This is a genomic window from Atlantibacter sp. MEI4A-1023, assembly GCF_056155425.1.
Genome location: NZ_CM149568.1, coordinates 3334485 through 3392155, shown reverse-complemented (window position 1 = coordinate 3392155; position 57671 = coordinate 3334485). Strand labels below are relative to the sequence as shown.

Here is a 57671-nt window from a genome sequence, read left to right as displayed (position 1 = left end):
ACGTGTAGTTCCCGCAATGACCTTCCTCGCCCGGCAGGGCGAGGAAGAGTAGAAAACCCTGCATACCTGCTTTCTCAATAACGTGCGCCGGGGCAGTTGATTGAACCGGGTTGTCGCGTTATTGCGTATGTGGGTATTACCCTGAGAACGTTATGGATTACTTCACCCTCTTTGGTTTGCCGGTTGGCTACACGATTGACATGGCTTCGTTGTCAGCGCGTTACCAGGATCTGCAACGCCAGTTCCATCCCGATAAATTCGCCAGCCACCCTCAGGCCGACCAACTGGCCGCGCTCCAGCAATCGGCGACCATCAATCAGGCCTGGCAAACGCTGCGCCATCCCCTTAACCGCGCCGAATACATGCTTTCGCTGCACGGTTTCGATCTGGCCAACGAACAGCACACGGTGCGCGATACCGCGTTTTTGATGGAACAACTCGAGCTGCGTGAAGAGCTGGACGAGATTGAACGCGCGGGCGATGAAAGCCGCCTGGCGGGTTTTACCACGCGCATTCAAGCGCTGTACCGTTCGCGCCATCAGCAAATGGTCCATGAACTGGATAGCCAGGCGTGGGAAAAGGCGGCGGATACCGTTCGCAAACTCCGTTTTCTTGATAAATTGCAGCACCAGACAGAACAACTCGAAGAAAAGCTGCTTGGTTTTTAATTCTGGAAGCTAAACATGGCCTTATTACAAATTAGCGAGCCTGGGCTGAGCGCCGCACCGCACCAGCGCAGACTGGCGGCAGGCATCGACTTAGGCACCACCAATTCCCTGGTCGCCACCGTGCGCAGCGGGCAGGCGGAAACCCTGCCGGACCACCAGGGGCGCCACCTGCTGCCCTCCGTGGTGAACTATCAGGCGACGGGCCAAACCATCGGCTTTGACGCCCGTGCGATGGCGGCCGCCGATCCGGTGAACACCATCAGCTCGGTAAAACGTCTGATGGGCCGCTCACTTGCCGATATCCAGGCGCGTTACCCGCATCTTCCGTACAACCTGCATCCGAGCGCCAATGGCCTGCCGCAGATTGATACCCCGGCAGGCCTGCTGAACCCGATCCGCGTCTCCGCCGATATCCTGAAAGCGCTGGCCGCACGCGCCAGTGAAGCGCTGGCGGGCGATCTGGACGGCGTGGTCATCACCGTTCCGGCTTACTTTGACGACGCCCAGCGTCAGGGCACCAAAGACGCCGCGCGTCTGGCGGGCCTGCACGTGCTGCGCCTGCTTAACGAACCGACGGCGGCGGCGATTGCCTATGGCCTGGATTCGGGTCAGGAAGGCGTGATTGCGGTGTACGATCTCGGCGGCGGCACCTTTGATATTTCAGTACTGCGTCTGAGCCGCGGCGTGTTTGAAGTCCTCTCGACCGGCGGCGACTCCGCGCTGGGCGGAGATGACTTCGACCATCTGTTAGCCGACTGGCTGCGCGAGCAGGCGGGCTTTAGCGATCGCAGCGACAACCGTCTGCAACGCGAGCTGCTGGATGCCGCCATCGCCGCCAAAATCGCCCTGAGCGATGCCGACAGCGTCGCCGTTAACGTCGGCGGCTGGCAGGGCAATGTGACCCGCGCGCAGTTCGATGCGCTGATCGCGCCGCTGGTCAAGCGCACCCTGTTAGCCTGCCGCCGCGCCCTGAAAGACGCGGGCGTTGAGGCGAGCGACGTGTTAGATGTGGTGATGGTCGGCGGGTCTACCCGCGTTCCGCTGGTGCGCGAGCGCGTGGGCGAATTCTTTGGCCGCACGCCGCTGACCTCCATCGACCCGGACAAAGTCGTGGCGATTGGAGCGGCGGTGCAGGCCGATATCCTGGTGGGCAATAAGCCGGACAGCGAAATGCTGCTGCTTGACGTGATCCCGCTGTCGCTGGGTTTAGAAACCATGGGCGGCCTGGTGGAGAAAGTGATCCCGCGTAACACCACCATTCCGGTGGCCCGCGCCCAGGAATTCACCACGTTCAAAGACGGGCAAACCGCCATGTCGATCCACGTGATGCAGGGCGAGCGCGAGCTGGTGCAGGATTGCCGTTCGCTGGCACGCTTTGCGCTGCGCGGTATCCCGGCGATGCCTGCGGGCGGCGCGCATATCCGCGTCACCTTCCAGGTGGATGCCGACGGCCTGCTGAGCGTCTCCGCGATGGAAAAATCCACCGGCGTGGAAGCCTCGATTCAGGTCAAACCGTCCTACGGGCTGACCGACGATGAAATCGCCACCATGATTAAAGATTCAATGAGTTTCGCCGAGCAGGACGTCAAAGCGCGTATGCTGGCGGAACAAAAAGTGGAAGCCGCCCGGGTGCTGGAAAGCCTCGCGGGCGCACTGGCGACCGATGCCGCGCTGCTCAGCGCCGCAGAGCGTCAGGTTATCGATGACGCTGCTACTGCCCTGGCGCATGCAGCCGAAGGCGATGACGTTGACGCCATTGAAAACGCAATTAAAAACGTAGATAAACAGACCCAGGAGTTTGCCGCTCGCCGTATGGATGCCTCCGTGCGCCAGGCGCTGAAAGGCCACTCCGTCGACGAGGTTTAATATGCCTAAGATTGTTTTTCTGCCTCATCAGGATCTTTGTCCCGATGGCGCAGTTCTGGAAGCGAAGAGCGGTGAAACTATTCTTGACGTTGCGCTGCGCAACGGCATTGAAATTGAACACGCCTGCGAAAAATCCTGTGCCTGCACCACCTGCCACTGCATCGTGCGTGAAGGTTTTGATTCACTGCCGGAAAGCACCGAAGACGAAGACGACATGCTGGATAAAGCCTGGGGTCTGGAGCCGGAAAGCCGCCTGAGCTGTCAGGCGCGTGTGACCGATGAAGATTTAGTGGTCGAAATGCCGCGTTACACCATTAACCATGCGCGCGAGCACTAACAAGGGGTAGAGTATGGGCCTGAAATGGACCGACAGCCGCGAAATCGGCGAGGCGCTGTACGACAGCCGCCCGGATCTCGATCCGAAAACCGTCCGCTTCACCGATATGCATCAGTGGATTTGCGAGTTGGAAGAGTTTGATGACGATCCGGCTGCCTCTAACGAGAAAATCCTTGAGGCAATCTTGTTAGTGTGGCTTGACGAAGCTGAATAAAAAAACGGGCTGCCTTCGGGCGGCCCTTTTATGTCTAAGAGCGATAACAAAAGGGACAACAGAATGACTGACGCCATGAAAATCACGCTCTCCACCCAGCCTGCCGACGCCCGCTGGGGAGAAAAAGCGACATATAGCATTAATCACGACGGCATCACCCTGCACCTGAATAACCAGGACGACCTGGGGTTGATCCAGCGCGCCGCCCGTAAAATCGACGGCCTGGGCATTAAGCACGTGGCGCTGTCTGGCGAAGGCTGGGACGCGGATCGCAGTTGGGCTTTCTGGCAGGGTTACAAAGGGCCGAAAGGCAGCCGTAAAGTCGAATGGGCGACCCTTGATGAAGCCCAGCAGAAAGAGCTGGATAGCCGCTTGAAAATCATCGACTGGGTGCGCGACACCATTAACGCCCCGGCGGAAGAACTCGGGCCGGAACAACTGGCCCAGCGCGCGGTGGATCTGCTAAGCAGCGTCGCTTGCGACAACATGAAATATCGCATTACCAAAGGCGAAGATCTGCGCGAGCAGAACTACATGGGGATCCACACCGTGGGGCGCGGATCGGATCGCGCGCCGGTACTGCTGGCGCTGGATTACAACCCGACTGGTAACCCGGACGCGCCGGTGTATGCCTGCCTGGTGGGCAAAGGCATCACCTTCGATACCGGCGGTTACAGTCTCAAGCAAAGCACCTTTATGGATTCAATGAAATCCGATATGGGCGGTGCGGCGCTGGTAACCGGCGCGCTGGCCTTCGCCATCACCCGTGGCCTGGATAAACGCGTCAAACTGTATCTGTGCTGCGCCGATAACATGGTCAGCGGCAACGCCTTCAAGCTGGGCGATATCATTCGCTACCGCAACGGCAAAACCGTGGAAGTAATGAACACCGACGCTGAAGGCCGTCTGGTCCTGGCGGATGGGCTGATTGACGCCTGCAAACAGAACCCGGAACTGCTGATCGACGCTGCCACCCTGACCGGTGCCGCGAAAACCGCGCTCGGCAATGACTACCATGCGCTGTTCAGCTTCGACGATGGCCTGGCGAACCGCCTGCTGGCGAGCGCCAGCGCGGAAAACGAGCCGTTCTGGCGTCTGCCGCTGGCAGAGTTCCACCGTAATCAGCTGCCGTCGAATTTCGCAGAGCTGAACAACACCGCCAGCGCCTCGTACCCGGCGGGTGCCAGCACGGCAGCGGGTTTCCTGTCGCACTTTGTTGAAAACTACCAGCAGGGCTGGCTGCATATCGACTGTTCCGCTACCTACCGTAAAGGCGCGGTAGAGCAGTGGGCGGCGGGCGCGACCGGTCTCGGCGTACGTACCTTAGCTAACCTGCTGACGGCGAAATAAGATGGTTATGTCTGAGACCAAAAACGAGTTAGAAGCCCTGCTGGAAAAAGCCGCCACCGAACCGGCGCACCGTCCGGCGTTTTTCCGCACCCTGCTGGACTCCACCGTGTGGGTGCCCGGCACTTCTGCCAGCGGCGACGCGGTAGACGCGGACAGCGCGCTGGATTTACAGCACTGGGAAAAAGACGACGGCACTTCGGTGATCCCGTTTTTCTCTTCGCTGGAAGCGTTGCAGCAGGCGATGGGAGAGGAAGAGCAGGCATTCGTTGTCATGCCGGTGCGTACCCTGTTCGACATGACCCTGGGCGAGACGCTGTTCCTGAACGCCAAACTGCCCACTGGTAAAGCGTTCACCCCGCGTGAAATCAGTCATCTGGTGGGTGAAGAAGGCAACCCGCTCAGCACCCAGGAAGTGATTGAAGGCGGCCAGACGCTGCTGCTTTCCGAAGTCGCCGAGCCGCCCGCACAGATGATCGATTCGCTGACCACACTGTTTAAAACCCTGAAAACGGTCAAGCGCGCCTGGCTATGCTCCATCAAAGAGCGCGCGGACGCAGAGCCTAATCTGTTGATCGGCATAGAAGCCATTGGGGATATCGACGCCATTATCCAGGCGACGGGCAGCGTTGCCACCGACACATTGCCGGGCGATGAGCCGATTGATATTTGTCTGGTCACGGAAGGAGAGAAGGGCGTCAGCCATTTTATCATGGCCCACGTTACGCCCTTCTATGAACGCCGCTGGGGAAGTTTCCTGCGCGATTTCAAAACCAATCGCATCATCTAATCTGAGGGCCGCTACTGCGGCCCTTTTTTATTGCGCGGGTTCGATGGGTAAATCCTGCCGGGCACCCCATTCACTCCATGCGCCGTCGTACAGCGCCACGCCGTTCACTTCCAGCGTTGCGAGCGCCAGCACCAGCACCGCTGCCGTTACGCCCGAACCGCAGCTGGCGATAATGGGCCGCTCAAAATCGACCCCGCGCTGGAAGAAAATATCGTGCAGCGTGGCAGGATCTTTTAGCTCGCCGTTCTGCACCACTTCGCCCCAAGGCACATTCAACGCGCCGGGAATGTGCCCGCGCTTCAGGCCAGGGCGCGGCTCATCCGCCTCGGCATGGAAACGCGCCGCCGGACGGGCATCAATAATTTGCGCGCTGCCTTCGTGGCTCGCCAGCAGCACATCGGTCAGGCGTTTGACCGCTTCAGGATTAAGTTTGGCTTCAAATTCGCCCTCTTCTGGCGTTACATCGCCCGACTCCACCGGACGGCCTTCCTGCTGCCAGCGTTCCAGGCCTCCCGCCAGTATCGATACGTTTTCCACCCCGAAACTGCGCAGCATCCACCAGGCGCGCGGGGCGGAGAACAAATCGCCCTCGTCATACACCACCAGATGTTTATCGCTGCTCACGCCGAGTTCACGCATCGCCACCGCGAACGCTTCCGGGCGCGGCATCATATGGGGCAGCGGGCTGGTACGATCGGACAGCGCTTCGATATCAAAAAACACCGCGCCGGGAAGATGCTCCTCACGGTATTCGCCTGCCACGTCGCGCTGCTGCTGGCCGGGAGGGGCCATACGCGCATCGAGAAGTTGAATTTCTGGATCGGAAAGGTGCTCAGCGAGCCAGTCGCCCGCAACAAAAAAAGAGGTGGACATGGAGCCTCCGTGTCAGTGCTGAGAGGGCAAATTGTCGGTGTTTTTAGTGTGCGTCACAAGCGGCCGCCTCTCAAGTCGCGATACGAGTCCCGTAATAGCACTATAATTCTGAAAATCTACCGTTTGCTGTGCCGGTGATAATCTTGCTTTGTATTCCCGCAGCGAACACATAATACTTGCTTCCTCACAACAGGAAGGCCGAAAGGCCAGGGATTTGAGAATGATACGAGCACGCCACGCCGCGCTTGCGGTAGCCTTATTAGCCATTCTGGCAATGGCAGGTTGCGATGATAAACCGAGTGAAGCGGCAAGCGAGCCTAAGCCCGCGCCCGCTCAACAATCGCAGGCCGCGACCGTCGCCGCAAAACCGGATAGCGCAAAACTGGCCCAGCTTGCCGGGCAAAGCGCCGGTAAACCGTTAACGCTGATTGACGCCTCAGAAGTCCAGTTGGATGGCGCGGCGACGCTGGTGCTAACCTTCTCTGTCCCTCTCGATCCCAATCAGGATTTCTCCCGTACCGTTCATCTGGTAGATAAAAAGAATGGCAAAGTGGACGGCGCCTGGGAGCTGGCCCCTAATCTTAAAGAACTGCGGATGCGCCATCTGGAGCCGAGCCGTACCTTACTGGTGAGCGTAGACAGCGAGCTGAAAGCGCTGAATGAAGCCACCTTCGGCATCAACTGGGAAAAGACCCTTGAAACCCGCGACATAGAACCCAGCGTCGGCTTTGCCAGCCGGGGTTCGCTGCTGCCCACTAAAGTGGTGCAGGGCCTGCCGGTTATGGCGCTGAATATTGATAATGTGGATGTGAATTTCTTCCGCATTAAGCCGGAATCCCTGGCTTCGTTCGTGAGCCAGTGGGAGTACCGAAATTCGCTCACCAACTGGGAATCGGACAAACTGTTGCAACTGGCGGATTTGGTGTATACCGGCCGCTTCGATCTAAACCCGGCGCGTAATACCCGGGAAAAACTGCTGCTGCCGCTGGGGGACATTAAACCGCTCCAGCAGCCTGGCGTGTATCTCGCCGTGATGAACCAGGCAGGGCGCTACAACTACAGCAATGCCGCCACGCTGTTTACCTTAAGTGATGTTGGCCTGTCGCTGCATCGCTTCCATAACCGGCTCGACATCTTCACCCAGAGCCTGGAAAACGGCGCACCCCAGGGCAGCGTTGACATCCAGTTGCTGAGCGAGAAAGGCCAGACGCTGGCGCAGGCGAAAACTGATGGCGACGGTCACGCCACGCTGGACACGCCGAAAGACGCAGCGCTGGTGCTGGCACGCAACGGCGAGCAGACTACGCTACTGGATCTCAAGCTTCCGGCGCTGGATCTTTCTGAGTTCGATATCGTCGGTGAAGCGGGATATGCGCGGCAGTTCTTTATGTTCGGCCCGCGCGATTTGTATCGTCCGGGCGAAACGGTGATCTTTAACGGTCTGCTGCGCGACGGCGACGGCAAACCGGTTGATGACCAGCCGATTAAGCTGGAAGTGGTGAAACCCGACGGCCAGGTGGCGCGCACTCAGGTAGTGCAATCCCACAACGGGCTGTATCAGTTTAGCTGGCCGCTGGCCCAGACTGCCGCCACGGGCAACTGGTCTGTGCGCGCCAATATTGGCGATAACCAGCCGCGTAACTGGCGCTTCCAGGTGGAAGACTTTATGCCGGAGCGCATGGCGCTAACGCTGACGCCGCAGAAAACGCCGATTTCGCCAAAAGATCCGCTCAATATCCCGGTGGAAGGCCATTATCTCTACGGCGCGCCCGCGTCCGGCAACGCATTACAGGGCCAGTTATTCCTGCGCCCGCTGCGTGAGGCGGTCGCCGCGCTGCCCGGTTTCGAATTCGGTGATATCGCCGAGGAAAACCTCACCCGCAGCCTGGATGAAGTCCAGCTAACGCTGGACGAACAGGGCCGTAACGACGTCACGCTCGACAGCCAGTGGCAGGATGCGCGCTCCCCGTTGAAAGTCATTTTGCAGGCCAGCCTGCTGGAATCTGGCGGACGCCCGATAACCCGTCGCGCCGAGCAACCCGTGTGGCCCGCCGCCAGTCTGCCGGGTATTCGTCCGCAGTTTGCCTCTAAAGCCGTGTATGACTACCGCAGCGACACCACGGTAAATCAGCCGATGGTGGATGAAGGCAGCCTGGCCGGTTTCGACATTGTTTATACCGATGCCCAGGGCCAGAAGCTGGCGGTAAACGATTTGCAGGTGCGCTTGATTCGCGAGCGCCGCGACTACTTCTGGAACTGGTCGGAAGGCGACGGCTGGCAATCCCAGTTCGACCAAAAGGATCTGGTTGAAGGTGAACAGTCGCTGAGTCTGGCGGCGGGAGAAACCGGGAAAGTGAGTTTCCCGGTGGACTGGGGTTCTTATCGTCTGGAAGTCAAAGCACCGAATGAGACCGTCAGCAGCATCCGCTTCTGGGCAGGTTACAGCTGGCAGGACAACAGCGACGGCAGCGGTTCGCCGCGCCCGGATCGCGTGACGCTGAAGCTGGACAAACCGTCTTACAAACCTGGCGACACCATCAAACTGCATATCGCCGCGCCTGCCGCGGGGAAAGGCTACGCCATGATTGAATCCAGCGACGGTCCGCTGTGGTGGCAGGCCATTGACGTACCGGAAGGCGGCATGGATCTGTCGATTCCGGTGGACAGCAAATGGCAGCGCCACGATCTCTACGTCAGCACCCTGGTGATCCGCCCCGGCGATAAATCCAAATCCGCGACCCCAAAACGCGCCGTCGGTATTCTGCATCTGCCGCTGGGTGATGAAAACCGCCGCCTGGCGGTGACGCTGGATGCCCCGGCGAAAATGCGCCCGGACCGCAATCTGGATGTGAAGCTGAAAGTCAAACCTGACGCGCAGGGCAACATCCCGGCGCAGGTGAATGTGCTGGTTTCCGCCGTGGACAGCGGAGTGCTAAATATTACTGATTACGCAACCCCAGACCCGTGGGAAGCGTTTTTTGGCCAAAAAGCCTATGGCGCGGATATCTATGACATCTATGGCCAGGTGATTGAAGGGCAGGGACGGCTGGCGGCGCTACGCTTTGGCGGCGACGGCGATGAACTGAATCGCGGCGGAAAACCGCCGGTTAACCACGTTACCATCGTGGCGCAACAGGCACAGCCGGTAGTGCTTAACGAAAGCGGCGAGGGCACGGTTCAGTTGCCGATTGGCGATTTCAACGGCGAACTGCGGGTGATGGCCCAGGCCTGGACGGCAGACAGTTTCGGCAGCAGCGATACCAAAACTATCGTTGCCGCGCCGCTGATTGCCGACATCAGTATGCCGCGCTTCCTGGCGGGCGGCGATGAATCGCGGCTGGCGCTGGACGTCAGCAACCTGACCGATACCCCGCAAAATCTCACCGTTTCCCTGACCGCCAGCGGGCTGGTTTCGCTGCTGGACAGCCCGGAGCTGAAAGTCAGCCTTAAAGCAGGGGCGCGTAAAACGCTGTTTATTCCGGTGCGCGCCCATGAAGGCTTCGGTGATGGTGAAATCAACGCCCAAATTACGGGCCTGAACGTGCCGGGGGAAACCTTCGCGCCGTCGCAAAAACAGTGGAAAATCGGCGTGCGTCCGGCGTTCCCGTCACAGACCGTCAACAGTGGCGTGATGCTTAACCCGGGCGATAGCTGGCAGGTTCCGGCGTCTCACATTGACGGCTTCTCGCCGGGTACGCTGGAAGGGAGACTGCTGCTGAGCGGCCGTCCACCGCTGAACCTGGCGCGCTATATCAGCGAGCTGAAAGCCTATCCGTACGGCTGTCTTGAGCAAACCACCAGCGGCCTGTTCCCGTCACTGTATACCAGCGCGGCGCAGTTGAAAGCGCTGGGCATTAAGGGCGAAAGTGACGAACAGCGCCGTACGGCGATTGATGTCGGGATCGCCCGCCTGCTGGAGATGCAGCGCGAGGACGGCGGATTCAGCCTGTGGGATAAAACCGGCCCGGAAGAGTACTGGGGCACGGCCTATGTCACCGATTTCCTGGTGCGGGCAACCGAGCAGGGCTACAGCGTTCCGGCTGACGCGCTGGAGCGCGCCAACAACCGCCTGCTGCGGTATTTGCAGGACCCGAGCCTGATGGCGCTGCGCTACAGCGATAACAGCGCCGCCAGTAAATTCGCGGTGCAGGCCTACGCAGGCCTGGTACTGGCCCGGCAGCAAAAAGCGCCGCTGGGGGCACTGCGTGAACTGTGGAATAAACATAACGCCGCCAGTTCCGGTCTGCCGCTGGTGCAGCTCGGCGTGGCGCTCAAACTGATGGGCGACGCCAACCGCGCTCAGGAAGCGATTAATGCGGGCCTGGCGACGCCGCGTAACGATCGCGTCCAGTGGATTGGCGATTACGGCAGCGAGTTACGCGACAGTGCGCTGATCCTGAATTTGCTGGAAGAGAATAAACTCCTGGCGCAGCAGCAGGCGGGATTACTGCAAACCCTGTCCGACCAGGCTTACGGACAGCGCTGGCTGTCGACTCAGGAGAGCAACGCGCTGTTCCTGGCAGGACGCGGCTGGCAAAACCAGCCTGCCGCCTGGCAGGTGCAAAGCTCGCTGTCCGGCGAACCGTTACAGGGCGACAAGGCCCAGGCGTTTAATCTGAATGCGGATAAGCTGGCGGCGTTGCATCTGACTAACACCAGCGACAGCCCGGTGTGGGTGCGGCTCGACAGTGTGGGCTACCCACAGAGTGCGCCGCAGCAATCCGGCAACGTGCTGAAAATTGAACGCCACTTCCTGGCCAGTGACGGCACCACCAAATCGCTCGATAACCTGCGCAGCGGCGAGCTGGTCCTGGTGTGGCTGGATGTGTACGCCAGCAAAACCGTACCGGACGCGCTGGTAGTCGATTTGCTGCCCGCAGGGCTGGAACTGGAAAACCAGAACCTGGCTAACGCCAGCGCCAGCCTGGGGGAAACCGGCGGCACGGTCAGCGACCTGGTGAGCCGGATGCAGCAGCAGGATATTCAGCATGTGGAATTCCGCGATGATCGCTTTGTGGCGGCGCTGCCGGTAAATGAGGGCGAACACGCCACGCTGGTGTATCTGGCACGGGCGGTGACGCCGGGCAAATACACCGTGCCGGTGCCGCAGGTGGAGTCTATGTATATTCCGTCATGGCGCGCCACGGGCAGCAGCGCAGGGACGTTAACCATCGCGCCGTGAGTAGGCTTTTGTGATCGGATTAAAACTGAAAAAATGCGCCTGCGTGATTGCAGGCGCATTACTGTTATTCGTGCTGGCGCTGTGGGCGGCGGACCGCATTTGGCCGCTACCGCTTAAAGAGGTCAACCCCGCCAGGGTAGTGGTAACCGAAGAGGGGACGCCGCTGTGGCGCTTTGCCGATGACGAAGGAATCTGGCGCTATCCCGTCACCCTTGAAGAGGTTTCCCCCCGCTATCTGGATGCGCTAATCCACTACGAGGACCGCTGGTTCTGGAAGCATCCTGGCATCAACCCGTTTTCCATACTCCGCGCCGCCTGGCAGGGCGTGACGTCCGGGCGCGTAGTATCCGGCGGCAGTACGCTGACCATGCAGGTCGCCAGGCTAATCGAGCCGCATCCCCGCACCTTTCTGGGTAAGACCCGCCAGGTGTGGCGCGCCATGCAGCTGGAATGGCACCTGTCGAAACGGGAAATTCTCACACTCTATCTCAACCGCGCGCCGTTTGGCGGCACGTTACAGGGCGTTGGCGCGGCAAGCTGGGCTTACTTTGGCAAATCGCCTGCCTCGCTGACCCCTGCCGAAGCGGCGTTGCTGGCGGTACTTCCTCAGGCGCCGAGCCGTCTGCGCCCTGACCGCTGGCCCGAACGCGCCCAGGCCGCGCGCGATAAAGTACTGCGCCGCCTGGCGCAGTATCACGTCTGGCCCCGGAGCGAGGTGAAAGAGGCGCTGGAAGAACCGGTCTGGCTGGCACCGCGCCAGATGCCGCAGCTTGCGCCGCTACTGGCACGCTATCTGGCGGCGCGCAGCCGCGAGAACAAAATTGTCACCACGTTAGACGCGGGTCTCCAGCGTCAGCTTGAAGAACTGGCGCTGAACTGGAAACCGCGCCTTCCGCCGCGCGGCTCGCTGGCAATCCTGGTGGTGGAGGCCAGTACCATGAAAGTGCGTGGCTGGGTCGGCTCGGCGGATATCGCCGACGTGAACCGCTTCGGGCATGTGGATATGATACTCGCCAGCCGCTCGCCGGGATCGGTGCTCAAACCCTTTGTCTATGGCCTGGCGCTGGACGAAGCGCTGATCCATCCCGCCTCGCTGTTGCAGGATGTGCCGCGCCGCTTCGGGGATTACCGTCCCGGCAACTTCGACAGCGGCTTTAACGGCCCGGTCAGCATGAGCGATGCCCTGGTACGTTCGCTGAATCTTCCGGCGGTGCAGGTGCTGGAAGCCTACGGCCCGAAGCGTTTTGCGGCTAAGTTACGCAATGTGGGGCTGACCTTAACCTTGCCCGGCGGCGCGGAGCCGAACCTGTCGATTATCCTCGGCGGTGCGGGCGCGCGTTTATACGATATCGTCGCCGCCTACAGCGCCTTTATGCGCCAGGGCAGGGCGGCGCAACTGCGGTTAACGCCGAACGATGCGCTGGAAGATCGCCCGCTCATGTCGCCAGGCGCGGCGTGGATTATCCGCCGTATTCTGGCGGGCGAGGCCCAGCCGTTGCCCGACAGCACGCTGCCACAGGTGGTGCCGTTTGGCTGGAAAACCGGCACCAGCTACGGCTATCGTGATGCCTGGGCGGTAGGCATGAGCCCGCGCTATATCATCGGCGTCTGGACTGGCCGCCCGGACGGCACCCCGGTGCCGGGGCAGTCGGGCTTTGCCAGCGCGGTGCCGCTGCTTAATCAGGTGAATAATCTGGTGCAGGCCAGCTCTGCACTGCAGCAAGCGCGGCTGCCGGTAGATCCACGCCCGGCGTCGGTCACCGCAGGAACCATTTGCTGGCCTGGCGGGCAGCAGCTTCCGGCTGGGGACGCCAACTGCCGCCGCCGTCTGGCGACCTGGCTATTAGACGACAGCCAGCCTCCCACGCTGCTGGCGCAAGGGCAGGAGCGTATGACCGGAACGCAATATCCGCTGTGGGTGAACCAGCAGGGGCAACGCGTCGCCGCTGATTGCCCGGATGCCCATGCCGAGACCCGTATTCTGTGGCCTTTACCGCTGGAGCCCTGGCTGCCTGCCGGTGAACGTCGCGCCGCGCGGCTGCCCGCTGCGTCGCCGGAATGCCCGCCGTTATCCAGCGACGGTGCGACGCCGCTGTTGCTCACCGGCGTGCGTGACGGCGGCATCATCAAACGCGTACCGGGGCAAAGCCGTTTACCGCTGCGTTTAACAACTCAGGGGGGCGAAGGGCCGCGCTGGTGGTTCTTAAACGGCGTGGTGCAATCGGGGCATGGGGATGTAATGATGCTGGAAATTGAAAAAGCCGATGATTATCAAGTGCTGGTGATGGATGAGTCAGGGCAAACCGCTGTGGCCCGTTTTACTGTCCAGTAGTGTACATCCCAAAGCCGGAATGGCTTTGTGTTGCGAGCTGTCGCACTATTTTAAAAAAATGTTACTTATTCCCATATGCAATACCTGGGATGCTCATTATAATCGCCGCCAATTCGAAATCCGGGTTTCCGGCGCAAACAGAACAACATACAGAGGTTATCATGGCAATTGAACGTACTTTTTCCATCATCAAGCCTAACGCGGTGGCAAAAAACGTTATTGGCAACATCTTCGCTCGTTTTGAAACAGCAGGCCTGAAAATCGTCGGCACCAAAATGCTGCACCTGTCTTCTGAAAAAGCGGGCGGCTTCTATGCTGAGCATCAGGGCAAACCGTTCTTTGACGGTCTGGTCGCTTTCATGACCTCCGGCCCGATCGTGGTGACTGTACTGGAAGGTGAAGACGCGGTGCGTCGTCACCGTGAAATCCTCGGTGCCACCAACCCGGCGAATGCGCTGGCCGGCACCCTGCGCGCGGATTACGCTGACAGCCTGACCGAAAACGGCACCCACGGTTCTGACTCTGTGGAATCCGCAGAGCGCGAAATCGCCTACTTCTTCGGTGAAGGCGAAGTGTGCCCGCGCACCCGCTAATCACGCCGCGAAAGTTTATTTTTGTGATGCCGCTTACAGTCGTGGCATCACGGCGCTGAAGTTTGTACAATACTGCGCCCCGGGACGAGCTAACGTTCCGGGGCGCTTCTATTTTCAACCCACCATGGGCCATAACGTGTAACAACGAGGCCGGAAAATACTATGTCTGAGCAAATTGTCACTTCCGAAACGCCGGTAACCGTCGTTTCCGCTAAATCTGAAAAAATTAACCTGTTAGATCTCAACCGTCAGCAACTGCGCGAATTTTTTGCCAGGCTGGGTGAAAAACCGTTCCGCGCCGATCAGGTGATGAAATGGATGTATCACTATTGCTGCGATGACTTTGATGAGATGACGGATATCAACAAGGTCTTGCGTAACAAACTCAAAGAAATCGCTGAGATCCGCGCACCGGAAGTGGCTGAAGAACAGCGCTCCGCAGACGGCACCATCAAATGGGCGATCAAGATTGCCGATCAGCTGGTGGAAACCGTGTATATCCCGGAAGAAGACCGCGCCACGCTGTGCGTTTCTTCCCAGGTTGGCTGTGCGCTGGAATGTAAATTCTGCTCAACCGCGCAGCAGGGCTTTAACCGTAACCTGCGGGTGTCGGAAATTATCGGCCAGGTGTGGCGTGCGGCGAAAATTATCGGTGCGCAGAAGAAAACCGGCGTGCGCCCGATCACCAACGTGGTGATGATGGGCATGGGCGAACCGCTGCTCAACCTGAATAATGTCGTGCCAGCCATGGAAATCATGCTGGATGATTTTGGTTTCGGCCTGTCGAAGCGCCGCGTGACGCTGTCTACTTCGGGCGTGGTTCCGGCGCTGGATAAACTCGGCGATATGATCGACGTAGCGCTGGCCATCTCTCTGCATGCGCCGACAGATGAAATCCGCGACCAGATCATGCCGATCAACAAGAAATATAACATTGAGACTTTCCTGGCGGCGGTGCGTCGTTATCTGGAAAAATCCAACGCCAACCAGGGACGCGTGACGGTAGAGTACGTTTTGTTGGATCATATTAATGACGGCACGGAACATGCGCATCAGCTGGCGGAATGCCTGAAAGATACGCCGTGTAAGATCAACCTGATCCCGTGGAACCCCTTCCCGGGCGCGCCGTATGGCCGCAGCTCCAACAGCCGTATTGACCGCTTCTCCAAAGTGCTGATGGAATATGGGTTTACCACTATCGTGCGTAAAACCCGCGGTGACGACATTGACGCGGCCTGCGGACAGCTGGCAGGCGAGGTGATTGACCGCACCAAGCGTACGATGCGTAAGCGTATGCAGGGTGAACCTATTGAGGTGAAAGCAGTCTGAGTGGCATCGTTGTCTGGTTTGCGATCGGCAAATTGGGCACAGACTACAAAAGGCGCGCCGTTACCCAATCGTGAAGAAACGTATTCTCTCAATAATTACGGTGCGTTTCTTCTCGCTTTAAGGCAGTATGTAGCGTCTCAACAACAGTTTAGACGCGCGTGAATTCTGGATTGCGTCGCCAGCCACGGACAGTTGGTCAAAAGGTGTCTATGTTTAACTGACCAGACGGCATTCAGGCGTTGATATTGTGAAACCATGTCGGCCTGACTGGGCGAATGCTGTACGTTGCAGCCTTAAAAGATTGATTTCGCGGTGCGGGTAGGGTGACCTGCCAGCGCCTGGTTCCTTACTTAAACAGTTCCAGCAGTTGTAGCGAATGAATACTGAAGCCACTCACGATCACAATGCACCACAAACCACCGGCGAACGTCTGCGTTCGGCGCGTGAACAACTCGGTCTTAGCCAGCAAGTCGTGGCAGAACGTTTATGCCTGAAAGTCTCGACTGTCCGCGATATCGAAGAAGATAAAGCGCCCGCTGAACTGGCGGCGACGTTTTTGCGTGGTTACATCCGCTCTTATGCCCGCCTGGTGCATATTCCCGAAGAGGAACTGCTGCCGATGCTGGCACAGCAGGCACCGGTAAAAACTGCGAAAGTGGCGCCGATGCAGGGTTACGCTCTGGGCAAACGCCGTAAAAAACGCGATGGCTGGCTGATGAGCGTCACCTGGTTGGTGTTGTTCGTGGTCGTCGGCCTGACGGGCGCATGGTGGTGGCAGAACCACAAGGCCCAGCAGGAAGAGATCACCACGATGGCCGATCAGTCCACAGCGGAATTGAATGCCAATTCTTCTGCGGGCCAGGCCGTGCCGCTGTCCACCGAACCGACGGCGGGCGATGACGCCGCCGCGGCGCTTGCCAATAACGACAGCCAACCGGCGACCGCGCCTGCTGAAGTGAACACCGACAACGGCGTGGCGACGACCGCCGCGCCTGACGCGTCGCAGAATGCGGTTGTTTCGCCGAGCCAGGCGAATGTTGATACCGCGACCGCCGCGCCGGTTACGCCGCCGACCACTGCCGATAGCGCCAGCGCGCTGCCGGTTGACCAGGCAGCGACGACTCCGGCGGCCGACCCGAATGCGCTGGTGATGAACTTCAACGCCGATTGCTGGTTAGAAGTCACCGACGCGACCGGTAAAAAACTGTTCAGCGGCCTGCAGCGTAAAGACGCCAGCCTGAACTTAGCGGGCCAGGCGCCGTACAAATTAAAAATCGGCGCGCCTGCCGCCGTACAAATCCAGTACCAGGGCAAACCGGTCGATTTAAGCCGTTTTATCAGAACCAATCAGGTTGCGCGTTTGACCCTCAATGCCGAACAATCAGTAGCGCAGTAAGCAGACGGGCAACGGGGGAGATTTTTCATGCATAATGAAGCGCCCATTAAGCGTAGAAAATCCAAACGGATCTACGTGGGTAATGTGCCGGTAGGCGATGGCGCGCCAATCGCCGTTCAGTCCATGACCAACACCCGCACCACCGATGTGGAAGCGACGGTCAATCAAATTAAAGCGCTTGAGCGCGTCGGGGCCGATATCGTTCGCGTGTCGGTGCCCACTATGGACGCCGCTGAAGCCTTTAAATTCATCAAGCAGCAAGTCAACGTGCCCCTGGTGGCCGATATCCACTTTGATTACCGTATTGCGCTGAAAGTGGCGGAATACGGTGTGGATTGTCTGCGCATTAACCCAGGCAACATTGGCAGCGAAGAGCGTATCCGCAGCGTAGTTGACTGCGCGCGTGACAAAAACATCCCTATCCGCATCGGCGTTAATGCCGGATCGCTGGAAAAAGATCTCCAGGAAAAATACGGCGAACCCACGCCGCAGGCTTTGCTGGAATCTGCAATGCGTCACGTTGAGCACCTTAACCGCCTGAACTTTGACCAGTTCAAAGTCAGCGTAAAGGCCTCCGACGTCTTCCTGGCGGTGGAATCCTACCGCCTGCTGGCGAAAGAAATCGAACAGCCGCTGCATCTCGGGATCACCGAAGCGGGCGGCGCGCGCGCGGGTGCGGTGAAGTCAGCGATTGGCCTGGGACTGCTGCTGTCCGAAGGCATTGGCGATACGCTGCGTATTTCGCTGGCTGCCGATCCGGTGGAAGAGATCAAAGTCGGTTTCGATATTCTAAAATCGCTGCGCATCCGTTCACGCGGGATCAACTTTATTGCCTGCCCAACCTGCTCGCGTCAGGAATTTGACGTGATCGGCACGGTGAACGCGCTGGAACAGCGCCTGGAAGATATTCTGACGCCGATGGATGTGTCGATTATCGGTTGCGTGGTCAATGGGCCGGGCGAAGCGCTGGTCTCGACCCTGGGCGTCACCGGCGGCAATAAGAAAAGCGGCTTCTATGAAGACGGCGCGCGCAAAGATCGTCTCGATAACGACGATATGATCGCCCAGCTTGAAGCGAAGATCCGCGCCAAAGCCAGTATGCTGGACGAAAGCCGCCGCATTGATGTGCATCAGGAAAAATAGGGCAAGCCAGGCTTTCCCGTGTATGATTGAACCCGCTCGCCGCCTCGATTTTTCGGGTGCGGCCTGATTCCGGGTTCATTTTTTGTATTTAATAAGAGAATAAACGTGGCAAAGAACATTCAAGCCATCCGTGGCATGAACGATTACCTGCCGGGCGAAACCGCCATTTGGCAGCGTATTGAAGGCGCACTGAAACAAGTGCTTGCCAGCTATGGTTACAGCGAAATCCGCCTGCCGATTGTAGAGCAGACCCCGTTATTCAAACGCGCTATCGGTGAAGTGACCGATGTGGTTGAAAAAGAGATGTACACCTTCGAAGACCGCAACGGCGATAGCCTGACGCTGCGTCCTGAAGGCACCGCTGGCTGCGTGCGCGCCGGCATCGAACATGGTCTGCTGTACAATCAAGAACAACGCCTGTGGTACGTTGGCCCGATGTTCCGCCACGAACGTCCGCAAAAAGGGCGTTATCGCCAGTTCCATCAGCTGGGCGCGGAAGTGTTCGGCCTACAGGGCCCGGATATTGATGCCGAACTGATTATGCTGTCTGCACGCTGGTGGCGTGCGCTTGGCATCGCGGAACATGTTTCTCTGGAGCTGAACTCCATCGGTTCGCTGGAAGCGCGCGCAAATTACCGTGACGCCCTGACCGCCTTCCTGGAACAGCATAAAGACAAACTGGATGAAGACTGCCAGCGCCGGATGTACACCAACCCGCTGCGCGTGCTGGATTCCAAGAACCCGGACGTACAGGCGCTGCTCAACGCCGCCCCTGCGCTGGGTGATTATCTGGATGACGAGTCCCGCGAACACTTCGCCGGGCTGTGCGCGTATCTTGACGCGGCAGGCATCGCCTATACCGTCAACCAGCGCCTGGTGCGCGGTCTGGATTACTACAACCGCACAGTATTTGAGTGGGTCACCACCAGCCTCGGTTCGCAAGGCACCGTGTGCGCAGGCGGCCGCTATGACGGCTTAGTTGAACAGTTAGGCGGTCGCGCCACCCCGGCAGTGGGCTTCGCGATGGGCCTTGAACGACTTGTTTTACTGGTTCAGGCGGTTAATCCTGAATTTAAAGCGCAAAGCGTTGTCGATATTTACCTGGTCGCTTCGGGTGCGGATACCCAAACGGCAGCCATGCTGTTAGCGGAAAAAGTACGCGATGCGCTGCCAGAGTGTAAGCTAATGACCAACTACGGCGGCGGCAACTTCAAGAAACAGTTTGCGCGGGCAGATAAGTGGGGCGCGCGCATCGCACTGGTTCTGGGTGAAAACGAAGTCGCCGCGCGTCAGGTGGTGGTGAAGGATTTGCGTTCCGGTGAACAGCAAACGGTCGAACAAAGCGACCTGGCTGCTCATTTACAAACGCTACTGGGTTAACTTCCCCGGGAATTTATCGTAAGGAGAAGGGCTGCGTGGAAATTTATGAGAATGAAAACGACCAGGTCGATGCGGTAAAGCGTTTCTTTGCTGAAAACGGCAAAGCGCTGGCTATCGGCGTGGTGTTAGGCATTGGCGCGCTGGTGGGCTGGCGTTACTGGACCGGGCATCAGGATGACTCGGTGCGGGCCTCATCGCTGACCTATGAGAAAGCGGTTTCCGGCATCCGTGCGGATAAGCCAGAAACGTTGACCGCCGTAGAAAAATTCGCGGCGGAAAACCAGAACACCTACGGCGCGCTGGCGTCGCTGGAACTCGCGCAGCAGTTTGTTGATAAAAACGATCTGGCAAAAGCGGAAGCGAATCTGCAGCAGGGGCTGAAAAACACCCGCGACGAGAATTTGCAGGCGTTGATCAATCTGCGTCTGGCACGGGTGCAGGTGCAGCAGAAACAGGCTGACGCTGCGCTGAAAACCCTCGACGCCATCAAAGGCGAAGGCTGGGTAGCCGTCGTTGCCGATCTGCGCGGTGAAGCGCTGCTGAGCAAAGGCGACAAGCAGGGCGCACGCGATGCGTGGAGCAAAGGGGTGGAAAGCAATACCTCTCCGGCGCTGCGTGAAATGATGCAGATGAAAATTAATAATTTGTCCGTCTGAGAGGGACCCGATGCAATTGCGTAAATTACTTCTGCCAGGGCTGCTTTCCGTTACGCTGCTGAGCGGCTGCTCGCTGTTCAGCGGTGAAGAAGATGTTGTGAAAATGTCTCCGTTGCCGACGGTTGAAAACCAGTTCACTCCATCAACGGCCTGGAGTACCTCCGTAGGCAACGGGATTGGCGATTTCTATTCGAATCTGCATCCCGCGTTCCAGGATGACACCGTGTTTGCCGCCGATCGTCGTGGCATTGTGAAAGCGGTGAGCCTGACGGATGGCAAAGAACAATGGTCGGTCGACCTTTCGGAAAAAACCAGCTTCTTGTCGGCGAACCGTTCGGCTCTGCTTTCTGGCGGCCTGACGGCGGCGGGTGGCCACGTTTATGTCGGCAGCGAAAAAGCGCAGGTTTATGCGCTGAATAACGCCGACGGCACCATCGTATGGCAAACCAACGTGGCGGGCGAAGCGCTATCACGTCCGGTTGTCAGCGACGGTTTAGTGTTGGTTCACACCAGTAACGGTATGCTGCAGGCGCTTAACGAAAGCGACGGCGCGGTGAAATGGACCGTAAGCCTTGATATGCCTTCGCTGTCGCTGCGCGGGGAGTCCGCACCCGCGGTTGCCTTTGGTGCGGCGATTGTCGGTGGTGATAACGGCCGCGTGAGCGCAGTGCTGATGCAGCAGGGCCAGATGATTTGGCAACAGCGTATCTCCCAGGCCACCGGCGCGACGGAAATCGATCGTCTGAGCGATGTGGATACCACCCCGGTTGTGGTGAATGGCGTGGTTTACGCGCTGGCCTACAACGGCAACCTGACCGCGCTGGATCTGCGTTCCGGCCAGATCATGTGGAAACGTGAACTGGGTACGGTTAACGATTTTGTGATCGACAACGGGCGTATTTACTTGGTGGACCAAACAGACCGCGTCCTGGCGCTGAACACCGAAGGCGGCGTGACGCTGTGGACGCAACCTGCGTTGCAGTATCGCAACCTGACTTCGCCGGTCCTGTATAATGGTAATCTGGTGGTCGGTGATAGCGAAGGCTACATGCACTGGATGGATACCAGCGATGGACGTTTCGTTGCGCAGCAAAAAGTCGACGGCTCCGGTTTCCAGACTGAACCGGTAGTGGCAAATGGCAAGCTGCTGATCCAGGCGAAAGACGGCACCCTGTACGCGATTACGCGTTAACGGCGCGCTGCGTTTTACCGCTTAAACGGCTCCTGAAACCCTCAGGGGCCGTTTACTGTTTTCTGAACCCGCTGAGATTTCAGGGGATTTTTATACTGATTTATCGTAATGAGGCTTTAACAATGGTACCTGTGGTCGCGCTTGTCGGGCGCCCTAATGTCGGAAAATCCACTTTATTTAATCGGTTAACCCGCACCCGTGATGCGCTGGTGGCGGATTTCCCGGGGCTGACTCGCGATCGTAAGTATGGTCGTGCTGAGGTGGAAGGCCGCGAATTTATCTGCATCGATACCGGCGGTATCGATGGCACCGAAGACGGCGTAGAAACCCGTATGGCGGAGCAGTCGCTGCTGGCGATTGAAGAAGCGGATGTGGTGCTGTTTATGGTGGATGCCCGCGCCGGCCTGATGCCAGCGGACACTGCCATCGCCAAACACCTGCGCTCCCGTGAAAAACCTACCTTCCTGGTGGCCAACAAAACCGACGGTATCGACCCGGATCAGGCCGTGCTCGATTTCTACTCGCTGGGCCTGGGTGAAATTCATCCTATCGCGGCTTCACACGGTCGCGGTGTCACCAGCCTGCTCGAACACGTGCTGATGCCGTGGATGGATGACATCAATCCGCCGGAAGAGGTGGATGAAGACGCTGAGTACTGGGCGCAGTTCGAAGAGCAGGAAGAGGGCGAGGAAGAGGAAGAAGAAGCCTTTAACCCGCAGGATCTGCCGATTAAGCTGGCGATTGTCGGACGCCCGAACGTGGGTAAATCCACGCTGACAAACCGCATCCTCGGCGAAGAGCGCGTGGTGGTGTACGACATGCCGGGCACCACCCGCGACAGTATTTACATTCCGATGGAACGCGATGAGCGCGAATATGTGCTGATCGACACCGCAGGCGTGCGTAAGCGCGGCAAAATCACCGACGTGGTAGAAAAATTCTCGGTGATAAAAACGCTACAGGCGATTGAAGACGCCAACGTGGTGCTGCTGGTGATCGACGCGCGTGAAGGCATTTCCGATCAGGACCTGTCGCTGCTGGGCTTTATCCTCAACAGCGGCCGCTCGCTGGTTATCGTGGTCAACAAGTGGGATGGCCTGAGCCAGGAAGTGAAAGACCAGGTTAAAGAAACCCTGGATTTCCGTCTGGGTTTTATCGACTTCGCGCGGGTGCACTTTATCTCTGCCCTGCACGGTAGCGGCGTCGGTAATCTGTTTGAATCGGTGCGTGAAGCCTATGACAGCTCCACCCGCCGCGTCAGCACCGCGATGCTGACCCGCATCATGAATATGGCGGCGGAAGACCATCAGCCGCCGTTAGTGCGCGGTCGCCGCGTGAAGCTGAAATACGCTCACGCGGGCGGTTATAACCCGCCGATTGTGGTGATCCACGGCAACCAGGTGAAAGACCTGCCTGATTCCTACAAACGCTATCTGATGAACTACTTCCGTAAATCGCTGGACGTGATGGGTACGCCGATCCGTATTCAGTTCAAGGAAGGGGATAACCCGTTTGCTAACAAGCGCAACACCCTGACGCCGAACCAGATGCGTAAGCGTAAGCGCCTGATTAAGCACATCAAGAAAGGTAAATAACCGAGCGGGGCCGAAAGGCCTCGTTTTGTCATTGAGGAGTGATGATGGAAATTCAATGCCCCCACTGCCAGCAGCCGGTTGAGGCCACGGCAACCGTTGCGCACTGTGAACACTGCCAGCAGGATATCAAGCTGGAAGCCCGCTGCCCCGACTGCCATCAGCCGTTACAGGTGCTGAAAGCCTGCGGCGCGGTAGATTATTTTTGCCAGAACGGCCACGGGCTGATTTCGAAAAAACGCGTCGAATACGTACCGGTTTAACGGCTTAGTCTTTGGTAGGGGTTTTGCGCTTACGCGACGTTTTAACCGGCTGAATGCCGGTCACCTGGCTTTCAACCAGGCCATCTTCCACCCGCGTAGTCAGCACGTCGCCCGCTTTCACCTGTTTAGTTTTCTTCAGCACTTTGCCGTCGGTGGCGGTGGTTACGCTGTAGCCGCGTGCCAGCGTAGCCAGCGGGCTGACGGCTTCGAGTTGCGCAATCGCGGTGCCGAAGCGCTGTTTGGTGCCGCCTAACCGCGCGGTAATCACCTGCGACAGCCGATATTCCAGTTGCTGAATACGGGTTTGCGCGCGATGGATGCGCCCCTGGGGCTGCTGTTGATACAGGCGTTGCGTCACGCGCTGCTGCTGTTGCGTTCCCTGGCGCAGCCGGTTTTCAACGGCATTGTTCAGCCGCTGGCGCAGGCGTTCCAGCGTGGTTTGCTGGCGCGCCAGACGCAGTTGCGGATGCTGCTGTTGCAGACGATGGTGAAGCCGGGTAAAGCGTTGCTGAAGATTCGCGAAGAAATAATCCATCGCCATTTCCAGGCGCTGCTGCTGGCCCTGAATTTGCCGCAGCAGCTCCTGCTGGTTGCGGCTAACGACTTCCGCTGCCGCCGACGGCGTCGGCGCGCGTAAGTCGGCAATAAAATCGGCGATGGTCACATCGGTTTCGTGACCGACGGCGCTGACGATGGGAATGCGGCTGGCGAAAATCGCCCGCGCCACGCGCTCATCGTTAAAACTCCACAAATCCTCCAGCGAGCCGCCCCCGCGCCCGACGATCAGCACGTCACACTCCGCACGCTGGTTAGCAAGCTCAATGGCGCGCACGATTTGCGCCGGGGCATCGTCGCCTTGTACTACAGTGGGGTAAATCACCACCGGCAGCGACGGATCGCGCCGTTGCAGCACATGCAAAATATCGTGCAGCGCCGCGCCGGTTTTCGACGTGATCACGCCGATCTGGTGCGCCGGAGAGGGCAGGGGCTGTTTGTGTTGGGCGTCAAATAGCCCTTCCTGAGAAAGTTTTTGCTTAAGCTGTTCAAACTGTTGTTGCAGCAGGCCCACACCCGCAGGCTGCATGCTTTCAACGATAATTTGATAGTCGCCGCGCGGCTCATAGAGCGTGATATTAGCGCGAACCAGCACCTGTTGCCCGTGCTGAGGACGGAACGTAACGCGGCGGTTGCTGTTGCGGAACATCGCGCAACGCACCTGGGCGCCGTCATCTTTCAGCGTAAAGTACCAGTGACCGGACGCAGGTTGGGTGAAGTTAGAAATTTCACCGCTGATCCACACCTGGCCCATTTGCTGTTCAAGCAGCATCCGGACGGTCTGGTTTAATCGGCTGACAGTATAAATTGCGGTGGATTGGCTTAGCGACATGTGAGCTGGATCAAATTCTAAATCAGCAGGTTATTCAATCGATAGTAACGCGGCCAGAGACGATAGCAAGTATTTTTATTAAAAAATGCTAGATGCAAACGGTTACGCTCTGTATAATGCCGCGGCAATATTTTATCTGTTCTCATTCACCCAGGTTGAGATATTGCCCATGCTACGTATCGCTAAAGAAGCACTGACGTTTGACGACGTTCTCCTCGTTCCCGCTCACTCTACCGTTCTGCCGAATACTGCCGATCTGAGCACGCAGTTAACCAAAACCATCCGCCTGAATATTCCTATGCTCTCCGCAGCAATGGACACCGTGACTGAGGCTCGCCTGGCCATCGCGCTGGCGCAGGAAGGCGGTCTTGGCTTCATTCACAAAAACATGTCGATTGAACGCCAGGCTGAAGAGGTTAAGCGCGTTAAAAAACACGAAAGTGGCGTTGTGACCGACCCGCAGACCGTGCTGCCGACCACCACGCTGCGTGAAGTGAAAGAATTAACCGAACGTAATGGCTTCGCCGGTTATCCGGTCGTCACCGCCGACAACGAGCTGGTCGGCATCGTCACCGGTCGTGACGTGCGTTTCGTTACCGATCTGAGCCAGCCGGTCAGCGTTTACATGACGCCGAAAGAGCGTCTGGTCACCGTACGCGAAGGCGAATCACGCGACGTCGTGCTGGCGAAAATGCACGAAAAACGCGTTGAAAAAGCGCTGGTCGTAGACGGCAGCTTCCATCTGCGCGGCATGATCACCGTAAAAGACTTCCAGAAAGCAGAGCGTAAACCGAACTCCTGTAAAGACGAGCAGGGCCGTCTGCGCGTAGGCGCGGCAGTAGGCGCTGGCGCGGGCAACGAAGAGCGCATCGACGCGCTGGTTGCCGCTGGCGTAGACGTACTGCTGATCGACTCCTCTCACGGTCATTCCGAAGGCGTGTTGCAGCGCATCCGCGAAACCCGTGCTAAATACCCGGATCTGCAAATCATCGGCGGTAACGTGGCGACGGCGGCGGGCGCACGCGCGCTGGCAGAAGCCGGCGTGAGCGCGGTGAAAGTGGGTATCGGTCCTGGCTCAATCTGTACTACCCGTATCGTGACCGGCGTGGGCGTTCCGCAAATCACCGCGGTGGCTGACGCGGTCGAAGCGCTGGAAGGCACCGGTATTCCGGTTATCGCCGATGGCGGTATCCGTTTCTCCGGCGACATCGCAAAAGCCATTGCCGCTGGCGCAAGCGCGGTGATGGTCGGCTCCATGCTGGCAGGCACCGAAGAATCCCCGGGCGAAATCGAACTCTACCAGGGCCGTTCTTATAAATCCTACCGCGGGATGGGCTCCCTGGGCGCGATGTCCAAAGGCTCTTCTGACCGCTACTTCCAGAGCGACAACGCCGCCGACAAACTGGTGCCGGAAGGTATCGAAGGCCGTGTGGCGTACAAAGGCCGCCTGAAAGAGATTATCCACCAGCAAATGGGCGGCCTGCGTTCCTGTATGGGGCTGACCGGCTGTGGTACTATCGACGCGCTGCGTACCAAAGCAGAGTTTGTACGCATCAGCGGTGCGGGTATCCAGGAAAGTCACGTACACGACGTGACCATTACCAAAGAGTCCCCGAACTACCGTATGGGCTCCTGATTTTCTTCGCCCGACCTCGCGTCGGGCGATTTATTTAATCTGTTTCACTTGCCTCGGACTAAGCGTCAATGACAGACAATATTCATCAACATCGCATTCTCATCCTCGATTTCGGTTCTCAATATACTCAACTGGTAGCGCGTCGCGTGCGTGAGCTGGGCGTGTATTGCGAGCTGTGGGCATGGGATGTTACTGAAGCACAGATTCGCGAATTTAATCCTAACGGCATCATTCTTTCCGGCGGCCCGGAAAGCACCACCGAGCACAACAGCCCGCGCGCGCCGCAATACGTGTTCGAGGCAGGCGTTCCGGTTCTGGGCGTTTGCTACGGTATGCAGACCATGGCAATGCAGCTTGGCGGCCATGTTCAGGGTTCCGATGAGCGTGAATTCGGCTATGCGCAGGTTGAAGTTAAAACCGACAGCGCCCTGGTTCGCGGCATCGAAGATGCCCTGAGCGCAGAGGGTAAACCGCTGCTGGACGTGTGGATGAGCCACGGCGACAAAGTTACCGCCATCCCGGCTGATTTTGTGACCGTCGCCAGCACCGAAACCTGCCCGTTTGCCATTATGGCCAACGAAGAAAAACGTTTTTACGGTGTACAGTTCCACCCGGAAGTGACCCACACCCGCCAGGGCCTGCGTATGTTAGAACGCTTTGTGCGTGACATCTGCCAGTGCGAAGCGCTGTGGACACCGGCGAAAATCATCGACGACGCGGTAGAACGCATTCGCCAGCAGGTTGGCAATGATAAAGTGATCCTTGGCCTGTCCGGCGGTGTGGATTCTTCCGTTACTGCCATGCTGCTGCACCGCGCCATTGGCGACCGCCTGACCTGCGTCTTCGTTGATAACGGCCTGCTGCGCCTGAATGAAGCCGAGCAGGTGATGGACATGTTCGGCGACCATTTCGGCCTGAACATCGTTCACGTTCCGGCAGAAGCTCGTTTCCTGGAAGCGCTGGCAGGGGAGAACGATCCGGAAGCCAAACGTAAAATCATTGGCCGCGTGTTCGTAGAAGTGTTTGACGAAGAAGCGTTGAGACTGGAAGACGTGAAGTGGCTGGCGCAGGGGACTATTTATCCTGACGTCATTGAATCCGCCGCTTCAGCGACCGGTAAAGCGCACGTTATCAAATCGCACCACAACGTGGGCGGCTTGCCGAAAGAGATGAAGATGGGCCTCGTTGAGCCGCTGAAAGAGCTGTTCAAAGACGAAGTGCGCAAAATCGGTCTTGAGCTGGGCCTGCCGTTCGACATGTTGTACCGTCATCCGTTCCCGGGCCCAGGCCTTGGCGTGCGTGTACTCGGCGAAGTGAAGAAAGAGTACTGCGATTTGCTGCGTCGCGCCGATGCGATATTTATCGAAGAGCTGCGTAAAGCGGATCTGTACGACAAAGTGAGCCAGGCGTTCACCGTGTTCCTGCCGGTGCGTTCGGTAGGCGTGATGGGCGATGGTCGTAAATACGACTGGGTTGTGTCACTGCGTGCGGTGGAAACCATCGACTTTATGACCGCGCACTGGGCGCACCTGCCTTACGACTTCCTGGGCCGCGTGTCGAACCGCATTATCAATGAAGTGAATGGCATTTCCCGCGTGGTGTATGACATCAGCGGTAAGCCGCCAGCGACCATCGAGTGGGAATAAGTTTTTTCATGGCATGCGCAGAGCCTGCCATTGAAAAATACCGCCAGTCGTTGTCTATCGGGTAGGATTTCCTACCCGATTCTTTTTGGGTTTACCGGTGCGTAAGCGTCGTAGCACCCTGTTACCCGCCGTCCGGCTGGATTGGCAGTATGTTCCGGGTATAGTTCGCCAGGCAAGCGGCGTGATCTTCTGACGCAGAAGCCACGTATTGTTTGCCAGATGGCACACAAAAAGTGATTTAGCGCTGATGTGGGGTATCAATGCTCAGGCTGATTTGCTGAGTTTCGATTTTGTCCTGATGGTGGTACCAGGCGCCGATAGCGGAGTAAACGAAGCGGCCAAAGAGGAACAAGAAGCTAATTAGCAAGATAATGCGAGTCATTCGATTATTGAATCGGTGTCGGTTTCGCATACTGGTGGCCTGACTCACGCCATTTTCCTTTAGGTTTACCCGTCAACCGCGGGCGACAGGCTTATTAAGTCATAGCCGCGAGAAGAGGTCAATTATTCATCATGTAAAAATTATGACATTATGATTAACCTTGGTTATTTATGTGATAATTATATTTACCGTGTGTATCATAAGTGACTCATTCCTAAAAAATACTTACGCTCTGAATGGACTTTTTCCTGTCATTTGACTCACGTCAATTTTCAGTTTTTTAACCTAACTAAAATTTGCGTCTCTTCTGCCCGCACTAAAATCAGCGCGCAGTGTTAACGGTTGGTTGGATGCCTGCCTTCTTTTCCCTTCGGATTATGGGAGCGTTTTTCGGGCATCTATGCACCTGTTAACCTGGTATCAACGTTATAAAGACAAATGGTGGTGTTTACCGCTGTTTCTCCCTCTGCTATTGCTCCCTGTCGCCCGGTTAGCGAATACACATGCGCAGATAGGCGAGGGCATCGTGGTACTCTATTTTTTGCCGCTGGCGTTAATGATTACCCTGATGTTGTTTTTCGGCTGGGCGGCGATACCGGGATTGATTCTGGCGATTGTGATTAACTACCACCACAACGTCGGCTTACAGGATCTGTCCGTCACAACCTTTCATTTTTTGCTGTCCACCCTTATCAGTTGGGGCGGCTATCGCATTTTTGAGACACGCCGTTTCGCCATCTCGTATGGAAATGGCAATGTGAATATTCAGCGTCTGTTCTGGCTGGTATTCTGCAATGCCTCGGTGTTTATGATGTTCTATCAGTTCGCCAACTTTTTCGGCCTTTATGATAAGACGGCCAATTTGGTAGGCGAAAACCCCTTTAATATTCGTGCGTTGGTAAATTACCAGGGGGTATTGGTCGGCTGCCTGACGGGCGCGCCGCTGTGCTATTTAGCGATTCGTACTCTGCGCCATCCACGCTATCTGCGCGCCTGGTATTCGCAAATGAAACGCCAATGCGATGCGCGCGTAAAACGGACAGAAGTCATTATCTGGTTTTGCGTGATGATTGGTCTGGTTTCTCTGCTTCTGTCTGCGCCCGAAAAAGACAACAATTCCATCTTTACCACCAGCTATACGCTCTCTTTACTGCTGCCAGTCATGCTGTGGGGCGCGATTCGATTCGGTTATCTGTTTATTACCCTCGTCTGGAGCCTGGTACTGCTTCTGCTTTGCCACTATTACGAACGTTATTTACCCACCTCGCCGGAATATGAACTGCAAATTGTGATCAGTTCATCCTGTTACTTTGTCTATTCGCTGACGATTATGGTGATGGGCAAGGTAGCGACCTGGCAGCGGAATATCCATAACCGCGGCCGCCGTCTGGCGTTTATCGATCCGCTAGTCCATATGCCTAACCTGCGGGCATTGAATCACGATCTGGCCAATTATCCGTGGTCGATGCTGTGTTTTTTACGGGTGCCGGAACTGGAGTTGCTGGGGCGGCATTATGGGGTGAGTTTGCGTATTCACTATAAACAGCAGCTCGCCGCCTGGCTCAGAGAGGTATTAAACGAAGACGAGCTTACGTATCAGCTATCGGGGCATGATTTAGTCATTCGGTTAAGCACGCATAATCATGAGGAGCGCATCGCCATCCTGCATGAAAAAGTTAACGCGTTCCGTCTCATCTGGGATGGCATGCCGATCCAGCCGCAGGTGGGGATAAGCTATTGTTTTCTGCGCTCGCCAGTTAATCATTTACATATCCTGCTGGGTGAAATGAGCTCCATTGCAGATTTATCACTCTCCACCCATCATCCCGAAAGCCTACAGCGCCGTGGTGGTAATCAATTACAGCGCGCGGTGAAAATCAAAGTCGAGATGATGAACCGTCTTCAGATGGCGCTGGATAACGATCGTTTTTCCTTGATGATCCAACGCGTGGACGGTGTGCGCGGCGATTGCTATTACGAAGTGCTGCTGCGGATGCTGGATGAAAACGGCAACACCTTTATGCCCGGGGAATTTTTACCGGTGGCGCATGAGTTTGGTTTATCGTCACGGATTGACCTATGGGTACTGGAAAAGACATTACGTTTTATTGACCAGCATCGCGCCTTGCTGCCCGGCTTTCGCTTTGCCATAAACTTAACGCCGTCTTCTGTCTGCCGGGTGCCGTTTGCCGGTGAAGTTAAAACGATGCTGGCGAAATACCAGGTAGAACCCTGGCAGCTTATCTTTGAGGTGACCGAAAGCCAGTCGCTGTCGAATATTGAGCAGGTCAACCTCACGCTGACCGCATTACGCAACCTCGGTTGCCGTATCGCCATTGACGACTTCGGCACCGGCTACGCCAGCTATGCGCGGTTTAAAAACGTTACCGCAGACATTTTGAAAATCGACGGCAGCTTTGTCCGTAATTTGTTGTCCAGCAGTATGGATTACCAGATTGTGGCATCGATTTGTAATCTGGCGCGGATGAAAAATATGCAGGTAGTGGCAGAGTATGTGGAGAGCGAAGAAGTGAGAGAAGCCCTGCTGACACTGGGTATTGATTACCAGCAGGGATATTTAATTGGCAAACCGCAGCCGATTGAAAGCCTGGTCAACGGGCAAGCAAACGGGGGTTAGCCGTTTGCCGCCGCGTCAGAGATCTGTTCTTCTTCAATCAGCAATTTCCACCCGGTAACGGATTCCCAGTACTGCTGCTCGCGCTCCAGGTCCAGCAACACCAGCGCGTTCTGGCTAAACCAGCCGTTTGGGAAGCGCAATGTCCAGTGGTTGTCGTCGGTTTCCAGCACCAGCGTCGGCGGGGTGGTTGTCGACTGGCGTTGGTTATTGAGCAAAACGCCTAACCGAAACAGTTGGATCAGCGGTAAATACTGCTTTTTCTTAAACAACGCAAAGCGCGGCAGTTCATCCAGTTTGATGCCTTTACGGTGATAGCGGACCAGCGTCGCCATTAGCATCTGCTGTTCCTGGTTGAAGCCCGGCAGATCGCTGTGCTGCAAAATATAGGCGGAGTGACGATGTAGCCCGCTGTGGTTGATGCTCAGGCCTACCTCATGCAGCAGCGCCGCCCATTTCAACAATGCCGAGAGCTGCGGGTCGGCAAGCTTAGGCTGCTGCGCCTGCCACTGATCGTACATCAGCGTGATGGTATCCAGCACCCGATGTGCCTGATCGCGATCGATATGGTATTGGTTCGCCAGGCTTTGCGCGGTACGGCTACGGATATCCTGATGGCGGAAACGGCCTTCCATTTCATACAGCACGCCCTCACGTAGCGCGCCATCGGAAAGACGTAGCTCGCGGATCCCCAGCGCATCAAACACGCCGCACAGAATCGCCAGGCCTGGCACAAACACCGTCTTGCGTTCTTCCGACAGGCCCGGCAGGCTCAGTGCGTCAAAGGATTTATGCTTCAGCACCTCGGCACACAGCATTTCCAAACGCTCCGGGGTGATCAGGCCATCTTTTTCACCCATCGCCAGCAACACTTCGTGAGAGGCTTTAATCGAGCCGGAGGCCCCAAGCGCCACGTTCCAGCCCTGAATGCGGAACTGCCAGGCCAGGTTTTCCAGTTTTTGCACCGCTGCCAGCCGCGCACGGTGGAAGTTTTCCGGGCTAATGACGCGGCCAGGAAAGAACATTTGCGCAAAGCTTACGCAGCCCATACGGCGGCTTTCCACCAGCCTGGGCTCGAAATCTTCGCCAATCACCAGTTCGGTCGATCCGCCACCGATGTCGATCACCAGCTTGCGGCCTTTTTCCGGCTGGGTATGTTCCACGCCCATAAAAATCAGACGCGCTTCTTCATTGCCGGAAATAATCTCAATTGGATAGGGGATCACCTCTTTGGCGCGCTTAAGAAAATCCGCGGCGTTTTGCGCCTGGCGTAGCGTATGCGTACCCACAATACAGACGTTCTCCGCAGAGAAACCCTGTAAACGTTCCGCGAACAGCGACAGACAGGTCAGGCCGCGCTCCATGGCCTCTTCGCTAAGGATATTGTTTTCATCCAGACCATCCGCCAGGTGGACGCGCTGTTTAAGCCGGCCAATGATCTGCATGGCACCATCCACCACGCGGGCGATCACCATATGGAAGCTGTTGGAGCCAAGATCGACCGCAGCGAACTCCTGCGGTCGGGGAGCGTTTTGAGTTATCGGCATAGATTATTCTGGCTGTTCGAGTGATTTGATGTATTCGTAAATCGCTAGCTGGGCGCGCAGTTTACGGCGATTGCCGCGCGGAACATAGCGGTTACTGAGTTCTTTATCCATGTAGCGTGCTTTTACCGTATCGTTGAACAGCAAATCAAGGATATCGAGAATGCGCTGCTTAAGACGTGGGTCAAGCAGCGGCGTCGCCACTTCAATACGGTAATCGATATTACGGGTCATCCAGTCTGCGGAAGAGAGGAAAACTTTTGTATCGCCGCCGTTTTCAAATACGTAAACCCGGTCATGCTCCAGGTAACGGTCAACGATGCTGATGACTTTGACGTTATCGCTGATGCCCTCCAGTTGGGGGATCAGCGAGCACATGCCGCGAATCAGCAGGTTCACCGGTACGCCGGAACTGGACGCCGCATACAGGCGGTCCACCAGGCCTTTATCGACCAGGTTGTTTAGCTTCAGGGTGATGCCGGAAGGCAGGCCGTTCTGGGCATTGGCAATTTCTTTGTCGATCATTTCATACAGCAGGCGCCGCGAGTTCTGCGGTGAAACCAACAGATAATCAAATGTCACCGGGCGGTATGGGTTTTCAATAAAGTTGAATACCCGGCGTACTTCGTTGGTTATGCGCGCATCGGCGGTCAGTAACGAGTAATCGGTATAGATCCGGGCGGTCTTTTCGTTAAAGTTACCGGTGCCGATATGCGCATAACGCACTACGTCCTCGCCCTCTTTACGGGAGATCAGGAACAGTTTGGCGTGGATTTTCAGGCCTGGCGCGGAGAAGATCACATGTACGCCCGCTTCCGTCAGGCGTTTCGCCCAGTGGATGTTGGCTTCTTCGTCAAAACGCGCCTGTAACTCCACCACCACGGTGACTTTTTTACCGTTATGCGCCGCGTGGATCATCGCGTCGATAATGCGCGAATCTTTGGCCACGCGGTAAATATTGATTTTTATCGCCAGCACGCTTGGGTCAAACGAGGCCTGGCGCAGCAGTTCCAGCACGTGCTCAAAAGTGTGGTAAGGGTAGTAAAGCAGCACATCGCGCTCGCGGATCGCATCGAAGCCGTTGCGGAATTTATCAAACCAGACATGGCGCAGACGCGGCAGCGGCTTGTTCACCAGATTGGCTTTGCCCACGTTCGGGAAGCTGATGAAGTCTTTGAAGTTGTGGTAACGGCCACCGGGTACGATAGAGTCATAGCGCGAAATCGATAATTTCTGGCGCAGCATTTCCACCATGGCGTCGGGCATGTCGCGCTGGTAGACAAAGCGCACCGGCTCTGCCGTCAGACGCTGTTTCAGGCTGGAAGACATCAGTTCCAGCAGGCTGGATTCCATCTCATGCACCAGGTCGTATTCGGCGTCGCGAGTCATTTTCATCGAATAGGCGTTGAGCGCATCGTAATCGAAGAAACCTTTAAAAATATCGTCCAGGCAGAAGCGCAGGATATTATCCAGCAGGATCATCGGCTTGCGGCGGCGCGGCGTTTCCGGCGGCAGGTTTACGAAGCGCGGCACTTTATCGGACGGGATTTCCAGCAGCGCGTAGCGAATTTCATCGCCGCGAATGATCTCTACCGCCAGATAGGTGTAATCATCTTTTAAAAACTGCACCAGGTCGGTGTCGCGATACAGCAAAATTGGCGTAATGTGCTGGCGCAGATAGTGTTTGAAATAGTGGCGCAACCAGCCCTGCTGGTTTTGTGAAAGCTGGCGTTCGTTGATCAGGAAGATTTGGTTACGCGCCATTTCCAGCAGCAGATCGTTATATAACCCGTCAAATTCCTGATCGGCTTTGAGGACCCGCGACTGGATCTTGCCCAGCAAATGGCGGGAATGCGAGGTGATACCTTGCTCCTCGCTGATCAAAATGCGGCGTTTGAGTTCGGCGAAGCGAACCTTATAAAACTCATCAAGATTATTGGAATAAATCCCCAGAAAACGCATCCGCTCGATCAGCGGGTTGCTTTTATCCGCAGCTTCCTGCAGCACACGCTCATTGAATGACAGCCAACTGAGCTCTTTCTCGATGTATAGTTTTTCCTGACCCATGACTACTGACACTCCGGTTATCTCACTCGGGACGTGGAAAATCCGTCTCGATACTATTATGGCGAGCGAAGACCCGCGATGTCCAACGATGCCACAAAAGTATGACAGCTACATGAGCGTGGCGGCGCTAAGTGACTTTTTTGTTTCATTTATTTGGCATAGGCCGAAAACAAAACAGGCCCGGTATCTACCAGGCCTGATCGTTGTTTAACGCGTGAAGCATTTACTCTTCGGACGCATAGCCCTGGGCGGGCAGCGGTTTGCCGTCGAGCCAGGCTTCGTTGCCGTGCATCGTCAGGCGGCCTTCCATAAACCAACTGACCACCAACGGATAAATGGCGTGCTCCTGGGCCTGCACCCGGGCCGTCACGTCATCTTCATTATCGCCTTCGAAAACCGGCACGGTCGCCTGCAAAATCACCGGTCCGCCGTCCAGCTCGTCGGTCACGAAATGCACGGAAGTGCCGTGCTCTTCGTCGCCGTTTTCGAGCACCTGTTGATGGGTATGCAGGCCGGGATATTTCGGTAGCAGGGAAGGGTGGATGTTGATCAGCCTTCCACGGTAATGCGCTACAAACGCCGGGCTCAGAATGCGCATGTAGCCAGCCAGCACCACCAGATCCGGGGCGTAAGCGTCGATTTCCAGCATCAATTCGCGGTCGAACGCTTCGCGGCTGGCGAACTGGCTGGCCGTGAGCGCATGGGCGGGAATGCCCGCCTCTCTGGCGCGTTCAAGGCCGAGCGCGTCGGCCTTATTGCTGAATACCGCGCTAATGGTGCCGTTGATCTTCTTCTGTTGGCAGGCGTCGATAATGGCCTGCAAGTTGCTTCCGTTGCCAGAAATCAGCACCACAATGTGTTTCATTACTCAATAACCACGCGTTGTTCGGAATCAGAAGCCTTGATGATACCGATTTTCCATGCCTTTTCGCCACGCGCATTGAGTAAAGAAATCGCTTTTTCGGACTCGCTCGCAGGCAGCGCGATAACCATTCCGACGCCGCAGTTAAATGTGCGATACATCTCGTGTTTGCTGACGTTGCCTGCTTTCTGCATCCAGTCAAATACCGCAGGCCACTGCCAGGAGGATTCGTCGATTACGGCCTGGGTGTTGTCCGGCAGCACGCGCGGAATGTTTTCCCAGAAGCCGCCGCCGGTCAGGTGGGCGATAGCATGGACATCAGCCTGCTCGATCAGCTCCAGGATAGATTTCACATAAATGCGCGTCGGGGCCAGCAAGTGATCCGCCAGCGATTTGCCTTCCAGCTGCGTGGTTAGCGGGTCGCAGCCGCTGACTTCAACGATTTTGCGCACCAGGGAATAGCCGTTGGAGTGTGGACCGCTGGAAGCCAGCGCAATCAGCACATCGCCATCGGCCACTTTGGAACCGTCGATAATCTCTGACTTCTCGACCACACCCACGCAGAAACCCGCTACGTCGTAATCTTCGCCGTGATACATACCCGGCATTTCCGCCGTTTCGCCGCCAACCAGCGCACAGCCGGACTGTAAACAGCCTTCGGCGATGCCGGTAATGACGCTGGCTGCGGTATCCACATCCAGTTTGCCGGTGGCGTAGTAGTCCAGGAAGAACAGCGGTTCTGCGCCCTGTACCACCAGGTCGTTAACGCACATGGCGACCAAATCGATGCCGATGGTGTCGTGACGTTTTAAATCCATTGCCAGACGCAGCTTGGTGCCGACGCCGTCGGTGCCCGATACCAGAACCGGCTCGCGATATTTCTGCGGCAACGCGCACAATGCGCCGAATCCGCCCAGTCCGCCCATGACTTCAGGGCGGCGAGTTTTTTTCACGACGCCTTTAATACGGTCGACCAGAGCATTACCTGCATCAATATCAACGCCGGCATCTTTATAGCTGAGAGAGGTTTTATCGGTCACTGCACAATCCCCACGCGGTTGCGGTAGTAAGAAAACGCGGCAATTCTAACAGTGCAGGCAAACGTTTGCGAGCCTCTTATTTAGCGCATTTAAAATCTTATGGCATAGACTGATTTCAGTTCGGTTGATCCCGATCATGACCATTAGATATGGCGCAGCGGCGAAAAAGCGGTATAATCCGGCGATTTTTTTTGTGGCTGCCACCTTTCTGGGGAGAAAGAGTATGAAGATCGTGGAAGTGAAACACCCACTCGTCAAACACAAGCTCGGGCTGATGCGTGAAAATGATATTAGCACCAAGCGCTTTCGTGAACTGGCCTCGGAAGTGGGCAGCCTGCTGACCTATGAAGCGACTTCCGACCTCGAAACCGAGAGAGTGGTTATCGAAGGCTGGAACGGCCCGGTAGAAGTCGAACAAATCAAAGGCAAAAAAATTACCGTGGTGCCGATCCTGCGTGCCGGTTTGGGCATGATGGAAGGCGTACTGGAGCACGTACCGAGCGCGCGTATCAGCGTGGTAGGCATCTACCGTAACGAAGAGACGCTGGAGCCGGTTCCTTACTTCCAGAAGCTGGTTTCCAACATCGACGAGCGTATGGCGCTGGTGGTTGACCCGATGCTGGCGACCGGCGGCTCAATGATCGCCACTATCGACCTGCTGAAAAACGCCGGCTGCCACAGCATTAAAGTACTGGTACTGGTTGCCGCGCCGGAAGGTATCGCCGCGCTGGAGAAAGCGCACCCGGACGTGGAGTTGTACACTGCGTCTATCGACAAGGGATTGAACGAGCACGGATACATCATTCCGGGCCTCGGCGATGCCGGCGACAAGATTTTTGGTACTAAATAAATGAACTCATTAAAAAAGCCGACTTCGATAGTCGGCTTTTTTTTGGGTTATTCATCAGTAATCGTTATTTCATAAATCATTACAACAACACTCAGAGGAAAACACTATGACGCGCCGTGCTATCGGGGTAAGCGAAAGACCACCGCTGCTTCAAACCATCCCGCTTAGTTTGCAGCACTTGTTCGCCATGTTTGGCGCAACCGTGCTGGTGCCAATCCTGTTTCATATCAACCCGGCCACTGTACTGCTGTTTAACGGTATCGGGACCCTGCTGTATCTGTTTATCTGTAAGGGCAAAATCCCGGCCTATCTTGGGTCGAGCTTTGCGTTTATCTCTCCGGTGTTGTTACTGCTGCCGTTGGGTTATGAACTGGCGCTGGGCGGCTTTATCGTCTGCGGTGCGCTGTTCTGCCTGGTGGCGTTGATTGTCAAAAAAGCCGGGACTGGCTGGCTGGACGTGATGTTCCCGCCTGCGGCGATGGGCGCGATTGTGGCGGTTATCGGTCTGGAACTGGCGGGCGTGGCGGCCAATATGGCGGGCCTGCTGCCAGCGGAAGGGCAGATGCCGGATTCCACCACCATTATCATTTCGCTGGTAACGCTGGGCGTGACGGTATTTGGCTCGGTACTGTTCCGCGGCTTCCTGGCGATTATCCCGATCCTGATCGGCGTGCTGGCGGGTTACGCGCTCTCCTTCATCATGGGCGTGGTTGATATCACGCCAATTAAAGACGCGCACTGGTTCGCGCTGCCAACCTTCTACACCCCGCGCTTCGAGTGGTTCGCTATTTTCACTATCCTGCCTGCGGCGCTGGTGGTGATTGCCGAACACGTCGGGCACCTGGTGGTAACGGCCAATATCGTCAAGAAAGACCTGATTCGCGATCCGGGCCTGCATCGCTCCATGTTCGCCAACGGTTTCTCCACCATGATTTCCGGTTTCTTCGGCTCCACGCCGAACACCACCTACGGTGAAAACATCGGCGTAATGGCGATTACCCGCGTTTACAGTACCTGGGTTATCGGCGGCGCGGCGATTATCGCGATTCTGCTCTCCTGCGTCGGTAAACTGGCGGCGGCGATCCAGATTATCCCGGTTCCGGTGATGGGCGGCGTGTCGCTGCTGCTGTACGGGGTGATCGGCGCGTCCGGTATTCGCGTACTGATCGACTCCAAAGTGGATTACAGCAAAGCGCAAAATCTGATCCTCACCTCGGTGATCCTGATCATCGGCGTCAGCGGCGCGAAAGTGCATGTTGGCGCGGCGGAGCTGAAAGGCATGGCGCTGGCGACCATTGTCGGTGTGCTGCTGAGCCTGATTTTCAAATTAATCAGCGTACTGCGCCCGGAAGAAGTGGTGCTGGACGCGGAAGATCAGGAAAAAGCCTCCTGATCCTGGTAAACCGGGCGGATCTGCCGCCCGGTTCAATACGCGGCCTTTTCTGTGATAAACTCAGCGCGATTTTACTCAGGCACTGGTTGAGGTCTCTCTGAACACACCGGCACAGCTCTCTTTGCCACTCTATCTACCCGATGATGAAACTTTCGCAAGTTTCTGGCCGGGTGATAACCCTTCTTTATTAGCCGCGCTGCAAAACGTGTTACGTCAGGAGCACAGCGGTTATATCTACATCTGGTCTCGCGAAGGGGCAGGGCGCAGCCACCTGCTGCATGCGGCGTGCGCAGAACTCTCGGCGCGTGGCGATGCGGTAGGCTATGTTCCTCTCGATAAACGCACTTGGTTTGTCCCTGAAGTGCTTGATGGCATGGAACAATTGTCGCTGGTGTGCATTGATAATATTGAATGCATAGCGGGCGATGAGCTGTGGGAAATGGCGATTTTTAATCTCTATAACCGCATTCTGGAATCCGGCAAAACGCGATTGTTGATCACCGGCGACAGACCGCCGCGCCAGCTTAATCTCCAGCTTGCTGATTTAGCCTCCCGCCTCGACTGGGGGCAAATTTACAAGCTTCAGCCGCTGTCGGATGACGATAAACTGCTGGCGCTACAGCTGCGGGCGCGCCAGCGCGGGTTTGAACTGCCGGAAGATGTGGGGCGTTTTTTACTCAAGCGGCTCGATCGCGAGATGCGCACGCTGTTTATGACGCTGGATCAGCTGGATCGCGCCTCAATTACCGCGCAGCGCAAATTAACGATTCCGTTTGTGAAAGATATTCTCGGACTGTAACCGCAGGCTGCCGCGCCTGCGGTTAAGGCGTGTTAAAGGATTTCCAGCACCGACTCCGGCGGGCGGCCAATACGGGCATTCCCGTTAGTCACCACAATCGGGCGCTCAATCAGTTTCGGGTTTTCAACCATCGCGGCGATAAGCTGTTCTTCCGTCAGTGCCGGATCGCCGAGTTTCAACTCGCTATAAATCTCTTCTTTCTGGCGCATCAAGTGACGTGCACTGCTGTATCCCAGTTGCTTAAGCAGCTGTTTGATCGTTTCCGCGTCCGGTGGCGTTTCCAGATACAGCACCACCTCCGGCTCAACGCTGTTATCTTTCAGTAAATTCAGCGTTTCGCGGCTCTTGGAACAGCGGGGGTTATGGTAAATCGTGACCTTACGAGACATTCTTTCTCCTTTTACATTTTCTCATAGGGGCGGAATCGCATCTGCAACTGGCGGAACTGATCGATACGCGCATCGTAGCGCGCCTGTTGCAGGCTGCCGACTTTCACTTGCGAACTGGCGCTGCTTAACAGCGAAATAGACTGATCGAGCCTGCCCAGCAGCGCCATGACTTCCGCGCGAGCCGCCAGTTCCTGGTCGCGGTTGCCGAGCGCAGCCTGCGCCTGTGCCAGCAGATCCCAGCCGTTGGAGTCATCGGGATGGGAGAAGGTATAGCGGTTAAGGATTTTCACCGATTCACCTGGCTGTTTCGCTTCAAGCCAGGCGTTCGCCAGGTTCAATTGCAGCACCGGATTATTTTTCAGATCCGGGGCATTTTTCAGGCGATTAACCGCATCGTTGGCTTTATTCAGCCCTAAGTCGATATCGGTTGAGAGATCCAGATACCACGGATTTCCGGGTTGGGCGGTAATCAGCGGCTGCAACAGCGTGCGCGCTTCGGCGAAGTTTTTCGCCACCATCGCCTGCAACGCTTTGCCATAGGCAGCGGCATGTTGTTCACGAATGTTGCCCTTCGACCAGGCATCGAGAATATCACTGGTGAGCTGATTGCGCCCGGAGTTGTACATCCCCAGGGTACGCGCTTTCGCCATATAGAAATCTTCCGACGACTGCGCCACCACCGGACGCATCTGGTTGGCGCGGTTACGCGCATCGGATAAACGGCTTTCCGGCAGCGGGTGCGTCAGCAAAATTTCCGGCGGGCGCGAGGAGTAGCGCGCTTGATCGAGCAGTTTCTCCAGAAATGTCGGCATCGCCTGAGGGTCGAAGCCGGAACGCTGCAACACCTGAATGCCGATGCGGTCCGCTTCCTGTTCGTTTTGCTGGGTAAAACTGATCACGCCCTGCTGAGTACCGGCAAGGGTACCGGTCAGCGCCGCCATACCGGCTTGCGGGCTGGCCATAGCGAGCAGAATCGAGCCCAGCGCGCCCACCCAGGTCAGCGGTGCATTGCGCTTTTGATCTTCCATCGCGCGCGCCAGATGTCGCTGGGTGACGTGAGAAATTTCGTGCGCCATCACCGATGCCAGTTGGCTTTCATTATCGGCGTAGCGGAACAGCGCGGTATGCAGTACCACGTTGCCGCCGAAAAAGGCGAAGGCGTTGATTTCGTCGTTATTGATCAAAAAGAAATGAAACGGCGTGCGTACCGAGTCCGCATGGGCGACCAGGCGCATCCCCAGCCCGTTGATATATTGCACTAACAGCGGATCGTTGATTAGCGGCGCACTACCGCGCAGCTGGCGCACATAGTAATCGCCCATCTGCAACTCTTGCCCAATGGAGAGCGTACTGCCCGCCGAAGTGCCCATATCGGGGAGTTCAGTGGCGCTATGCGCGAATGCGGGAACCAGTGAGCCCGCCACCATGGCGGTAATGAGCGTTGCAACCAGTGTCTTTTTCAACTGCCTGAACATAACCACGTCCTGTCTGTCTGGAATCTCTGATTTTGACCTGCGCGACGCCGCTTTGTTCATTGCAGAGCAAAAGGCCGTCTGAGCGAGGAAAAGATATCTTAGTTAGCCTGAATGCGATTGTCTTGAGGGGGCCAGAAAAAATGGGCTCTTTTTTTGTTTCGTTTAGATACAATCCGAATAGCGCTTTAGCTGGTACCTCAGGGAAAGAAAGATGCTCGATATGTTAATGCAGTGGTATCGCCGCCGGTTTTCCGACCCGGAAGCGATAGCGCTGCTGGTCATTCTGGTTGCGGGTTTCTGCATCCTGTTCTTTTTTCACAGCCTGTTAGCCCCGCTGCTGGTGGCTATCGTGCTGGCGTTTTTGCTGGAGTGGCCCACGGTACGCCTTGAGCGCATCGGCTGTTCTCGCACCCTGGCGGCAACGCTGGTGCTGGTGCTGTTTATCGGCATCGTGCTGGTGATGGCGTTTGTGGTGATCCCGGTGGCCTGGCAACAGGGGATTTATTTAATCCGCGATATGCCGGGGATGCTGAATAAGCTCTCAGATTTTGCCGCTACCCTGCCGAAACGCTACCCGGCCTTGATGGACGCGGGGATTATCGACGCCATGGCGGAAAATATGCGCGCCCGCATGACCGTGGTCGGTGATTCGGTGGTGAAATTCTCGCTGGCGTCGCTGGTGGGGTTATTAACCCTCGCTATTTACCTGATCCTGGTGCCGCTGATGGTGTTTTTCCTGGTGAAAGACAAAGAGCAGATGCTCAATGCGGTGCGCCGGGTTTTACCGCGCAATCGCGGGCTGGCGGGCCAGGTCTGGACTGAAATGAACCAGCAGATCACCAACTATATTCGCGGCAAAGTGCTGGAAATGGTCGTGGTCGGTGTCGCTACCTGGATTGGCTTTCGCATCTTTGGACTGAACTACTCGCTACTGCTGGCAGTGCTTGTTGGGTTATCAGTCTTGATCCCCTATATCGGCGCGTTTGTGGTGACTATCCCGGTCATCTGCGTGGCGCTGTTCCAGTTTGGGCTGGGCACCGAGTTCTGGAGCTGCTTCGCGGTGTACCTGATTATCCAGGCGCTGGACGGCAACCTGCTGGTGCCGGTGTTGTTCTCGGAAGCCGTAAACCTGCATCCGCTGGTGATTATTCTGTCGGTGGTGATTTTCGGCGGGCTATGGGGATTCTGGGGCGTATTCTTTGCTATCCCGCTGGCGACGTTGATTAAGGCCGTGGTTCATGCCTGGCCGGATGGGTTGTCGGTTGAAGATAAACCGTAACGCAGACAAAAAAGCCGACATCGCGTCGGCTTTTTACATCAAAGGCATTTAACGGTTTTCGTTCAGCCAGGCTAAGACCACATCGTGGTGGTTGCTGGTTTTGAAATCGTCAAACACGTGTTCAACGACGCCGTTGCCGTCCAGCAGAAAACTAATGCGGTGAATACCGTCATAGGTTTTCCCCATAAATGATTTTTCGCCCCATACGCCAAACTGTTCGCAAACCTGATGGTCTTCATCGGAAAGCAGGGTGAAATTAAGCAACTCTTTTTCTGCGAAACGCGAGAGTTTCTCGGGTTTATCGGTGCTGATCCCTAATACTTCAACACCGGCTTTTTTCAAATCGTCCATGTTGTCGCGCAGCCCGCAAGCTTGCACGGTACAACCAGGCGTCATGGCCTTCGGGTAAAAGTAAACCAGAACACGCTGTCCCTGGAAGTCGGTCAAATTTACTTGTTCACCGTCCTGATCGGGCAAGCTAAATTTTGGTGCGTTCTCTCCGGCTTTCAGTGGGTTCATTACGACACTCCGTCCTGTTCATCTTGCTGTTGATAGTTAACGACGTTAATACTGCCTTGCGCATTCAGTTCTGTACAGAGAGCCTTGAACGCTTGCTCGATTATTGTCGCATTATCCAGCGCGGGGCTGTGGGCGGTCATTTGAATATACAGCTGGGCGCTTTTACCGTTATCGGCAGGTTGGGTGCGCGACACCAGTTCGGCGATATTGAGATTGTGCGCGTCCAGCAGCGCGGTGAATCGTTCAATCAGATGCGGGGAGTCTTCCACTTCCACCTGCACCCATACGGTAGCGGGCATCGCCTGGCGCGGACGGGCGGTGGTGCGTTTCATCACAATCAGTAAATCAAGCTCCGCGCCTTTGAGCGGCAGCGTGGATTCAATCAGCGTGATCGCGTTCCAGCTCCCGGAAAGCAGCATAATAAACGTGAACTCGTCACCCAGCATCGCCAGCCGGCTGTCTTCAATGTTACAGCCGCAGCTGCTGACATGGCGGGTAATGGTATTCACGATACCCGAGCGGTCAGCGCCCAGCGCGGTAATGACAAGATAGTGTTGTGATGAGAGTGCCAAACGGATTCTTCCTGTGCCTCTGTGAATAATTATAAGGAAACCATAAAAAAAACCGCCATACAACAACCTGGACGCCCTTGTGCGCTTGCTTTTATATTGGCAGCAAACGTACCATTGAGTTTCTTGTTTGCACAGAGGATGGCCCATGTTCACGGGAAGTATTGTCGCGCTGATTACACCGATGGATCTCAAAGGTAATATCTGTCGGTCGAGCCTGAAAAAACTGATTGATTACCATGTCGCCAGCGGAACCTCGGCGATTGTTTCTGTAGGGACTACCGGCGAGTCCGCAACCCTGAGCCATGACGAGCATGGCGACGTTGTGATGATGACGCTCGAACTGGCTGACGGCCGTATCCCGGTGATCGCTGGTACCGGTGCAAACGCGACCTCAGAGGCCATTAGCCTGACGCAGCGTTTCAACGACAGCGGCATTGTTGGCTGCCTGACCGTGACGCCGTACTACAACCGTCCTACCCAGGAAGGTTTGTTCCAGCATTTCAAAGCCATCGCTGAACACACCGATTTGCCGCAGATCCTGTATAATGTGCCGTCTCGTACCGGCTGTGACATGCTGCCGGAAACGGTAGGCAGACTCTCGAAAGTTAAAAATATTGTCGGTATTAAAGAAGCGACAGGGAACTTAACGCGGGTTAACCAGATCAAAGAGCTGGTTTCAGACGACTTTATTCTGGTGAGCGGCGATGACGCCAGCGCGCTGGACTTTATGCAACTGGGCGGTCATGGCGTGATTTCGGTTACTGCTAACGTTGCCGCGCGTGACATGGCTGAAATGTGCAAACTTGCCGCAGCCGGCCAGTACCGTGAAGCTCGCGTGATTAACCAGCGTTTGATGCCGCTGCATCATAAACTATTTGTTGAACCCAACCCGATCCCGGCCAAATGGGCATGTAAGGCGTTGGGACTTGTGGCGACCGATACGCTACGCTTGCCGATGACCCCGATCACCGACCACGGTCGTGACGAGGTTGCGGGCGCGCTTAAGCATGCTGGTCTGCTGTAAAGTTTAGGGAGATTTGATGGCTTACTCAGTACAGAAGTCGCGTGTGGCGAAAGTAGCAACCGTATCACTGGTGATGCTGCTCGCCGCCTGTAGTTCCGATTCGCGCTATAAGCGCCAGGTGAGCGGGGATGAGTCTTATCTGGATGCCGCGCCGCTGGCGGAACTTCATGCCCCGGCGGGGTTAATTCTGCCGGTTGAAAACGGCGACTATAACATTCCTGTGACCAACGGCAGCGGTCGGGTCGGTAAAGAACTGGATATTCGTCCGCCAGCACAGCCGCTGGCTCTGGTGACTGGCGCACGCACGCAGTTCACCGGGGATACCGCCACGCTGCTGCTGGAAAACGGCCGCAGCGGTTCGCTCTGGCCGCAGGTAGTAAGCGCAGTCCAGTCTCATAGCTATGCGATCACTAAACGCGACGATGCCGCCCAGACCCTCAGCACCGACTGGGTGCAGTGGAACCGCGCGGATGAAGATCAGCAATACCGTGGCCGTTATCAGATCACCGTTCAGCCGCAGGGCTACCAGCAGGCGCTGGTGGTGAAACTGGTTAATCTGGAGCAGGGCGGTAAACCTGTCGCCGACTCGGCTTCGCTCCAGCGCTATAGCGCGGAAATGCTTAACAGCATCGCCTCGTCGCTGGATAAAACCCAAACGGCTAACCAGAACGCGGCAGATAACCGCAGCACCAGCCAGATTGACGTGCAAAGCGCTGCCGATGACACCGGTTTGCCAATGCTGGTGGTACGCGCGCCGTTCAGCGTGGTATGGAACCGCCTGCCTGCAACCCTCGAAAAAGTGGGTATGAAGGTGACGGACTCCACCCGTTCAACCGGTAGCGTAGCGTTAACCTACAAACCGTTGTCTGACGGCGACTGGCAGGCACTGGGCGCACGCGATCCGGGCCTGAGCAGCGGCGATTACAAACTTCAGGTCGGCGATCTGGATAACCGCAGCAGCCTGCAATTTATCGATCCGAAAGGACATACGCTGACCCAGTCGCAAAACGATGCGCTGGTGGCCGTATTCCAGGCCGCATTCAGCAAGTAATACCAGGGCCGGATCACTCCGGCCTTTTTTTATTGAACAGACGCAATCGTGTGCGTCACCGGAAACACCCCATTTTTTGCGTAAAACCTTTGAATCATCACACCTGGAGTAATAAAGATGCAAAAGCAAGCTGAGTTGTATCGCGGCAAAGCGAAAACCGTTTACAGCACGGAGAACCCCGATCTGTTGGTGCTCGAATTCCGTAACGATACGTCAGCAGGAGACGGCGCGCGCATTGAACAGTTCGATCGTAAAGGCATGGTGAACAATAAGTTCAACCATTTCATTATGACCAAACTGGAAGAAGCGGGCATCCCGACCCAAATGGAAGCGCTGCTCTCCGATACCGAATGCCTGGTGAAAAAACTGGAGATGGTGCCGGTAGAATGCGTGGTGCGCAACCGTGCGGCAGGCTCTCTGGTGAAGCGCCTGGGTATCGAAGAAGGTATCGAACTGAATCCGCCGCTGTTCGACATGTTCCTGAAAAACGACGCCATGCACGATCCGATGGTCAACGAGTCCTACTGCGAAACCTTCGGCTGGGTGAATAAAGAAAATCTGGCGCGCATGAAAGAGCTGACCTACAAAGCCAACGACGTGCTGAAAAAGCTGTTTGACGATGCGGGCCTGATCCTGGTAGATTTCAAACTTGAATTCGGCCTGTTCAAAGGTGAAGTGGTGCTGGGCGACGAGTTTTCCCCGGACGGCAGCCGCCTGTGGGATAAAAACACCATGGACAAAATGGACAAAGACCGTTTCCGCCAGAGCCTGGGCGGACTGATTGAAGCGTATGAAGAAGTTGCTCGTCGTCTGGGCGTAAATGTAGACTAACCGCGCAATCGTTTACCGCTTAAGGGGCACGTATTAACGTGCCCTTGTCGATCTGGCTCCCTTTTCTTATGGAAATCCGTCCGTTAACCGCCTACGATCAGTCAATATTATTATAAAAGTTCGAGGTGTTTCATGCGTTGGCAAGGGCGTCGCGGCAGCGACAATATCGATGACAGACGTGGCGAATCCCGTGGCCCGATGATGGGCGGCGGTGGTTTTCGTTTACCCGGCGGCAAAGGCGGCGTCGTCCTGCTGGTGATCGTGGTGATTGCCAGTTTCTATGGGGTGGATCTCACCTCGCTGTTAACTGGCGGGCAACCCGTCTCTCAACAAACCAGCCGTTCTATCAGCCCCAATGAGGATGAAGCAGCCAAATTCACTTCAGTCATTCTGGCAACGACTGAGGATACCTGGGGCCAGATTTTCGAGCGTCAGGGCCGCACTTATCAGCAACCCAAACTGGTGATGTATCGCGGCGCGACCCGCACCGGTTGCGGCACCGGGCAGTCAGTAATGGGGCCGTTTTATTGCCCGGCAGACAGCACCGTCTATATCGACCTCTCTTTCTATGACGACATGAACAGTAAGCTGGGTGCGGAAGGCGATTTCGCGCAGGGCTATGTGATTGCCCATGAAGTGGGGCACCATGTGCAGAAGCTGATGGGCATTGAGCCGAAAGTTCGCGAAATGCAGCGTAACGCTTCTGAAGCGGAAGTGAACCGTCTCTCCGTGCGTATGGAACTTCAGGCCGACTGCTTCGCTGGCGTCTGGGGCCACAGCATGCAGCAGCAGGGCGTGCTGGAAGCGGGAGATTTGCAGGAAGCCCTGAACGCGGCGGAGGCGATTGGCGACGATCGCCTGCAACAGCAAAGCCAGGGGCGCGTGATCCCGGACAGCTTCACCCACGGGACGTCTGAACAGCGTTACACCTGGTTTAAACGCGGCTTTGACAGTGGCGATCCGGCACAGTGTAATACCTTTGGCAATAAGCTTTAACTGACGCATTCAGCAAGGAAGCCGGTATGGATTCGTTGATCGCTATTACTGCTGCGATGGCGCGAGCGGGTATTCGTCGGTTGCTGGTGCTGGCGGGCGAAAGCCACTGGAGCAACGCGATCCTTACCGATCTTGCTGAGGCATTGCCCGCCCACTGGCTGTGGGTGGGCGAAAACCCGCTATTTGAGCTGCATTCTCCCACCTCCCGCGTTCGTACACTGCTAGGCCGTGAATTCGGGCATACCGTTTTTGATGCCAGACAGGGGCTGGATGTCGAAGCCCTGGCGATTGTCGCCGGGACGTTGAAGGCCGGAAGCTGGCTGGTGCTACTGACACCCCCCTGGGAACACTGGTCGCAAACACCGGATGAAGATTCCCGCCGCTGGTCTGACAGTCCTTCCAGCATTGCCACCCCGCATTTTATTTCCCGTCTTCAACGTGCGTTCTCGCAGGACGGTGAGGTGGTGTGCTGGCATCAGCATCAGCCCGTGTATTTTATGCCTTCATTGCCGCGCCCCGACTGGCATCCCGCAGACGGCGCGCCGCTGCGCCAGCAGGCGGACATCCTTCGGGCATTGCAGACTTTGCACAGCGGCGTAGCCGTGGTAACCGCGCCGCGCGGACGTGGTAAATCGGCGTTGGCCGGAATGTTGATAAATAACTGTATGGGCAATTGCATCGTGACCGCGCCGTCCCGCGCCGCCACGAATGTGCTGGCCCACTACGCCGCCGATAAATTTCATTTTTTTGCGCCGGATGCGCTATATGAACTGATCCAGACCGCGCACGCTCCACAAGCCGACTGGCTGGTTATCGATGAAGCCGCCGCCATCCCTGGCCCATTGTTAAGCGCGCTGATTGCCGCCTGGCCGCGCGTATTGCTGGTGACGACGATTCAGGGTTATGAAGGCACCGGGCGCGGTTTTATGCTTAAGTTTTGCGCGGCGGTGCCGGGCATTCAGCAATTCGCCTTGTCGCATCCGATCCGCTGGGCGGATAACGATCCGCTTGAACGGGTTCTGGATACCCTCTTGCTGTTTAAAGATGAGGATTTCACCCGCGCGCCACGGGGGAAAGTGCAGTTTAGCGCGCTGAAGCAACATCACTGGGAAACCGATCCCGGGCAAATGGCCTCGGTGTATCAACTGCTGTGCGGCGCGCACTACCGCACTTCCCCCCTCGATTTACGCCGCATGATGGATGCGCCAGGCCAACGGATTATCGCCGGAACGGTGGATGACAAAACCGCGGCGGCGCTGTGGCTACTGGAAGAGGGCGGGCTTAGCCCGGCACTTAGCCAGGCGGTGTGGGCGGGCTATCGTCGGCCGCGCGGCAACCTGGTGGCGCAATCCCTGGCGGCACACGGCGGCAGCCCGTTAGCCGCAACGTTAAACGGGCTGCGGATAAGCCGGATCGCTGTGCATCCCGCCCGCCAGCGTGAAGGGCTGGGCCAGGCGTTAATCCATTGGGCGCGAGTGCACCACGTAAAAGACATTGATTATCTTTCGGTGAGTTTCGGCTATACCCAAACCCTGTGGCGCTTCTGGCAGCGATGCGGTTTTACGCTGGTGCGCATTGGCAGCCACCGGGAAGCCAGCAGCGGCTGTTATAACGCCATCGCCCTACTGCCGCTCACCCCGGCAGGTGAGGCGCTGGTGAAGAATGAACGGGCGCGTTTTGAGCGGGATGCGGCTTTCCTGCAACCCTGGATTGAGGAAAAATTGCCTGTAGAAACCGTGATGGCGACTACGCTTAATGATGACGACTGGCTTGAGCTTGGCGGATTCGCATTCGCCCATCGTCCGCTGGAAACCTGTCTGGGAAGCGTAAACAGGCTGGTTATTGCAAGCCAGTTGCCCGTTTCTGCGCTGCGTGGCCGCCTCGACGTTCGCCAGTCTGTTCCGGCACTGTGCCAGATGCTGCGTCTGAGCGGGCGCAAGGCGCTGCTGGCGCGATGTCGTCAGGAAACGTCGCAGGCGTTATATCAGCTCGACCCTGCCCGACACGACGCGTTAAAGAACCAAGTTTTGCAATTGCAATTTTTCCACTGACTTGTTCAGTGAAATGGCATGGTCATTGTTTTTCCCGGGCGTAGACTGCTTTTACTAACCAAGGAGATAGCCATGAATCATGACCACGTTGTTGTTCAAAGCCCAGCCGCACCCGCCAAACAGTTGCTGCTGCTATTTCATGGCGTGGGCGATAATCCGGTCTCCATGGGCGAAATTGGCCGCCACTTCGCGCCGCTATTTCCTGACGCGTTGGTTGTCAGCATCGGCGGCCCCAACCCGAGCGGACCAGCGCCAGGCCGACAGTGGTTTTCCGTGGCTGGCGTGACCGAAGATAACCGTCAGCAGCGCATCGACGACATCATGCCGCTGTTTATCGAAACCGTACGCTACTGGCAGCAGCAGAGCGGTGTGGATGCGGGCGCAACAGCGCTTATCGGCTTCTCGCAGGGGGCGATTATGGCGCTGGAAAGTATCAAGGCACAGCCAGGCCTGGTTTCACGCGTTGTGGCGTTTAACGGGCGCTTTGCCCGACTTCCAGAGAAAGTGACCACCGCGACTACGGTGCACCTGATCCACGGTGATGAAGACCGGGTTATTGAACTGTCCCATGCCGTCAACGCTGAAGAGGCGCTGACCCAAGCGGGCGGTGACGTGACGCTGGATGTCATTGAGGATTTAGGCCATGCCATTGATGGACGCAGTATGCAGGCCGCGCTGGATCATCTGCGCTATACCGTGCCGAAGCGCTATTTCGACGAGGCGCTCAGCGGCGGCAAGCCGAATGATGACGATATTATTGAGATGATATAAAAAAACCCTCGCAAGAGGGTTTTTCATTTCAGCATGACGTATTAAGGCTTCTTCTTCGGCCAGTCGTCTTCATCGTCCCACTTATCGTTGAAGTCACGGTGCGGGGGCAGTTCCGGCCGGTTATTCAAAAACTTCTTATGATCGACGCGCTTAAGGTCTTTGATGACGTTCAGCAGTACGCCAACCAGAAAAACCAGCACCAGTATCCACCAATATTTCGCAAACCAATCCATGTAGTTCCTCCCGAAACGGCCCGTCAGGCGACGAGCTGCTCCATGATGCGTTGATACATGCGGGCCAGCAGTTGCAGGTCGGCGGCGTTCACGCACTCATTGATTTTATGAATGGTGGCGTTAACCGGCCCAAGCTCCACAACCTGCGCACCCATCCGTGCTATAAAACGCCCGTCAGAGGTGCCGCCTGTGGTCAACAGTTGGGGTTTGATTTCATTATAGTGCGCAACCGCATTCACTACCGCATCCACCAGTTTACCGCGTGAGGTCAGGAACGGCTGGCCGGATAGCCACCAGTCCACGCTGTAGCGCAGTTGATGGCGATCGAGAATTTCGATCACGCGCTGTTTGATAAGCTCATCCGTCAGCTCGGTACTGAACCGGAAGTTAAACTGCACAAACAGATCGCCAGGGATCACGTTATTGCTGCCGGTGCCAGCTTTGATATTGGCAACCTGCATACTGGTCGGCGGGAAAAAGGCGTTGCCGCGATCCCACTCAATGCCCACCAGCTCCGCCAGCATCGGCGCGGCGCGGTGAACCGGATTGTCCGCCAGGTGCGGATAGGCCACATGGCCCTGAACACCGTGAATGGTTAGATTGCAGGTTAACGAGCCGCGACGACCATTTTTTACCACGTCGCCTACCACTTCGGTGCTGGACGGTTCGCCGACCAGGCAGTAATCCAGGCGTTCTTTACGCGCCATCAGTTCTTCTACCACCTTGACGGTGCCGTTTTTGGCGCTGGCTTCTTCATCGGAAGTGATCAAAAACGCGAGGCGTCCTTTATGGCGCGGATGCTGGGCGACAAAGCGCTCCGCTGCGACAACCATCGCGGCGAGGGAGCCTTTCATATCTGCCGCGCCGCGGCCAAACAGCATGCCGTCGCGGATAGTGGGTTCAAACGGCGGATTGATCCAGCGGTCGGCATCGCCAGCGGGCACCACATCGGTATGCCCGGCGAAGGCCAGCGTTTCGCCCTGACCGCGCCATGCCCAGAAGTTTTGGGTGTCGCCAAAATCCATCGACTCGACGGTAAAACCAATGGCGCCCAATCGTTCGATGAGCAACGCCTGGCAGCCCGCGTCATCGGGGCTCAGAGAAGGGCGACGAATAAGCTGCTGTGTCAGCTCAATAACCGGGCAGGACATAACACTACACCTCGTTGAAATACTGCTGATACTGAGTTTCATTGAAACCCAGCAGCATAGGCTTACCGGGCGCGCAGAGCAATGGGCGTTTGATAATTGCAGGCATTTCAACCATCAAGTCAATTGCGCTCGCGGCGTCGGTTACGGCGTTACGCCGGGATTCATCCAGTTTGCGCCAGGTGGTGCCACGTGTATTCAACAGCGCTTCCCAACCCAGTTCATCGGCAAACTTATGCAGCATTTCTGCATTAATCCCATCAACGCGATAATCGTGAAACTGATAATCGATCTGATGACTTTCTAACCATCGGCGTGCCTTTTTGATGGTGTCGCAATTTTTGATGCCATGCAGGATGACCATATTGAGTCCTTTTGTAGTAATGGAGTTTATTAAATCAAATTTTTAGAATAATTAAAGGGTAATATTAAGCGCCATGTAATATAACGGTCCGGCTTTAATCGTGCAGACGATATACAGCTTATCACAGGCGATGAATAAATCCTGAATAATAACCGTAATGTATACTGCGGGTGATAGATATTAACAGAAGCAATGATTATCGTCGCAATGATTGTAGTTTAATCTTTTCAGTGAAAAGTGTGATGGAAAAGAAAAATGTCTGTTATCATCCGCGCCGCTAACACGCCGGTTTTGCACAGATTTGTAACCTTTTTTATGGGTAAGTTCTTATTTTAAAGCAAATTTCAAAATATTGCGGTCTGTCACGACTTATGTAATAGAAACGCGGCATAGTACTTTCCAACAACGCTGAATACAAAAAAAGAAGTGTGAAGCAGTTGGCTAAAATATCTGCAGAAGAAGATATATTTTCATATAATGGAAATATAATAAGAGAGGTAATTATGATTGATCGTGAACTAGGGAACTGGAAAGATTTTATTGATGGGATGCTGCGTAAGTAACCATCCAGTATGAAATCAAGAACACGACGTTCTTCGAATAATAAATCGTGGGTAAACCCACTAAAAAAGCGACCTGTTCAGGCCGCTTTTTTTTGAACAAAAATTCTTACTTTTCCTGACGTTCCTTCAGCGGGAAACGCTGCCTTACCAGCACGAAAAACAGTGGCACGAAGAAAATGGCCAACACGGTAGCGGAAATCATGCCGCCCATCACCCCGGTGCCCACGGCGTGCTGGCTGCTGGAGCCCGCGCCGCTGCTGGTTGCCATCGGCAACACGCCGAAGATAAATGCCAGCGACGTCATCAGTATCGGGCGCAGACGCTGGTGACAGGCTTCCAGCGTAGCCGCTATCAGATCCTTACCGCGCGCATTCATATCATTAGCAAACTCGACGATTAATATGGCGTTCTTGGCCGATAGCCCAATCACCGTAAGTAACCCCACCTGGAAATAGACGTCGTTTTCTAGCCCGCGCATCCAGGTCGCCAGTAGCGCGCCGATCACGCCCAGCGGCACCACCAGCATCACGGAGAACGGCACCGACCAGCTCTCATACAGCGCCGCAAGGCACAGGAAGACCACCAGCAGCGAGATGGCATACAGCGCCGGAGCCTGCGCGCCGGAAAGCCGTTCCTGATAGGACATCGCCGTCCACTCCACGCCGAACCCGACAGGCAGTTCTTTTACCAGTTGCTCCATAATATCCATTGCAGTACCGGTACTGACGCCCGGCGCGGCCTCGCCGACAATCTCCACCGCCGAATAGCCGTTGTAACGCTCAAGGCGCGGCGAACCGGTTTCCCAGCGCGAGGTCGCGAACGCCGAGAAGGGTACCATCCCGCCGTCTTTATTGCGCACATACCACTGATTAATATCTTCCGGCAACATGCGGTATTTCGCGGCGGCCTGAACGTAGACCTTTTTCACGCGCCCGCGATCCATAAAGTCGTTCACATAGCTGGAACCCCAGGCGGTTTGCAGGGTGTTATTGATGTCGTCAATGGAGACGCCCAGCGCCTGGGCTTTACGCTGGTCGATATCAATCTGCAACTGCGGGCTGTCGTCCAGGCCATTGTGGCGTACCCGGGTCAACTGATGATTATCCCCGGCCAGCGCCAGCAGTTGGTCGCGCGCTTTCATCAGCGCATCGTGACCGGCCCCGGAGTGATCCTGAAGTTCCATATCAAAGCCCGCCGAACTGCCCATGCCGCTAATCGCAGGCGGGCTGCTGGCAAATACACGTGCTTCTTTGATGCCCTGAAACGCTTTGGTGGCGCGTTCGATGATGGCGAAGGAACTGCCGGTTTTGGCGTCGCGGTCGTCCCAGTCTTTCAGACGGACAAACATCCGCGCCACATTTTGCCCGTTGCCGCCCGGCCCGGAACCCACGGTGGCAAACACCGACATCACGTTCTCTTTCTCTTTGGTGAAGAAATACTGCTCCACCTGCTGAACCACTTTCAGCGTCTGCTGCTGGGTCGCGCCGCTGGGCAACTGTACCGAGGTGATAAACATCCCCCGGTCTTCCAGCGGGAGAAACGAGGTCGGAAGCCGTAAAAAGATAATCACCATACCGCCGAGCAACAGCGCATAAATCAGCATCCAGCGCACGCTGCGGTGCAAAATTTTGCCCACGCCGCGCTCATAGCGCGCCGCGTTGCGGCTGAACATCCGGTTAAACCAGCCGAAAAAGCCGCGCTGGCCGTGATGCTCGCCTTTGTGCAGCGGCTTTAGCATGGTGGCGCACAGGGCAGGGGTGAGGATCATCGCCACCAGCACCGAGAGCACCATGGCGGAAACGATAGTGATGGAGAACTGCCGGTAAATCGCGCCGGTCGTGCCGCCGAAAAAAGCCATCGGGATAAACACGGCGGAAAGCACCATGGCGATCCCCACCAGCGCGCCCTGGATCTGCCCCATCGATTTGCGCGTGGCTTCCCTGGGGGATAAGCCTTCCTCGCTCATAATGCGTTCGACGTTTTCCACTACCACGATAGCGTCGTCTACCAGCAGGCCGATAGCCAGCACCATGGCGAACATTGTCAGGGTGTTGATGCTGTAGTCAAAGGCGTAAAGCACCGCAAAGGTGCCCATTAACACTACCGGAACGGCGATAGTCGGGATCAGCGTGGCGCGAAAGTTCTGCAGGAACAGGTACATCACCAGGAACACCAGCGCGATGGCTTCCAGCAGCGTTTTCACCACATCGACAATCGAGGCTTTAACAAACGAGGTGGTCTCATAAGCGACTTTGTATTCCAGCCCGTGGGGAAAATACTGGGCCAGTTCATCGAGCTTTTTCAGCGCCAGTTCCGCTGTCGCCATTTCATTGGCACCAGAGGCCAGTTTGATCCCCAGGCCGGATGCCGCATTGCCGTTAAACCGGCTCAGGTAATCATACTTTTCCGCGCCCATCTCTACCACGGCGACATCGCCGAGTTTTACTTCTGAGCCGTCCTGATTGACCCGCAGGGTGATGTCACGGAACTGTTCCGGGGTTTCCAGCAGCGACTGGGCATTGATGGTGGCATTCAGCGCCTGGTTATCCACCGACGGCGTGCCGCCCAACTGGCCGACGGCAATCTGGCTGTTCTGGGATTCAATGGCGTCCACCACATCCTGCGTGGTGAGCTGATAGCTGATCAGCTTGCCCGGCTCCAGCCAGATGCGCATGGAGTAGGGCGAACCGTAGGCGTCTATGTCCCCCACGCCATCCACGCGGCTGAGCGGGTCCTGAATATTACTGGCGACATAGTCAGCAATATCCTGCTTATCCATGCTGCCGTCGGTAGAGACAAACGCGATGGTCAGAATATTGGTATCGCCGGTTTTGCGCACCGTCACCCCCTGGTTCTGCACCGCCTGGGGGAGTTTACGCATTGCCGACTGCAACTGGTTTTGCACCTGCTGGACGGCTTCGTCCGGGTCGGTCCCGGCGGCAAAACTTAACGTAATCGAGGCTTGCCCGGTCGCGCTGCTTTGCGACGACATATACATCAGATTGTCGAGGCCGGTCATGTTCTGCTCGATGACCTGAGTAACGGTATTTTCCAGGGTTTGCGCCGACGCGCCGGGGTAGTTAGCGGTGATCCGCACGTTCGGCGGCGCCAGGTCGGGATATTGCTCAACAGGTAACGAAAAAATGGCTAACGTGCCAGTAAGACACAAAATGATGGCCAGCACCCAGGCAAAAATGGGGCGATCGATAAAAAAATTAGCCATGTGTGTCAAAACCTCTTAATGCTTCGCGACGTTATTATTAGGGGCCGCTTCACTGTATCCGCTAACCCCGAGGCAAACGTGGAGAAATTGAGGAGATAGTGTAAATTAGTATTCAGTTTTTGCAGGCTGAAGGCCCAGCCTGCGAAGGTCGTTATAGCCCGCGAGTTTCCAGAAACAGCACCGTCGCCGCCACCCGGGAACGCACGTTAAGTTTGCGTAACAGGTTGCGAATATGGACTTTTACGGTCTCTTCAGAAATATGCAGCACCATAGCGATTTGTTTATTCGACTGGCCGCGCGCCACTTCCTGCAACACATCCAGTTCCCGCTCGGTCAGCGTGGTAAAGGGATCGTCGCTTTTTACGCTATCTTTACGATTATTTAAGTATTCGCGCACCTGCTCGCTAAACGCGTCGCCGTGCAGTGCGCCGTGGCGGATCGCCGCCAGCAGTTCTTCCGGATCGCTGTCTTTCAGCAAATAGCCATCCGCGCCCGCGTCGATCAGCGCATACACGTCATTCCGGGCATCGGAGACGGTCAGCACGATAATCCGCGCGCTGACGCCATCACGGCGCAGGGCATGCAGAGTATCAAGGCCGCTCAGCCCTTTCATATTGAGATCCAGCAGGATGACATCGGGTGAAAGACGATTAGCGAGACTGATGGCTTCCGTTCCGCTACTGGCTTCACCGACCACATTGAAGCTGTCGTCGATTTCCAGTAGTTGGCGAATCCCGCGGCGCATCAGCGGATGATCGTCGACAATCAATACCTGGTGCTGTTGTTTTTCCGTCATCCTGGTCTCCCTGTAATACGGTGTGATTATTGTAATTAGACGTTTGCCACGTCAGACATGGTCTGGGGTGTGGTAAAGCTGATGCCGATCATGGTTCCGCCATTGACCGGACGCGAAATGGTTAGCACCCCACCTAATCTTTCGGCACGTTCATGCATAATATTTAGCCCATAATGACCGGCGGGTTCATCAAGGCTGGCGATCCCGGTTCCGTTATCACGGATATAGACCGCATGACTGCCGTCCGGCGAGGTCAAACAGCTCACGGAAATCTCGCTGGCGTTGGCGTGCTTAATGGCGTTCAGCACCGCTTCGCGCACGATTTGCAGCAAATGCACCTGCTGTTGCGCGTCCAGCGCCAGCGGCGACATTTTGCAATCCAGATGGATCGCGGCGGCGGTCTGGCCGCGCAGCGGTTCGATCATCTCCTGCAACGCCGAGGGTAAATCTGCCTGTTGCAGCGTTAAGCGGAACGTGGTCAGCAGTTCGCGCAGTTGACGGTAGGCGTCGTTCAGCGCGCGGTCGAAATCGCTGATAATCTGCTGCGCTTTGTCATTTTCCTGGGGCACTGCGCGTTTCAGTAACGTCAACTGGATGCGTAAAAACGACAGCACCTGCGCCAGCGAATCGTGGAGTTCCCGGGCAATAGTAGCGCGTTCTTCCATCAATAATAACTGTTGATAATGCTTTTGCGCCTGGTTGAAGAACAGCCCGCGCCCCAGCATATTCGCCACGCTTTCCATTAACTGCGGGGAAGGGTTTTTCCCCTGCGACTGCCAGCGCAACTGGCCAAAAATGGTTTCCTGCATCGCCAGCGGCAGCGTATGCCAGGGGGCCATCAGTTCGCTTGCGCCTTCGCTGAGCCGCCAGTGGCTGCCGACTTCCATCTCGATTGCGCCGATGGCTTCATGCTGGCGGACAATTTGTAAAATCCGCCGGAAACAGTGCTGGTCGATAGTGCTGACGTTCAGCGCCTGCGAGCAGTGGTACAG

At 56.4% G+C, this 57671-nt stretch carries 49 protein-coding genes (2 of these 49 cut by a window edge); 32 read left to right on the top strand and 17 right to left on the bottom strand.

The genetic code is table 11. The features are described from left to right. The 7 genes from iscA to sseB all read left to right on the top strand — a co-directional run. Positions 1-8 carry the 3' portion of an iron-sulfur cluster assembly protein IscA gene (iscA, locus tag ACVV26_RS16145; RefSeq protein WP_125294111.1) on the top strand. 316 nt of this gene lie to the left of the window's left edge, so the window shows 8 of its 324 coding nt (coding positions 317-324); the start codon falls outside the window, past its left edge; it ends in the stop codon at positions 6-8. Positions 9-152: 144 nt separating this feature from the next. Next, positions 153-668 carry a co-chaperone HscB gene (gene hscB / locus ACVV26_RS16140; protein WP_474798224.1) on the top strand — a complete coding sequence of 172 codons (516 nt, stop codon included), beginning with the start codon at positions 153-155 and terminating at the stop codon, positions 666-668. A gap of 15 nt (positions 669-683) precedes the next feature. Continuing rightward, positions 684-2534, top strand: a complete 1851-nt coding sequence (gene hscA, locus ACVV26_RS16135; protein ID WP_474798223.1) for a Fe-S protein assembly chaperone HscA — start codon at positions 684-686, stop codon at positions 2532-2534. 1 nt (position 2535) lies between these two features. Further along, positions 2536-2871, top strand: a complete 336-nt coding sequence (fdx, locus tag ACVV26_RS16130; RefSeq protein ID WP_002463685.1) for an ISC system 2Fe-2S type ferredoxin — start codon at positions 2536-2538, stop codon at positions 2869-2871. 13 nt (positions 2872-2884) lie between these two features. Next, a complete protein-coding gene (gene iscX, locus ACVV26_RS16125) occupies positions 2885-3085 on the top strand; it encodes a Fe-S cluster assembly protein IscX (protein WP_002463684.1) in 201 nt (66 codons plus the stop codon). Positions 3086-3148: 63 nt separating this feature from the next. Beyond that, the gene (pepB, locus tag ACVV26_RS16120; protein WP_474798222.1) at positions 3149-4435 is read left to right on the top strand and encodes an aminopeptidase PepB; all 1287 of its coding nucleotides are present in this window, start codon (positions 3149-3151) and stop codon (positions 4433-4435) included. 7 nt (positions 4436-4442) lie between these two features. Beyond that, positions 4443-5222: an enhanced serine sensitivity protein SseB gene (sseB, locus tag ACVV26_RS16115; RefSeq protein ID WP_474798221.1), complete on the top strand. Its 780-nt coding sequence runs from the start codon at positions 4443-4445 to the stop codon at positions 5220-5222. Positions 5223-5249: 27 nt separating this feature from the next. On the opposite strand, the gene sseA is transcribed toward sseB, so the two are convergent. Next, a complete protein-coding gene (gene sseA / locus ACVV26_RS16110; RefSeq protein ID WP_474798220.1) occupies positions 5250-6095 on the bottom strand; it encodes a 3-mercaptopyruvate sulfurtransferase in 846 nt (281 codons plus the stop codon). 220 nt (positions 6096-6315) lie between these two features. Here sseA and ACVV26_RS16105 point away from each other — a divergent pair, with 220 nt between their 5' ends. The 11 genes from ACVV26_RS16105 (at position 6316) to ACVV26_RS16055 (ending at position 23153) form a co-directional block, all read left to right on the top strand. Next, complete coding sequence (locus ACVV26_RS16105; RefSeq protein WP_474798218.1) at positions 6316-11277, top strand: alpha-2-macroglobulin family protein; 4962 nt, start codon at positions 6316-6318, stop codon at positions 11275-11277. 10 nt (positions 11278-11287) lie between these two features. Next, positions 11288-13609, top strand: a complete 2322-nt coding sequence (gene pbpC, locus ACVV26_RS16100) for a peptidoglycan glycosyltransferase PbpC (protein WP_474798217.1) — start codon at positions 11288-11290, stop codon at positions 13607-13609. Between the two features lie 161 nt (positions 13610-13770). Next, the gene (ndk, locus tag ACVV26_RS16095; RefSeq protein WP_125294119.1) at positions 13771-14202 is read left to right on the top strand and encodes a nucleoside-diphosphate kinase; all 432 of its coding nucleotides are present in this window, start codon (positions 13771-13773) and stop codon (positions 14200-14202) included. A gap of 162 nt (positions 14203-14364) precedes the next feature. After that, positions 14365-15531: a dual-specificity RNA methyltransferase RlmN gene (rlmN, locus tag ACVV26_RS16090; protein WP_474798215.1), complete on the top strand. Its 1167-nt coding sequence runs from the start codon at positions 14365-14367 to the stop codon at positions 15529-15531. Positions 15532-15907: 376 nt separating this feature from the next. Further along, positions 15908-16927, top strand: a complete 1020-nt coding sequence (gene rodZ / locus ACVV26_RS16085; protein ID WP_474798214.1) for a cytoskeleton protein RodZ — start codon at positions 15908-15910, stop codon at positions 16925-16927. A gap of 27 nt (positions 16928-16954) precedes the next feature. Continuing rightward, positions 16955-18070, top strand: a complete 1116-nt coding sequence (gene ispG / locus ACVV26_RS16080) for a flavodoxin-dependent (E)-4-hydroxy-3-methylbut-2-enyl-diphosphate synthase (RefSeq protein ID WP_474798213.1) — start codon at positions 16955-16957, stop codon at positions 18068-18070. Between the two features lie 105 nt (positions 18071-18175). Beyond that, complete coding sequence (gene hisS, locus ACVV26_RS16075) at positions 18176-19450, top strand: histidine--tRNA ligase (protein ID WP_474798212.1); 1275 nt, start codon at positions 18176-18178, stop codon at positions 19448-19450. 35 nt (positions 19451-19485) lie between these two features. Further along, positions 19486-20106 (top strand): YfgM family protein, encoded by a 621-nt coding sequence (locus ACVV26_RS16070; RefSeq protein ID WP_474798211.1) that lies wholly within the window; start codon positions 19486-19488, stop codon positions 20104-20106. 10 nt (positions 20107-20116) lie between these two features. Continuing rightward, positions 20117-21298 carry an outer membrane protein assembly factor BamB gene (gene bamB, locus ACVV26_RS16065; RefSeq protein WP_474798210.1) on the top strand — a complete coding sequence of 394 codons (1182 nt, stop codon included), beginning with the start codon at positions 20117-20119 and terminating at the stop codon, positions 21296-21298. A 122-nt stretch (positions 21299-21420) separates the two neighbouring features. Beyond that, positions 21421-22893 (top strand): ribosome biogenesis GTPase Der, encoded by a 1473-nt coding sequence (der, locus tag ACVV26_RS16060; RefSeq protein WP_474798208.1) that lies wholly within the window; start codon positions 21421-21423, stop codon positions 22891-22893. A gap of 44 nt (positions 22894-22937) precedes the next feature. After that, positions 22938-23153 carry a zinc ribbon domain-containing protein gene (locus ACVV26_RS16055; RefSeq protein WP_474798207.1) on the top strand — a complete coding sequence of 72 codons (216 nt, stop codon included), beginning with the start codon at positions 22938-22940 and terminating at the stop codon, positions 23151-23153. Between the two features lie 4 nt (positions 23154-23157). Here the strand turns inward: ACVV26_RS16055 and xseA are convergent, their stop codons facing one another. Next, positions 23158-24540 carry an exodeoxyribonuclease VII large subunit gene (xseA, locus tag ACVV26_RS16050; RefSeq protein ID WP_474798206.1) on the bottom strand — a complete coding sequence of 461 codons (1383 nt, stop codon included), beginning with the start codon at positions 24538-24540 and terminating at the stop codon, positions 23158-23160. 169 nt (positions 24541-24709) lie between these two features. On the opposite strand from xseA, the gene guaB reads away from it, so the two are divergent. Then, positions 24710-26176 (top strand): IMP dehydrogenase, encoded by a 1467-nt coding sequence (gene guaB, locus ACVV26_RS16045; protein WP_125294129.1) that lies wholly within the window; start codon positions 24710-24712, stop codon positions 26174-26176. A gap of 68 nt (positions 26177-26244) precedes the next feature. Next, the gene (gene guaA / locus ACVV26_RS16040; RefSeq protein ID WP_474798204.1) at positions 26245-27822 is read left to right on the top strand and encodes a glutamine-hydrolyzing GMP synthase; all 1578 of its coding nucleotides are present in this window, start codon (positions 26245-26247) and stop codon (positions 27820-27822) included. 238 nt (positions 27823-28060) lie between these two features. Here guaA and ACVV26_RS16035 read toward each other — a convergent pair whose 3' ends face one another. Further along, complete coding sequence (locus ACVV26_RS16035) at positions 28061-28252, bottom strand: YfgG family protein (protein ID WP_312982942.1); 192 nt, start codon at positions 28250-28252, stop codon at positions 28061-28063. 352 nt (positions 28253-28604) lie between these two features. On the opposite strand from ACVV26_RS16035, the gene ACVV26_RS16030 reads away from it, so the two are divergent. Next, positions 28605-30842, top strand: a complete 2238-nt coding sequence (locus ACVV26_RS16030; RefSeq protein WP_474798203.1) for an EAL domain-containing protein — start codon at positions 28605-28607, stop codon at positions 30840-30842. Here ACVV26_RS16030 and ppx read toward each other — a convergent pair. The 4 genes from ppx to purM form a co-directional block, all read right to left on the bottom strand. Then, positions 30839-32386, bottom strand: coding sequence for an exopolyphosphatase (ppx, locus tag ACVV26_RS16025; protein WP_312982944.1), 1548 nt, complete (start codon positions 32384-32386; stop codon positions 30839-30841). The genes ACVV26_RS16030 and ppx overlap by 4 nt on opposite strands. A 3-nt stretch (positions 32387-32389) precedes the next feature. Continuing rightward, on the bottom strand, positions 32390-34450 hold the full coding sequence (gene ppk1 / locus ACVV26_RS16020; RefSeq protein WP_312982945.1) for a polyphosphate kinase 1: 2061 nt from the start codon (positions 34448-34450) through the stop codon (positions 32390-32392). 223 nt (positions 34451-34673) lie between these two features. Then, the gene (gene purN / locus ACVV26_RS16015; protein ID WP_474798202.1) at positions 34674-35315 is read right to left on the bottom strand and encodes a phosphoribosylglycinamide formyltransferase; all 642 of its coding nucleotides are present in this window, start codon (positions 35313-35315) and stop codon (positions 34674-34676) included. Further along, complete coding sequence (gene purM, locus ACVV26_RS16010; protein ID WP_474798201.1) at positions 35315-36352, bottom strand: phosphoribosylformylglycinamidine cyclo-ligase; 1038 nt, start codon at positions 36350-36352, stop codon at positions 35315-35317. Before purM ends, purN begins: the two co-directional genes overlap by 1 nt. Positions 36353-36575: 223 nt before the next feature. On the opposite strand from purM, the gene upp reads away from it, so the two are divergent. From upp to ACVV26_RS15995, 3 genes are all read left to right on the top strand, one after another. After that, complete coding sequence (upp, locus tag ACVV26_RS16005) at positions 36576-37202, top strand: uracil phosphoribosyltransferase (RefSeq protein WP_312982948.1); 627 nt, start codon at positions 36576-36578, stop codon at positions 37200-37202. A 106-nt stretch (positions 37203-37308) separates the two neighbouring features. Further along, positions 37309-38595, top strand: coding sequence for a uracil permease (uraA, locus tag ACVV26_RS16000; RefSeq protein WP_312982949.1), 1287 nt, complete (start codon positions 37309-37311; stop codon positions 38593-38595). Positions 38596-38692: 97 nt separating this feature from the next. Beyond that, positions 38693-39394 (top strand): DnaA inactivator Hda, encoded by a 702-nt coding sequence (locus ACVV26_RS15995; RefSeq protein ID WP_312983004.1) that lies wholly within the window; start codon positions 38693-38695, stop codon positions 39392-39394. Positions 39395-39426: 32 nt separating this feature from the next. Here ACVV26_RS15995 and arsC read toward each other — a convergent pair whose 3' ends face one another. Together arsC and bepA are read right to left on the bottom strand one after the other, a co-directional pair. Beyond that, the gene (arsC, locus tag ACVV26_RS15990; RefSeq protein ID WP_474798199.1) at positions 39427-39783 is read right to left on the bottom strand and encodes an arsenate reductase (glutaredoxin); all 357 of its coding nucleotides are present in this window, start codon (positions 39781-39783) and stop codon (positions 39427-39429) included. Between the two features lie 11 nt (positions 39784-39794). Further along, positions 39795-41258, bottom strand: coding sequence for a beta-barrel assembly-enhancing protease (gene bepA, locus ACVV26_RS15985; protein WP_474798198.1), 1464 nt, complete (start codon positions 41256-41258; stop codon positions 39795-39797). 211 nt (positions 41259-41469) lie between these two features. Between bepA and ACVV26_RS15980 the strand changes: the two genes are divergently transcribed. Further along, entirely contained in the window at positions 41470-42537 is a 1068-nt protein-coding gene (locus ACVV26_RS15980) for an AI-2E family transporter (RefSeq protein WP_474798197.1), read from the top strand. A gap of 48 nt (positions 42538-42585) precedes the next feature. Here ACVV26_RS15980 and bcp read toward each other — a convergent pair whose 3' ends face one another. Then, positions 42586-43056: a thioredoxin-dependent thiol peroxidase gene (bcp, locus tag ACVV26_RS15975; protein ID WP_312982953.1), complete on the bottom strand. Its 471-nt coding sequence runs from the start codon at positions 43054-43056 to the stop codon at positions 42586-42588. After that, a complete protein-coding gene (locus ACVV26_RS15970; protein ID WP_312982954.1) occupies positions 43056-43628 on the bottom strand; it encodes a glycine cleavage system transcriptional repressor in 573 nt (190 codons plus the stop codon). Before ACVV26_RS15970 ends, bcp begins: the two co-directional genes overlap by 1 nt. Before the next feature lie 145 nt (positions 43629-43773). Between ACVV26_RS15970 and dapA the strand changes: the two genes are divergently transcribed. The 6 genes from dapA to ypfH all read left to right on the top strand — a co-directional run bounded on the left by dapA (position 43774) and on the right by ypfH (position 50352). After that, positions 43774-44652, top strand: coding sequence for a 4-hydroxy-tetrahydrodipicolinate synthase (gene dapA / locus ACVV26_RS15965; protein WP_312982955.1), 879 nt, complete (start codon positions 43774-43776; stop codon positions 44650-44652). A 16-nt stretch (positions 44653-44668) separates the two neighbouring features. After that, on the top strand, positions 44669-45703 hold the full coding sequence (gene bamC / locus ACVV26_RS15960; protein ID WP_474798196.1) for an outer membrane protein assembly factor BamC: 1035 nt from the start codon (positions 44669-44671) through the stop codon (positions 45701-45703). A 117-nt stretch (positions 45704-45820) separates the two neighbouring features. Further along, positions 45821-46534, top strand: coding sequence for a phosphoribosylaminoimidazolesuccinocarboxamide synthase (gene purC / locus ACVV26_RS15955; RefSeq protein ID WP_474798195.1), 714 nt, complete (start codon positions 45821-45823; stop codon positions 46532-46534). Between the two features lie 132 nt (positions 46535-46666). Next, positions 46667-47530, top strand: coding sequence for a KPN_02809 family neutral zinc metallopeptidase (gene ypfJ / locus ACVV26_RS15950; protein WP_312982958.1), 864 nt, complete (start codon positions 46667-46669; stop codon positions 47528-47530). A 26-nt stretch (positions 47531-47556) separates the two neighbouring features. Next, positions 47557-49581: a tRNA(Met) cytidine acetyltransferase TmcA gene (locus ACVV26_RS15945; RefSeq protein ID WP_474798194.1), complete on the top strand. Its 2025-nt coding sequence runs from the start codon at positions 47557-47559 to the stop codon at positions 49579-49581. Positions 49582-49653: 72 nt separating this feature from the next. Beyond that, positions 49654-50352, top strand: a complete 699-nt coding sequence (ypfH, locus tag ACVV26_RS15940) for an esterase (RefSeq protein WP_474798192.1) — start codon at positions 49654-49656, stop codon at positions 50350-50352. 41 nt (positions 50353-50393) lie between these two features. Here the strand turns inward: ypfH and ACVV26_RS15935 are convergent, their stop codons facing one another. From ACVV26_RS15935 to ACVV26_RS15925, 3 genes are read right to left on the bottom strand one after another with little or no spacing between them, the layout of a single operon-like run. Then, positions 50394-50585, bottom strand: coding sequence for a YpfN family protein (locus tag ACVV26_RS15935; RefSeq protein WP_312982961.1), 192 nt, complete (start codon positions 50583-50585; stop codon positions 50394-50396). A gap of 23 nt (positions 50586-50608) precedes the next feature. Further along, the gene (gene dapE, locus ACVV26_RS15930) at positions 50609-51736 is read right to left on the bottom strand and encodes a succinyl-diaminopimelate desuccinylase (RefSeq protein ID WP_474798191.1); all 1128 of its coding nucleotides are present in this window, start codon (positions 51734-51736) and stop codon (positions 50609-50611) included. Between the two features lie 4 nt (positions 51737-51740). After that, positions 51741-52097, bottom strand: a complete 357-nt coding sequence (locus ACVV26_RS15925) for an ArsC family reductase (RefSeq protein WP_474798189.1) — start codon at positions 52095-52097, stop codon at positions 51741-51743. Between the two features lie 503 nt (positions 52098-52600). On the opposite strand from ACVV26_RS15925, the gene ypfM reads away from it, so the two are divergent. Beyond that, positions 52601-52660, top strand: a complete 60-nt coding sequence (ypfM, locus tag ACVV26_RS15920) for a protein YpfM (protein ID WP_121497584.1) — start codon at positions 52601-52603, stop codon at positions 52658-52660. Between the two features lie 106 nt (positions 52661-52766). On the opposite strand, the gene acrD is transcribed toward ypfM, so the two are convergent. From acrD to narQ, 3 genes are all read right to left on the bottom strand, one after another. Then, on the bottom strand, positions 52767-55883 hold the full coding sequence (gene acrD, locus ACVV26_RS15915) for a multidrug efflux RND transporter permease AcrD (RefSeq protein ID WP_474798188.1): 3117 nt from the start codon (positions 55881-55883) through the stop codon (positions 52767-52769). A gap of 151 nt (positions 55884-56034) precedes the next feature. After that, on the bottom strand, positions 56035-56679 hold the full coding sequence (narP, locus tag ACVV26_RS15910) for a nitrate/nitrite response regulator protein NarP (protein ID WP_125294154.1): 645 nt from the start codon (positions 56677-56679) through the stop codon (positions 56035-56037). Positions 56680-56714: 35 nt separating this feature from the next. Beyond that, a protein-coding gene (gene narQ, locus ACVV26_RS15905) for a nitrate/nitrite two-component system sensor histidine kinase NarQ (RefSeq protein WP_474798187.1) crosses the window boundary here: on the bottom strand, positions 56715-57671 show its 3' portion. 747 nt of this gene lie beyond the right edge of the window; 957 of the gene's 1704 nt are visible here — the last part of the coding sequence; its start codon lies beyond the right edge, outside the window; the stop codon is at positions 56715-56717.

Coding starts and splice junctions, on each gene's coding strand:
- hscB (WP_474798224.1), top strand. CDS start 153: ATGGATTACTTCACCCTCTTTGGTTTGCCGGTTGGCTACACGATTGAC.
- hscA (WP_474798223.1), top strand. CDS start 684: ATGGCCTTATTACAAATTAGCGAGCCTGGGCTGAGCGCCGCACCGCAC.
- fdx (WP_002463685.1), top strand. CDS start 2,536: ATGCCTAAGATTGTTTTTCTGCCTCATCAGGATCTTTGTCCCGATGGC.
- iscX (WP_002463684.1), top strand. CDS start 2,885: ATGGGCCTGAAATGGACCGACAGCCGCGAAATCGGCGAGGCGCTGTAC.
- pepB (WP_474798222.1), top strand. CDS start 3,149: ATGACTGACGCCATGAAAATCACGCTCTCCACCCAGCCTGCCGACGCC.
- sseB (WP_474798221.1), top strand. CDS start 4,443: ATGTCTGAGACCAAAAACGAGTTAGAAGCCCTGCTGGAAAAAGCCGCC.
- sseA (WP_474798220.1), bottom strand. CDS start 6,095: ATGTCCACCTCTTTTTTTGTTGCGGGCGACTGGCTCGCTGAGCACCTT.
- ACVV26_RS16105 (WP_474798218.1), top strand. CDS start 6,316: ATGATACGAGCACGCCACGCCGCGCTTGCGGTAGCCTTATTAGCCATT.
- ndk (WP_125294119.1), top strand. CDS start 13,771: ATGGCAATTGAACGTACTTTTTCCATCATCAAGCCTAACGCGGTGGCA.
- rlmN (WP_474798215.1), top strand. CDS start 14,365: ATGTCTGAGCAAATTGTCACTTCCGAAACGCCGGTAACCGTCGTTTCC.
- rodZ (WP_474798214.1), top strand. CDS start 15,908: ATGAATACTGAAGCCACTCACGATCACAATGCACCACAAACCACCGGC.
- ispG (WP_474798213.1), top strand. CDS start 16,955: ATGCATAATGAAGCGCCCATTAAGCGTAGAAAATCCAAACGGATCTAC.
- bamB (WP_474798210.1), top strand. CDS start 20,117: ATGCAATTGCGTAAATTACTTCTGCCAGGGCTGCTTTCCGTTACGCTG.
- der (WP_474798208.1), top strand. CDS start 21,421: ATGGTACCTGTGGTCGCGCTTGTCGGGCGCCCTAATGTCGGAAAATCC.
- ACVV26_RS16055 (WP_474798207.1), top strand. CDS start 22,938: ATGGAAATTCAATGCCCCCACTGCCAGCAGCCGGTTGAGGCCACGGCA.
- xseA (WP_474798206.1), bottom strand. CDS start 24,540: ATGTCGCTAAGCCAATCCACCGCAATTTATACTGTCAGCCGATTAAAC.
- guaB (WP_125294129.1), top strand. CDS start 24,710: ATGCTACGTATCGCTAAAGAAGCACTGACGTTTGACGACGTTCTCCTC.
- guaA (WP_474798204.1), top strand. CDS start 26,245: ATGACAGACAATATTCATCAACATCGCATTCTCATCCTCGATTTCGGT.
- ACVV26_RS16030 (WP_474798203.1), top strand. CDS start 28,605: ATGCACCTGTTAACCTGGTATCAACGTTATAAAGACAAATGGTGGTGT.
- ppx (WP_312982944.1), bottom strand. CDS start 32,386: ATGCCGATAACTCAAAACGCTCCCCGACCGCAGGAGTTCGCTGCGGTC.
- ppk1 (WP_312982945.1), bottom strand. CDS start 34,450: ATGGGTCAGGAAAAACTATACATCGAGAAAGAGCTCAGTTGGCTGTCA.
- purN (WP_474798202.1), bottom strand. CDS start 35,315: ATGAAACACATTGTGGTGCTGATTTCTGGCAACGGAAGCAACTTGCAG.
- upp (WP_312982948.1), top strand. CDS start 36,576: ATGAAGATCGTGGAAGTGAAACACCCACTCGTCAAACACAAGCTCGGG.
- uraA (WP_312982949.1), top strand. CDS start 37,309: ATGACGCGCCGTGCTATCGGGGTAAGCGAAAGACCACCGCTGCTTCAA.
- arsC (WP_474798199.1), bottom strand. CDS start 39,783: ATGTCTCGTAAGGTCACGATTTACCATAACCCCCGCTGTTCCAAGAGC.
- bepA (WP_474798198.1), bottom strand. CDS start 41,258: ATGTTCAGGCAGTTGAAAAAGACACTGGTTGCAACGCTCATTACCGCC.
- ACVV26_RS15980 (WP_474798197.1), top strand. CDS start 41,470: ATGCTCGATATGTTAATGCAGTGGTATCGCCGCCGGTTTTCCGACCCG.
- bcp (WP_312982953.1), bottom strand. CDS start 43,056: ATGAACCCACTGAAAGCCGGAGAGAACGCACCAAAATTTAGCTTGCCC.
- dapA (WP_312982955.1), top strand. CDS start 43,774: ATGTTCACGGGAAGTATTGTCGCGCTGATTACACCGATGGATCTCAAA.
- bamC (WP_474798196.1), top strand. CDS start 44,669: ATGGCTTACTCAGTACAGAAGTCGCGTGTGGCGAAAGTAGCAACCGTA.
- purC (WP_474798195.1), top strand. CDS start 45,821: ATGCAAAAGCAAGCTGAGTTGTATCGCGGCAAAGCGAAAACCGTTTAC.
- ypfJ (WP_312982958.1), top strand. CDS start 46,667: ATGCGTTGGCAAGGGCGTCGCGGCAGCGACAATATCGATGACAGACGT.
- ACVV26_RS15945 (WP_474798194.1), top strand. CDS start 47,557: ATGGATTCGTTGATCGCTATTACTGCTGCGATGGCGCGAGCGGGTATT.
- ypfH (WP_474798192.1), top strand. CDS start 49,654: ATGAATCATGACCACGTTGTTGTTCAAAGCCCAGCCGCACCCGCCAAA.
- ACVV26_RS15935 (WP_312982961.1), bottom strand. CDS start 50,585: ATGGATTGGTTTGCGAAATATTGGTGGATACTGGTGCTGGTTTTTCTG.
- dapE (WP_474798191.1), bottom strand. CDS start 51,736: ATGTCCTGCCCGGTTATTGAGCTGACACAGCAGCTTATTCGTCGCCCT.
- ACVV26_RS15925 (WP_474798189.1), bottom strand. CDS start 52,097: ATGGTCATCCTGCATGGCATCAAAAATTGCGACACCATCAAAAAGGCA.
- acrD (WP_474798188.1), bottom strand. CDS start 55,883: ATGGCTAATTTTTTTATCGATCGCCCCATTTTTGCCTGGGTGCTGGCC.
- narP (WP_125294154.1), bottom strand. CDS start 56,679: ATGACGGAAAAACAACAGCACCAGGTATTGATTGTCGACGATCATCCG.